The sequence below is a fragment of the Sphingobacterium sp. B16(2022) genome (assembly GCF_012030425.1).
Classification (GTDB): domain Bacteria; phylum Bacteroidota; class Bacteroidia; order Sphingobacteriales; family Sphingobacteriaceae; genus Sphingobacterium; species Sphingobacterium anhuiense.
The window spans coordinates 1-57,671 of record NZ_JAAUVN010000004.1 but is presented as its reverse complement, the minus strand read 5'-3'; the positions used below and the strand labels follow the sequence as shown (position 1 = coordinate 57,671).

Here is a 57,671-nt window from a genome sequence, read left to right as displayed (position 1 = left end):
TAAGTCGATGATTTCACCAACTTTTGAAATACCCTCTCCGAACATGATATCAAATTCGGCGATTCGGAATGGAGGAGCTACTTTATTCTTAACAATTTTTACTTTTATGCGGTTACCAGATACTTCATCAGAATCTTTGATCTGAGAAGTACGACGGATATCAAGACGTACAGATGCATAGAATTTTAATGCATTACCACCTGTCGTTGTTTCAGGGTTACCAAACATAACACCGATTTTTTCACGGAGCTGGTTGATGAAAATACAACAGCAGTTTGTTTTGGAAATTGTACCTGTTAATTTACGTAAAGCTTGAGACATTAAACGTGCTTGAAGTCCCATTTTGGAATCCCCCATCTCACCTTCAATTTCTGCTTTAGGTACTAAAGCAGCGACGGAGTCAATAACAATAATATCAATAGCTCCAGAGCGGATCAGATTATCGGCAATTTCTAAAGCCTGTTCGCCATTATCGGGTTGTGCAATTAATAAGTTCTCAACATCAACACCTAATTTCTGCGCGTAGTATTTGTCAAAAGCATGTTCAGCATCAATAAAAGCAGCTATACCGCCTGATTTTTGAGCCTCAGCAATGATATGTGTTGCAAGGGTTGTTTTACCAGAAGACTCAGGACCGTAAATCTCAATGATACGACCTTTAGGAACGCCTCCGATACCTAATGCGATATCAAGACCTAAAGAACCTGTAGAGATTGATTCAATGGGATCAACAGTAGTATCTCCTAATTTCATAATGGCGCCTTTGCCATATGATTTCTCTAATTTATCTAATGTAAGCTGTAATGCTTTTAATTTATCTGGGTTGCTCATATTCTTAGTATTGTTAAGTCAAAAGTAAGGAATAGTTTTTAATTTGCAAAATATTTTTACTAAAAAAATTAGTCTACTGTTTTTAACTAACTTTTTCTTTGATTTCTTTCACTTGGTGCGTTTTTTCAAAATATTTACACATGTAAGTAATGGCACATTTGTCACATTGAGGTTTTCGGGCTAAGCAAATGTAGCGACCATGTAATATAAGCCAATGATGTGCAATAGCAATAGTTTCAACAGGCAGATATTTGACCAGTTGTTTTTCCACAGCAAGTGGAGTTGTAGCTTTACTCGTGAGGCCAAGCCGGTTACTAACGCGAAATACATGGGTATCAACAGCCATTGCAGGTTGATTGTAAACCACTGAAGAGATGACGTTTGCCGTTTTCCTGCCGACACCGGGTAGTTTTATCAAATCTTCTATTTTTTCAGGAACTGTAGAATCAAATACATCAACGAGCATTTTGGCCATTCCAACCAAATGTTTCGCTTTATTATTCGGATAGCTTACTGAACGGATATACGTGAATATTTCCTCAGCACTACTATTCGCCAAAGTTTCGACAGTTGGAAATTGTTGGAAAAGTTTAGGGGTCACCAGATTGATTCGTTTATCTGTGCATTGTGCAGACAATATTACAGCGACCAATAATTCATAAGGATTACTATAATTTAATTCTGTTTGTGCATCTGGGCTATTTTTAGAAAAATATTCTACAAAAGCTTTATATCTATCTTTTTTCAACATATCTATCAAAGATAGTTAAGTTTTTAAAATATAGAAAAGGCTTAATCTCCCGACTAAGCCTTTTTGTTGACTACAGATTTTGAGTAATTCAAAATTCTATCAATACAGGAATCACTTGGATTCATCATGATTTTTGGTAGCTGAAGTTTTAATTGTTGTTCCACATCCTCATCAGAGATTTTTACTTCTGTTTCGATGTTTTTAACTTCATTTTCTGTTGTAAAGTTTTCGACCATACGCAATCTTTGTTGTTACTGTTAAATTTATTAGTAAAACGTAAAACAAGATGCAAATATTATGTCAATATTTTATTTTTTCTTTTTAATGAGATATTCATTTGCTTTTTGCACAGCCATGTAAGCATTAACTATACCGCCTGAAATAGAAATATCAGCTAATTTGACTGTCTTGTAAGAACCATCTTCCAGTTTAATTCGAACCGAATCATCTAACTTTGTAACAGAATTCATGATAATCTCTTTTGTCTCAAGAGCTGATAACTGCGGGTAGTAAGAGCGTAACATACCAGCAAGACCGGCAACTACAGGTGCAGCCATACTTGTACCCTGCTCTTCTTTGTATTCAGAGTGTGGAGCAGTTGAATTGATATATAATCCTGGAGCAAATACATCCACGGAAGCTTTACCATAGTTTGAAAAACTTGCCAGCAGCTCATCATCTTTCCGAGGCCCTGTCGCACCAACAGTAATCCATGCATCTGCAACGCCTGTTATAGCACCTAAGCTATCTGTATAAAATTTATTCGGATAATTAGGTGAAATATCATTATCCTCACTGTCGTTACCTGCAGCATGAACAAGTAAAACATCTTTTGACATAGCATATTTTACTGCCTCATCTACCGTATTTTTATTATAAGCGTATCCTTTTCCGAAACTCATGTTAATAACCTTAGCGCCATTATCAACAGCATAGCGGATGCCATTTGCGACATCTTTGTCACGCTCATCTCCATCTGGCACTAGGCGAACTGAAAGTATTTTTACATCGTTAGCGACCCCTTTAATGCCAATATTATTTTTACGATCAGCTGCAATGATACCGGCTACGTGTGTTCCGTGAAGTGCATCAGGACCTGTAACATCCGAGTTTCCGTAATGATATTCACGTGCATCATCGTAGTTATCACCAACAATAGAACGTGAATCATATTCTTTATTAAGATGATAGGCGACTTGATTTCCGAAGTAATTTGCACCTTCAGTTAAATCATCATAAAACTTTTCAAATCCGCCAGCTTTCTCAATTTCTTCTTTCGCAATTCTAATCGCAATCTTTTGACGGTTGCCCGGAGGATTGAGACTATCTAGATCTGCTGTTGTTATCGCAGACTTATCCTTATTGATGCTTTTGACAAGATTATCTATGTTCTCTTTCAATGCAACATAATTTAGTGCACCATATTTTGCTTCATCCAATTTCTCATTATAGGCATCGACCATTTTTAAATAAGCATTGTAAGCACGTTTTTCTTGGTCGGTCATAACGGTCGAAGCCGTTACTCCATCATATTTTGGAGCATGTTTACGGATCAGTCTTGTTAATTCCAAATTATCAAAATGCACGTTTTCACCAGTTGCGTTACCAATGAAATTCCAGCCATATTTATCATTAATGAACCCATTTTTGTCGTTATCAACTCCATTCGAGATACTGTCTTTCGGATTAATCCAGACTATGTTTTTTAAATCCTCATGATTGACATCAACACCCCCATCCAGAACGGCTACAATAATGGGTGTAGATTTTTTACCTTTTAGTAAACTCTCGTAAGTTCTTTCTGTACTTATACCCAGTACACCATCTTTTTCATAATCCAGATTAAACCAGTTTTCAGGTACACTTTTATTCTCCTGAGCGTAGCCAAAAATGGGAGTTAATCCAATAGCAAATACATACAGTAATCTTTTTAAATTCATCTTTTGATATTTTGATGTGGTTACGATCTGCAAATATAATGCTAGTATAATGCTTAAAATGTTAATTTTTACTAAATAATACTGATACATCCGTATTTTTACCTTTACATAATTCTGAATTCTTTGGTTAATTCAGTCTTTTGATCATTACGAAAATTAGAAATATGATTATTTTAAGCGCTATAATAGGAACAGCACGAGCAGAGCAATATACTTCAGAACAATTAAATACAAAAGGTATTCAAGCTCCCTTAGCAGTGATTAAACCACATAAGAGAGACATTCACAACGACCAAGTGATCGATGATTATTATTGGATGAATGATTTCTTTAAGGAGGGGCCTGACGCTGAATTGGTAATTGATTATTTAAAAAAAGAAAATGATTATACGAATGCTGTGCTAAAGCCAACGGAAAAATTGCAGGAGCAATTGTTTCAGGAAATGAAAGCACGGATTAGAGAAAAAGATGAATCTGTTCCTTATCTTAAAAATGGATATTATTACTATACCCGTACAGAAGATGGGCAGCAGTATTTTAAGTTTTGTAGAAAAAAGGATGAGCTTAATGCGAGCGAAGAGATTCTGCTCGATATTGATGCCATGGCAGCAGGTTATGCGTATTACGCTGCTACAGGGTTTTCGATAAGCCCCGATAACAACTTAATGTCTTTTGGTGTCGACACCGTATCACGAAGAGAATATACCATTTTCATTAAAAATCTACTTACGGGTGAAATCTATAAAGACGAAATACCAAAAACATCAGGAAACTCTACTTGGGCTAAGGATAATAAAACGCTTTACTATACGGCAAAAAATCCAGTTACATTATTAAGTGAAAAAATTAATAGACATACATTAGGAACACTTGTAGATGATGATGTAACCGTTTATGAAGAAATTGATAATACCAATTACATCGGTGTCGGAAAATCAAAGAATGGTGAATACATATTTATTGAATCAGAAGGAACGCTTTCATCAGAAGTTTTTTATCTGAAATCTGATGACCCAGCTGGAAATTTTCAGGTGTTTCAACCAAGAATGAAAAATGTGCTGTACCATGTTACAGCTTTGGAAGATCGCTTTCTCATTGTAACAAATGACGAAGCAAAAAATTTCAAGGTTATGCAGTGTCAGCTTGGTATGACTAGTAGAGAACATTGGAGAGCATTTATTCCACATCGAGAAGATGTATTAGTAAGTGAGGTAGATGAATTCAAAGACTATTTGGTCGTTACCGAAAGGAAAAATGGATTGTCTCAAATAGCTATACACAACTTACAAAATGAAGAACAGTATTATCTTGATTTTGGAGAAGTAGCTTATACAGTTTATCCCAGTACTAATGTTGAATACGATACACAAAAATTACGTTTCGGCTATACCTCGCTTGTAACACCTTTATCGACTTATGAGTACGATATGGTGACTAGGGAAAAAATCTTATTGAAGCAACAAGAGGTTGTTGGGGGCTATGATACGCATGCATATAGTACGGAACGCATTTTTGCAAAAGCAAGTGATGGTACTGCTATTCCCATTTCTCTTGTCTATAAAAATGGTATTAAGAAAGATGGTTCGGCACCTTTGCTATTATATGCATATGGTTCGTATGGATACGCGATAGATCCTACATTTAATAGTGCTCGATTGAGTTTGTTAGATCGCGGTTTTGTATATGCAATAGCACATATCCGAGGAGGTGAGGAGATGGGGAGACAATGGTATGAAGAAGGTAAAATGATGAATAAGATCAATACATTTACAGATTTTATTTCTTGTGGTCATTATTTAATTGATCAGAAATTTACAAGCTTGGGACATCTTTATGCACAAGGAGGAAGTGCAGGTGGACTTTTAATGGGAGCGATAGCCAATATGGAACCAAATCTATGGAATGGTATTATTGCACAAGTTCCTTTTGTGGATGTCGTGAATACGATGTTGGACGAAGGCATTCCATTAACAACCAATGAATATGACGAATGGGGAAATCCTAATGAAAAGGAAGCTTACTATTATATGAAGAGCTATTCCCCATATGAAAATATAGAAGGAAAGGAATATCCAAATATATTAGTCACAACAGGATTGCACGATAGTCAGGTTCAATATTTTGAGCCGGCAAAGTGGGTCGCGAAATTAAGAAAGATGAAAACTGATCATCATGTGTTACTGCTTAAAACGGATATGGAGTACGGTCATGGTGGGGCATCCGGACGATTTGACTATCTCAAAGATATTGCTTTAAACTATGCATTTCTATTTGCTTTAGAGCATATAGAGAAGTAAATCATAAATAATAAAAGCGCCTTTCAGGCGCTTTTATTATTTATGATTTAAACTATCGACTTTTTCATCATGTTCGATTTGTCTAGAATCAATTTGATGTTGTTGATAATTATCCATCGCAACCTTGCTCGCCTTTTGCGAAACATATATTGCGAGAACAGCAATTACTGTGATAAGTGCAATTCCCCAAGCATATTTTTGTTTATCTTGTTTAACTAACCAATACATAAAAATAAAGTAAGGGATCCCGAAAATGCAATAAAAAATGATACTAGGAGTGTCCATATGCTGTTGTGTACTAATGGCGAACTTTATAAGATCACCGATGAAGCACAAAATTATCTAATTTTAATGAGAATACTAAAAGTTTCTATTTCTTTATTTTTTTTAGTATTGATAGCAAGTTATTAATGATTCTAGACATTTGTTACCAGATTGGTTTTTTTATTCATCAGTTATTCATTACAATAAAATGATTTAAGTGATTGATTTATAAGTTGTAAGTTGAGTGGTTTTAAGTTTTTGTAGTTTTTTGTCATTTTATAAAAAATGCGTACTATTATTGCAGAAAAGAAAAAAATTATTTTATACATTTGCAACGTCCTTTAAGAAGACGATAACTAGAAATGAAGAATAACAATACATTAAAATTCTCTTTGCTACATGCTTTTAAAAAGTTTGTTGGTAAGAGGTATTGTTCTTTTATTTTTAGGCAGATTCCAGTTCTTCGCTTTCGACGACCCATACTACCTCGGGCTTGATATGAGGTAGTGATCTTTCTTTTCAGTAATATCATCAGGTCCGATGATGGCGCTCCACGATTTTATTAATTGTTTTTTCATAACAAAACGCAATTTCGGTTGTTAGTTTTATTATTTGGGTCGTAAGTCAATGACTATTTCAGAATTTTTAATTATTCCCGCAAAACCTGAGCATGTTGCATATGCTGAGCAGATTTGCAATGAAATGTTCGAGTCTGCAAAAGCTCGAGGTACTGGTATTGCACGTCGCAAGCCAGAATATGTTGCTAATAAAATGATTGAGGGTAAAGCCGTTATTGCTTTACACAAGGATGGAAGATGGGCTGGGTTTGTCTATATTGAAACCTGGGGACATGGTGATTATGTTGCCAATTCTGGTTTAATTGTCAATCCTGAATTTCGTAAAGTAGGTTTAGCCAAAGCAATTAAAAAAAGAGTCTTCGATTTATCTCGCGAAAAGTATCCACATGCAAAGATTTTTGGTTTAACGACAGGTTTGGCGGTTATGAAAATTAATTCAGAACTAGGTTATGAACCTGTGACCTATTCCGAGCTCACACAAGATGAAGAATTTTGGAAAGGATGCCAAAGTTGTGTGAATTACGATATCCTATTAAGTAAGGATCGTAAAAACTGTATGTGTACAGCTATGCTTTGGGACCCTGTTGATAAGGAACGCGAATTGAAAGAAAAAATTCAGCGAAAAGCAGAAGCAAAAGAAAGATTAGAGCGTATTACGCAGAAACAATCGTTGTTGAAACGTATAGAAGCAAAATTATGGAAATCAGCAAAGAAGTTTGTTGCAGCTAATTTCCATAAGAGTAAAAAAGTAGTTAAGGAGTTTTAAGTTTTTTATATTTTTGTTTAAGTCTCATTCCGAGGTTTATCAATGAATTAATCCAAAAAGATGAAAAAAGTAGTTTTAGCATTCAGTGGTGGGTTAGATACATCATTTTGTTGTATTTATCTAACACAAGATTTAGGTTTAGAAGTTCACTCAGTAGTAGTTAACACAGGAGGTTTTTCCGATGAGGAATTAAAACAGATTGAAGAGCGAGCTTATGCTTTAGGCGTAAAGTCGCATACAGCTATTGATGAAACAGAAGACTATTACCGCGAAACTATTAAATATTTGATTTTTGGTAATGTATTGAAAAATGCAACTTATCCATTATCAGTATCCGCTGAGCGAGTTTGTCAAGCGACCGCTATTGCCAATTATGCTAAGAAAATTGGAGCAGAATGTGTAGCGCATGGATCTACAGGTGCAGGCAATGATCAGGTACGTTTTGATATGATTTTTCATACCTTAATTCCAGGAGTGGAAATTATTACGCCAATCCGTGATTTGCAATTATCACGCGAAGATGAAATAGAATATTTAAATAAACATGGTGTTGAATATTCAGCTGAGAAAGCTAAATACTCGATTAATAAAGGTCTTTGGGGTACTTCAGTAGGAGGAGCAGAGACATTAACATCCAATCAGTATTTACCAGATTCCGCTTGGCCAACACCAGTAACTTCTACAGAACCTCAGCAGATTACGATTGATTTTGTAAAAGGTGAACCAACAGCATTGAATGGAAAAGCATTAGATGCGGTACGTGTAATTCAAGAATTACAAGCATTGGCACAACCTTATGGTATCGGTCGTGATATCCACGTAGGAGATACCATTATTGGTATTAAAGGCCGTGTAGGATTTGAGGCAGCTGCATCCGTTATTTTGATAAAAGCACACCATGCTTTAGAAAAACATACGTTGACTAAATGGCAATTATCTTGGAAGGATCAGATTGCAGGGTTTTATGGCAATTATATGCACGAAGGACAAATGCACGACCCTGTAATGCGTGATATCGAGGCATTTTTACAATCTACTCAGGAAACTGTAACAGGAAAAGTGATTATCGAGTTACACCCTTACCGCTTTGTCGTTATTGGTATCGAATCGGAATATGATTTAATGTCTAATAAATTTGGAACATACGGTGAAATGAACGCTGGATATACAGGTGACGATGTAAAAGGATTCTCTAAAATATTTGGTAATCAAACCATTATTTGGCATAAAGTTAACGGAAAGTAAGCATTATTGTAATTCGTTTAATTCGAATTCGGCACTTATTTCTTTGTTAAAATACAATGGATCCCATGCTCACCATTTGAGATAGGGATCCATTTTTTACATACATTGGACCGATAGATGTGTCCTTGGATATGTTAAATTAGTAGCCCATCCATCGCATCGTAGGACAATTAAAATCTAAATACTAAAAAATGATAAAAGTAGGAATAGTAGGGTCAGCAGGGTACACTGGAGGAGAATTATTACGCGTGTTGATTTATCATCCGGAAGTTGAAATTGTATTTGCCAATAGTGCCTCCAATGCAGGCAATAAAATCTATGAAGTACACAATGATCTATTTGGTGATACGGAATTAACATTCTCTTCAGATTTTCATTCAGATATAGATGTATTATTCTTATGTGTAGGTCACGGAGATGCTCGTAAGTTTTTGGATGAAAATCCAATTGATCCTTCTGTGAAGATAATTGATCTATCACAAGATTACCGTTTGAAAGCGAATACGGCGTACAACGGTAAGAATTTTGTATATGGTTTACCTGAACTGAATAGAGATAAAATTAAAACAGCTCACTATATTGCAAACCCGGGTTGCTTTGCAACAAATATCCAATTGGCTCTTTTGCCATTGGCAGATAAGGGTTTATTACCGAGTCAGATTCACGTGAATGCAACAACAGGATCTACAGGAGCAGGACAGAAACCAGGCGCGACTACACACTTCTCGTGGCGCAATAATAACCTATCCGCTTATAAATCTTTTGAACACCAGCACTTGCAGGAAATATCGGAATCTTTAGCACAATTGCAGGATGGATTCCTTCCTCAGTCAGATCAATCCTTACTAGAAAGAGCTGCCGAGAGAATCAATTTTGTTCCGCAACGAGGTGATTTTGCAAGAGGGATATTTTCAGTTATATACGTCGATTCAGATTTATCTGAAGAACAGGCTTATGAACTTTACGAAGCTTATTATGAAGGACATCCCTTTACCCATGTGAGTCGTAAAAATATTGATTTAAAACAAGTTGTTAATACAAATAAAAGTATTATTCATATAGAAAAACACGGTAACAAATTATTAATCTTGAATGCAACAGATAATTTGTTGAAAGGCGCATCAGGACAAGCCGTACAAAATATGAATTTAATGTTTGGTCTAGATGAAAGAGCAGGGTTAAATTTGAAGAGTGTAGGGTTTTAAACATAATATATTGTTCATAAAAAAGGCTTCAAGATTATTCTTGAAGCCTTTTTTATAATGCTATTAGCTTTTATTGTGCTAATAATTTGATATCTCTTTCTACAGAAACATTGTCACCAGTGATGGCATTACCATCCTTATCCACTAGTGTCAATTTTACCTTCACATCCCCTAAAGGTAAGCCCTTTATTTCATATGGGCCCCATTTATCCAATGTGAATTGTTTCCCATTCACATCCGCTAATACTTTATTGCCGTCAGCGGCTAAAGTTGTGTTGACCAAGAAAAAGTCTAACAATAATACTTTCGTATCTTCACCCTTATATTCACCTTTTGGACGGCTATAGAATAATGATGGAGCTGTAACTGCTGCATCTTGAACTACTTTTCCATCCTTGTCAATCTTAAATTTAACCAATTTAGAAGCCTCAGTTGTCTTAATTGATTCATGGTAGGAGCGAGATAAGAATGACATCAGATAATGCTCCGAATTCAGCGCTAAAGTAACCGTGTTTTCTGGTTTATATAGAGCTGCATAAGGTTTATTGTCTAATATAAAGTGAATGTGTTGACCATCATGAGAATTTGCCATATGATGCTCATGAGCAGTTTGTTCAGTAAGTTTAAAATTACTAACAGCATACTTTACAGTTACTTTTGCCGAATCCGTTCCAACCTTTTCAGATGTAATAGAGGCAATTTTCAAGTCAGCACCAGGAAATGCTTTCGAGTCCGAGACTGGTGTTACGGTTATTTCAGTACCAGCAACTGTATCAGTAGAAACAGTAGAATCCTGTCCCGTTGTTGTTTTAGTTGCGGTATTTTGACAAGAAGCTAATGTTCCTGTGATAGCCAAAACAGCAGCAACAGACTTTAAGATATTTTTTTTCATAATTATTATTGATTGATCATTCAATAAATATAAACAGATTATTTATGAAAAAGTTCACGATTACCCGAAAACTAAATCCAATGCCGCGAAAATATGTCTTTTAGCCGTAATTAAATCTTCATCTGTATGCGCATGCGAGATAAAGCCGACCTCATAACCAGAAGGGCCAAAGTATATACCACGATTCAGCAATTCACGATGCATCAATTTATATAATTCCATCGAATTTGGATCAATTTCGCTCGCTTTCAAAATCGCCTCTTGATCTGTAAAAGCAAACCAGAAGATCGAAGCAATCGTAAAGATTTTTACTTCATAATTCTTTTCTTCAATATAGTTTCGTATTTCAGAAACGAATGACTCCGTTTTTGCATTCAGGTTTTTATAGAAATCGGGCTGTGTTAAGACTTTACATGTGGCGATTCCGGCAGCCATTGCAACTGGATTACCTGATAATGTTCCCGCTTGGTAAACAGAACCATCAGGAGAAATACAGCTCATCAATTCTTTAGATGCCCCGTAAGCTCCAACCGGCATACCACCTCCGATAATTTTTCCATAGGTAATGATATCAGGTTGCACATCATAATAAGCGGCAGCACCTTCAAAACCTAATCGGAAACCAGTGATCACCTCATCAAAGATAAGTAAGGCTCCATTTTGTGTTGTTATCTCTCTTAAATAATGAATGTATTCTTTGGTCTGGAGTAAAAGACCATTATTGGCAGGAACACCTTCAATAATAACAGCAGCAATCTGATCTTTAAATTGATCAAAAACTGCGGCCAACGCCTCTTTATCATTTAATGCAATGACAATGGTTTCATCAGCAAATGCTTTAGGAACGCCAGCAGAAGAAGTTTCACCAAAAGTAACCAATCCAGATCCAGCCTTTACCAAAAGAGAATCCGAATGTCCATGATAGCAACCCTCAAACTTAACAATCTTATCACGTTTCGTGTACCCTCTAGCCAAGCGGATAGACGACATGACAGCTTCAGTACCTGAGCTTACAAAACGGATTTTTTCAATAAATCGATTGTTAGAAATAATCAATTCAGCCAGCTCATTTTCGAGAGCAGTAGGTGCTCCAAAACTTAAACCTTTGCTTAATTGTGCCATTACTGCCTCACGAATCTGATCGTTGTTATGACCTAAAATAAGTGGACCCCAAGAACAACAAAAATCGATAAACTCATTTTCATCCGCATCCCAGATATGAGCTTTATCTCCTCTTTCAATAAATAAAGGGGTGCCATAAACAGATTTAAAGGCACGTACTGGTGAATTTACGCCACCAGGAAAATATTGTTTCGCTTTTTCAAAAAGTTGTGCCGACTTCTCCCTAGAAATATCAGCAGTTTTCGTGTGAGCGCTATTTTGTTGTGTCATATTGATTATAATTTACAGGACAAAAGTATCCAATTATTTACTAAAATCTCTCATTTCAGTGTAAGGAATAGCATTATACAAAACACCATCTAGATGTTATCACGATGAGGACTTAGCTATAACAGATGAAGCCCAAGGATTATCCTTGGGCTTCATCTGTTATTTAATAAGTTGTTTATTTAATCCAACCTTTTTCTATAGCTTCTTTAGCATGGTACGTTAAGATTGCAGTAGCACCTGCACGACGGAAACTCATTAGAGTCTCCAATATAGCGGTTTCTTGTAACCAACCATTACCAATAGCAGCTTTGATCATAGCATATTCGCCGGAGACATTGTACGCAGCAATAGGCAAATCAAAATTATCATGTAATGATTTAATGATGTCCAAATAAGGAAGACCCGGTTTTACCATTAAAAAATCAGCACCTTCTTCCAGATCTAATTGCGCTTCGATTAATGCCTCTCTGCTGTTAGCATAACTCATTTGATAACTCTTTTTGTCACCTTTTTTAGGAGCAGAACCTAAAGCATCACGAAAAGGACCATAGAATGAAGAAGCATATTTTGCCGTGTAGGACATCAATGACACATTGGTGAAACCATTTTCATCTAGAATATTACGGATAAAACCAATACGGCCATCCATCATATCCGAAGGAGCGATAATATCCGCACCAGCATGCGCATGTGCTAAAGCCATTTTACCCAGAACAACTAAAGTCTCATCATTTAGGATTTCTCCATTCTCTACAATACCATCATGTCCATCCGAACTATAAGGGTCCATAGCAACATCAGTAATGACACAAGCTTCAGGGAAATTTTTCTTGACCTCTTCGATTGCTTGAAGATATAGCGTACCTTTTCTGTAGCTTTCAGTTGCGAATTTATCTTTCAAAGATTCTTCGACAGCAGGAAATAAATCAAATGAATTTAATCCAAGTTTTAAACAGCTTTCAATTTCACGCAATAAGTTGTCAATCGAATAACGAAAGATACCTGGCATAGATGAAATTTCAGTTTTTTGATTTTGACCTTCTACAATAAAGAGTGGAAAGATCAAATTAGCGGTACTTAAGCGGTTTTCTTGAATCATATCGCGAATCACAGCAGATTTACGATTTCTTCTCGGACGTTGTAACATGTTATATGTATTAAAAAAGATTGGAAGAATGTTAAATCCTTCCAATCGTATTATGATTTATAGTCTAATCCAAAAATGGCCTCAGCTAAGCCAATTTCATCTGGTGAATAAGGCAGCGTATAGGAAAGACCCATTTCATCAAAAATAGCAGCCGTAGAGCGTCCAATACAGATCACCTGTTGCTCAGGTTCAATTAAGTTATTCACAAAATAAGCCTCAGCATTGCTCGGGCTTGTAAATATTAAGACCTCAGCACTTGTTGCATTGACATTATCCTCAAGCACAGTTTCATATACAGGCATATTGATCACCTTGGTTTCTGAACTAAGCGCTTTTTGAATTGTTTCCAAAGAACCTTTTGCTCGAGGAATTAAAACCGTACCACCATTTGCCAGTGCTGCAAAGTTAGCCCCGATTTCTTCCATGTTAATTCCGGACTGCTCGCCAGAAAAATCAGCAACACGGTCAAATTTGCGCAAAGTCTCCTCAGATCCACGTCCAACTACTGCAATTTTAGTCTTTTTACTTAGTCGTGGCTCCAAGCTAAAGAAATGTTCAATTCCATTTTTACTGCCGAAGAAAATCCAGTCCACATGCTTTAAAATAAACGGATCCAATTTATTTATTATTGGAAATATTTTGATTAAAGAGCGTGCATCAGCTTGAATATTATGCTTTGCAAAGAAGCGGGATAAATAAGAATGTTCATCCAGATCCCGGCTTATAAAGACAGATTTTGGTAATACCCGATCTTTCGCATACTTAGAGAAAATTATTTCAGGTAATAGTGCCGGATCAGTTCCTTTCACATAAAAACGGTCAGGAAAATCATCACTGGTATCTGCGATAGAAGTCCATGCTTCGTACGTATCACCCACTTTACGGCAATAAGCACCAAGAGGAGCATGACAGCCAGCGTCAAATAGATTCAATACTTTACGTTCAACGGCGATGGTCTTCTGTACCTCCTCATTATTAATTGGCTGAAGAGCTTGAAATAATTCTGTGTCAATTTCGCGGATCTGAATAGCCAGTACACCTTGAGCAGGAGCAGGAACTAGTTCAACAGGAGGAATTTCCTCAATATGGAAATCCGAGATGTCCATATCGATTCTCGAAATACCAGCCTTTGCTAACATGATGGCATCATACTGCTCATCACGAAGTTTCTGCATACGGGTCTGTAAATTACCCCGTAAATCTGTAAATTCAAGATCAGGTCTTATAGAAGAAAGTTGTGCTTTACGTCTGTTAGATGATGTACCCACAGTGGCATTATGTTTTAAAGAAAGACGTTTCTTAATATCTACACAATCTTTATGAATAATTAATAGTTCTGCAGGGTTTTCACGTTCAGATACTGCGGCAATGATTAATCCAGGAGGATTCACAGTAGGTAAATCTTTATGAGAGTGAACAGCTAGATCAATGGTTCCCAAAAGTAATTCTTCTTCCAATTCTTTGGTAAAAAAACCTTTTCCTTCGAGTTTATCTAAACGGAGATGTTGAATGATATCACCTTGAGTTTTGATGATTTTTAATTCAGATTCAATGCCAATTTCAGCCAGCCGATCTTTGATGAAGTTTGCTTGCCATAACGCAAGTGCACTTCCACGAGTACCAATGATAAGTTTTCTATTCACAATCTATATACTTTACCTTATTTTAATAATTAAGATAGGCAAAAATAAATAAATAGTATTGATTTGTTGACACGTTACTGTCAGAATAAATCCAAATGCAGTGTGAAAAAGAGTTTTAAGTCGCTCTTAATTAATTAACACCATTTTCGTTTACTTTGACTAAAATCTCTTTAGCCATTACCATAGGAACTTTGATGTATTTTTTTTCCATGTAATTAATAATCTTTTCCAATACATCACGCGCTTCCGGATCTAAGGCCTGAACCTCCGACGCAAAAACTTCATTTAATGCAAAAGATTTGATTTCTTTAATTTTTTGTGGAACCTGACGCATTGCAACTTCAACACGTCGTTGTTTAATGATAGGTAAAAATTCTTGAATATTGTCTGAAATAATCTTTTCAGCATTAGACAGTTCACTATAACGTTCTTCAATATTTTTGTTGGCAATCGCTTGTAGGGAACTAACCTCAATATAGTGCACCGCATTATTGGCTAAAACTTCAGCATCAATATCATTTGGAATGGCAAGATCAATAATGATTTTCTTATCCATTTCTCCATTTAATAAAGATTGATATAGGGAATTATCAATGATGGCCGTTGTAGCACCTGTACAGGTAATGAGAATATCAAATCCACCTTTATAGTTGATCAATTCCGATAAAGGATAGGCTTCAGCATTGAGTTCAGTAGCTAATTTCTGCGCATTTTCAACCGTACGGTTAAAAATTACAAAATTGCTGGATTGTTTTTTCTGAAAATACTTTGCTAAATTTTGATTGGTTTCCCCAGATCCGATAATCAGAATTCTTGGATTCTCAACAGATTTAATTTCTTTTAATTTGCGGTATGCTAAAGAAACAACAGAAATTGGGTTTCTGGATATTTTAGTGTGGGTGTAGACCTCTTTTGCTGTTTTTACCAGACGGTCCATTAGCATGCGTAGGAAGTCACCGGTAAATCCAGCCTCTCGACATCTTTCGTATGCCCGACGGACCTGTGCTAAGATCTCCTTCTCACCAACAACTAAACTTTCAAGAGAACATGACATACGAAGAAGATGATCTAACGCATCCATACCCTCATATTTGTTCACCTGACCTAAATAACATTGCAATCTTTCCTGAGGGACACAGAAATTGAGTTTCTCCATAAATTGCGCAATGAATTCATTCGTTAAGTCATGAGCACCATAAAACACAAATTCAACACGGTTACAAGTTCCAATATAGAATACTTCAGGAATATCCATGTTATGTTTTAGATTCATTAGTCTACTTTCTAACTCCTCATTACAAATAACTAGATTACCTAAATCTTTAAGTTCTACGTGTTTATGTGTGAATGCTAATACCTTAAGATTCTTCAAAGCAATACCCTCGATTAATTTTAACTCTGCAAATGTAGTTTAAAAGCTTTTGCTATATGTCAAAAATCTGTCAAACAGATGAATTTAGAATGATTACAAATAGTGTTAAATTAATGTTAAATTGGTGATTTGCATAGTGTTGGGAATCAACTGAATAAATTATGTGAGCTGTATTATTATTTCTCATTTACGAATGTGAACGATATCAAAATAAATAACTTATAAACTTTAAGAATTGAAAAATCCACAGATAGATGCTGCAAATATTTTATTTATACCCTAATAACTGAGTGATGATATTTTGTTGATTTTTTTTGTTCTAATGAACCATATAAAAGATAATAAGAATTCTGGTAGTAAACTTAGCGGTATATTTTCTTGGAAAAGTGAAAAATATCATTTCATTCCTAGATTCTCTCTTGATATTTTTAAAATAGTTTACAAAACCATCCATACAGCATTAATATGTTTGACCATTAAATCGTAGCTTCAAAATTGTAATTAACTAAATCTAGTGCTAAAAACGTTTTAGTAATGAATACATGGTAGATTTTGCTTTTTTTAGCTAAAACACTGATTATAAAATGAAAGGATATTTATTATATTTTTAATTATGTTACACATAAAGAGGGTGGTGAAAAATGCAATCGATTGCTCATTTTACGCAAACGGTTTCGTTCATAAGGAATATGGAATAACAATATTATTATTATATTATTGTTACATACTAACAATTATTAGCTGCCAAAACGGACGCATATTTATCATTAACCGATTTATAAAAATCATAATAATACCAATTTTTAAATTTTAAAAAAACCAAATGAAATCAAATGAAAAGAGTACCTAAATTTATTAATTCGTAAAAATTTAGCAAAAGTTAAGAAGTCTCTATCGTAATTGACTTTATGACTGTAAATAATCAATTGCCCGTATAATTTAATTAATAGTGTTATGTTTAGCATTTATAGGTGATTTTATTTTTAGTTATATATTTTTAGGTAAAAAACATCCGTTTTTCTTCCTGGCTTTTCTATGCATTTTATCTTGAGGAATTCATCTTGAGAACGATTTATGTTGAATAATTTTATCAAAACTTAAATTAAATTAAATAATGGTTAAAAATTACACAAGCGTTTCTTTTGCTTTGTTTTTAGCTGTTGTTGGATCACAATCTTTACATGCTAACCAAAAATACTTGAAATTACCGACCAATAAGTCCAGTGTTTTAAGAGATACAAGTAAAGGTGAGTTTTCCAGCAATAATTTTGAAACAGATACGATTGGCCAGATGATGAAGGCCATGCAGAAATTTAAGACGATTCGGGATACCATTAACATCCGATCGGTCATTCCTGTTCCTAACCTTTCATTACAACAGATCGTCAAAGGAAATCTTCTTGGTGTCTATGTTCAAGAACCAAATGGTGAGCCAGGCACGGAGCAGAGTATGATTGTACAAGGTGCTTCTGGTGTCCTGTTTTCTAAAAGGGATGTCTATGCTTTGCAACCTGCCATATATCTCAATGGGGTGCCCATGGTACAAGAAAACCCCTTTGCATTTGACGTACAAAAATACGATTACAACCGCATCGGTCCTGCTACTAATTTATTTTCGCAAATTGATATTAGTAATATTGAATCCATTGCAGTTATTAAGGATCCTTTTGAACTTGCTAAATTGGGTCCAAATGCAGTAAATGGGGCTATTTATGTCACGACTAAAAAAGCAAAGTCAGGCTTAAGAGAAATTAGCTTAAATTCTTATTTTGGATATGTTACTGCACCCAAAGTGTATACTGTAAATGGTGTTTATGAGAATAATTTTAGAAAACCATTTTACGAAAAATATGGCAACCAAGAGCGGTATGATAATTATGCCAGCTATTTAAGAGATTCAACTAATACAGCTTATTTTGGTCCCTCAAACTGGAATGACAAATATTATAAAAATACCCCGACCTACTCTGCTGATTTAGGGATTACAGGAGGAAACGATCGTGCAAGTTTCCGATTTTTTGGTTCGGGAACAAAAAATGCCGGTAATGCTGACGAAACCAACTTGAACCGATACAATATATCTTTCGGAATTAATATGGCTCCTTTCAGTTGGTTAACGATGTCGAGTAATGTCAATACTTCACGTTTGGATCGAACCCGTAATAAAAGTTTAAGAGATCGATTCGCCGAAACGCGTTATATCCCAGATTTATCAAGTCCTTTGTCGCCCAATGCCGATGTGTTTGGCGCTTTTTTGGAAGAGAATGAAAAAAATGTTGATAACAATAGAGTAACGACTCTAAATGGTAATGTGACTTTGACTGCCCATGTCAATAAGCTACAGATTCAGTCGAGTTTAATGTTTGACTATAATGAAGGATCGCGCGATTTCTTCACACCGTCGACGCTTATGGATGGTGTGAGCTACATCTCCAACTATTTTGGCTACAGCCAGCGGATGATCCTCAATAACTCCGCTTCATATAAATTTGATTTCGCAGAACATCATGAATTGAATTTAGAAGTCGGTCAGACCTATCAGGGGGATACCTTCAAGTACAACTATGCGAGAGCTTATAATGGACCTAATGATTATGTCAAGTTGAGCTTTGTAGAGGGAGATAAAAATAAATCTGAATATTTAAACTCTCCTAATTTCTATGTGTTTCGCTATATCGACAAAGAAGTCAATAATCTGATGTCCTTTTACGGATCTGCCCAATATAAATACAAAAATTTATTAGCTGTGAACGCAATTGTCCGCAGGGATGGTTCTTCCAATGGACAACCTGATAGTAGATGGGTGACAACACCTTCCTTTAATGTTAATTACAGTTTAAAAGAGCAGTTTTTAAAAGACAACACTTTTTTCAATGCATTGAATATATCAGGAGGCTGGGGTAGAACGGTTCGTACTTTCTTAGATGACCGTTATGCGGCAGGACCTCAGTACCGATCGGAAAGCGGATGGTTTGAAGAACCAACTATTCCCGGTTATGGACCTGTAATGGGAATAAATAGACCTTATGAGAGTGGCTTTATAGGTTATGGAATCAAAATGCCTGTAGCCGAGAGAACGAATTTGACACTTGATGGTACATTCTTAAATAACAGATTGAATGCGGCAATCTCAGCATACAATCGAAATGATAAAGATCAGTTAATTGGTGTTCCTGTTGCACAGGAGACGGGCTATAGCGTAAATTATAAAACCGGTTTAGAAGTTAATAATAAAGGCTTAGAACTGATGTTGAATGGTGCAGTAGTTGAAAATAAAAATGGATTCAATTGGAATTCCGCGATCAATGTTAATTATAATAAAAACAAAGTTACTGCGCTTCCAGACGGCCATCAAGAATTGATTATTGGAGACAACAAATTAGAGGTTGGTAAATCTGTAGGAAGCTATTGGGTATATTCCAATACAGGTATTTATAATACAGACGCAGATGTTCCTGTTGATTTAACTTTTAATGGTATTCCTGTGAAGGGGGGTGATCCTATCTGGAAAGATTATAACAATGATAATCGTGTCGATAACAAAGATAAAGTTTTGACAGGAGATCGTATCCCAAGTTTTGTCGGAGGCTGGAACAACACTTTTGCATATAAAAACTTTGATCTTAATTTCAATTTTATTTTTGCTGCTGGGCATAAAGCACTTAATCAATACGAAGCCACTAAGTATGGCTTTATCAATCGTGAAGCTGGCAATGATATCAATTCCATCAAAGAAGTGTCTTCTTGGCAGAAAATTGAGAATGAAAAAGATTATCCAATTTATAACCCATGGAGTGATATCAATCCGTATCGCGTCGATCAAGATCTATTCTTGGATAATGCTTCCTATTTAAAGTTAAGGTCGGTTACTATTGGATATGACCTGAGTAAGGCTAAATTCTTTAATGCCTCAAAAGTGGGTATCCGCAGATTCTACGTCTATGCAACAGGTATGAACCTCTTGACAGTAACCAATTTTACTGGTGTAGATCCTGAATTAATCAATTTCAACGGGTATTATGACGGCGCAAACCTCTCCATTCCAAAAACTTTTGTAATAGGATTTAAACTGGATTTGTAAAAATAATTAGAGATGAACAGTATAAACAATAGAAGAAAATTAACAGGGCGTAAACTGGCAGTCAGCATTTTGACTGCAGTGATTAGTTTGAGTACTTTTTCTTGTAATAAAATAGATAATGTTTCTTCAACTCGATTGTCGACAGAAGAAACTAATTGGAAGTCATTCGAAGATGCAAAGGCCAATTTGATGTCCGTTTATGGATTGATGCGATCTGCTACCGTAGCAGATAATGGTCATTGGGTGATGGGAGATCTGAGACAGGGAGATTTTACAATTAATAATCGTGCGGATCTAAAGGCCGTTGTCAACGGACAGTTAAATGCATCATATCCAGTAATTAATCGTATTACAAACTGGAGAAGATTTTATGCTGCTGTTAATGCTGCCAGTCTTTTCATTGAAAGATCAAAAGAAATTGTAGCAGTAGATCCCCGCTATACCAAATTAAATAATGATGTAGATATTGCCCAAGCTAGAATACTACGTGCATTTGCTTATTATTATATGGCTCGGATCTGGGGAGATATCCCTTTATTGACATCATCACATGATGGTGATTTTGTACAATTACCGAGAACTTCGCAACAAAAGGTATTGGGCTTTGCAACTTCAGAATTGTTAGCAGCAGCTAAGGTCGTTCCTTTCCGTTACGGTGGAACAGATCCTATTTTCCCAGGACTTTATTACGGTGAGGGTTGGGCTTCTTGGAACGGAAACGTATTTACACGCTTATCGGCCTATATTATTCTTGCACATATAGCCGCTTGGCAAGGGAATTATACAGACGCAGCCAACTATGCTAAATTTGTATTAGATAATCAGTCATCTCAATATTATGTCGACGGAGCCAATCCATTGGATTATATCGATATGAATGCGCTAACGGAGAATCAAAATAATATGAGTCCATTTGCTTATAAAAGAGCAACTGTAATGGTCGGTTTTCCTTTTGAGTCTGGTAATGGATTAGCGACAGCGAATGGTCATATTGAACAATTAACTTTAGCTGCTCCTTTCATTCCAAAAAATCGTCCGGAAATGTTTGTTTCTAAAGATACAATTATAAATGTCTTTAATAACCCTTTTGATTTACGTTTCAGTGTCGATAGACTGACCGGATTATACCGCACGAATTATTTCTATAATTTCGAATCCGAAATGCCAATTTTTAATAAGATCAAAGTGCTCTCCCCTTCTAATACTTCAGGTAATTTTATGTTATTCAGTTCGTCAATGGTCTTCAGCAGGATGGAAGAAATTACGTTGTTGAGGGCTGAGGCATTAGCAGTTATAGGTGATACGGAAGGTGCATATACCGCTCTAAATAGAGCTTGTGCCTTGAGGGGTATCAATTATACGACTATCAACTCTCCAGATATTTTTAAAGCAATTTTTGAAGAACGTAGAAAAGAGTTAATGGGCGAGGGATGGAGATGGTACGATCAAGTGAGATATAACCGAATCAAGAAATCAAATGCAATTTATGCAACAAAAAATGGAAAGGGTATGACCTTTAAACAATTTGAAGATGCAGGGGGTATTTACTGGCCAATTTCTCAGGATGTCATAAGTGCAAATCCATCTATTATTCAGAATCCATATTGGCAATAGTAATTTCAAAACGTAAATGTATGAAGATTTTAAATAATAATTTTTTTGTATTAGCCATCATCGGAATTGTCTCCCTTTGGCTATGCTCATGTAATAAAAGTGAATCACCTTATTACGATTATGAGAATAAAGTGCAGACCTATAATGGAAATGCACTAGACTATCTACAAGCACAACCTGATGGAACTTTTGATTCCTTGCTTTTGGTTTTGAAAAGATTTCCAAATCTGGAAGATTCGCTTAGGAATCAAGAATTGACTCTGTTTGCGCCGGTCAATAAAAATTTTGCATCAGCTCTTAAATATTTAAATAATATGCGTAGAAGCTTTGGTTTACCAAATGTGTATTTATCAGATGCTAACAAGGCACAGCTGGATACCATGATCTGTAAATACATTGTGAGAGGTAAAAAAACTACCGATGCTTATATGGAGGATACAGATGGTGTTTTGGTCAAATCAATTGTATTTGATTACCCGATGCATGTCAGATATGCAAAAATGAGTTCTTCCGGATTTGTTGAAGGTGGAGCGAGCATTCTAAATTTTAGTGAAACTTTTGGTTCAACCTTTAAGAAAGACTGGGTAACTACTAAAGCCAATACAGTAAATATCAGAACAAATAATGCGACAATCAATATTTTAGACCCGATTCACAATTTTGGGTTTGATGAATTTACGCGCAGATTAGTTTTAAATGAAGAGAAATAATGAAAAGAATTCTAAATATATTCAAGATTGGTTTACCTGTAATGGTCTTTGGATTGTTTTTTTCGGCTTGTAAAAAGAATTTACCTGACGAAAGGCTATCAATAGCCAATGATTCGAAATATGTAACCACGCTATTTCAACCGGTACTTGGCCGGAATACCTTATTTACCAATATCTTTCAATACGGAAATTCAAGTCGTCCTTTGGATTTTAAAATTGTGAATATGCGCAAGTTTAATGGAGATCCAGCGCCTGAATTAACACAATTATATCCAGTGACAGTATGGAAACAGATTTATGATGGTACAGAAAAATCTTTAGCTGAAATTGAAGCGAAGCGAACCATTGAAAATCATCCATTATTTGAAATTAGACCACACGCTGGTGATTTTGTGATGTGGTCTTCGGCTAATTCTAATATGGTGAGTGCACAACCAGATTCTGGCTATGTCTTCGATGTCGAGATGTCCAATTCTGGAGGTCGTAAGTATTTTCAAAATATGCGCCTCATGCCCTTCAGGGAACGTCCTTATGAACCTTCAAATTTAGATCCCATCACTGGACAGGCAACAAGTGTTTCCGTTAGCCCATCAGGGGTCTTCATCATGGGTGAACGCGGACAGTACATGAGTAGTTTTTTTGATGTGCAGGTCCTGTTTAGGAAAACAGGAAATGGAAATAGCTTGACTTTCAAATTTGCAGATTCCTTATCCAATCCGATAGATCCGAATAAATTCGATGAAACGAATTGGGCAGGCTTAGTACATGGTTTTAATATGACGAAGGATGCAACAAAAGTACGTTATGATGTCGCTTATCCGATTCCATTAAGTGCTTATCCAACTCCTTACACAACATTAAGTGGTGGACAGGCTAGCATTTCATTTAAGTTTAGTCGCATTGGCTTTGGTAATATACTTGAAAAAAACTACCTCAACTTTAATTTTAACATTTTTCAAAAGGGTGATTGGGAGCTGACCTTTTGGTTTAGAAGAGACAAACCAAAATTTGATAATGATTAATGAATCAATATAAACTTAAATTAAATACATTTCAAATGAAGCATATATATACGCTAGTTATATTGTTGTTTTTTGGAACGCAACAAGTTGCTTTTGCACAACAGCAGATAAAAGTAACGGGGGTTGTCATAGACGGTGCCTCGAGTTCTCAAGAAGCAATTTCCGGTGTGAGTATCAGTACCGGAGGTAAAGCAATAGGAAGTACGGACAGGTCGGGTAAATTTACGATCACGGTTCCAAATAATGCTTCCATCATTTTTAGATCGATTGGTCATAAATCTGTTACCGTAAAAGTTGACAATAAAACGTACCTCTCCGTGACCATGTCACCTACAAGTGAGATGTTGGGGGAGGTCAAAGTAACCAGTGGTTATCAGCAGAAAACAAGAGCTACGAATACAGGCTCTATTGTTACCATTTCAGGTAAAGATATACAGGGACAGCCTGCAGGTGATGTGATGTCATTATTGCAAGGTCGTGTCGCGGGTTTAAATATTCAAAATAATACAGGTGCACCAGGATTTAGAGGAAGTGTCACGATTCGTGGTATTTCCAACATCAATGTCTCTGGAAGTGGAGACGCGGCATTCTTGACACCAACTTCTCCTTTATATGTCATCGATGGTGTTCCGGTAGACGATAATGCAAATTTTTCTTACGGTTTCCAACAAGCAGGACCTGGTGTATCACCAGCATCACAGATTCCACCGGAAGATATTGAAGATATTCAGGTACTTAAAGATGCTGCTGCAACATCTTTATACGGATCGCGTGGCGCTTATGGTGTTATTTTAATTACAACAAAAAGAGGTAATTCAAAAGTTCCAGTAGTGCGCTATAATGGTGCGGCCTTTATGTCGGCAGTACCACAATTAAAAGCTGTTATTGGCGGTAAAGATGAGCGATTATTAAGGATCGCACAGATTATGCGCTTTGATACCTCTTGGAATCATGCCTTAGATTTGGTAAACCAAACCCCATTTTTATCAGACAGTTTAAATCCTTATTATAATAACTCTACCGATTGGCAGTCCTATTTTTATAAGCCAACCTATAACCAGACTCATAATCTCAATGTATCCGGTGGTGATGTGAAGTTTAATTATAAGGTTGCAATGGGTATTTACGATGAAAAAGGTATTCAGGAAAATACAGGTTACTCGCGTTATAACTTGAATATGAATATGATCTATAATCCGACTTATAAATTCAAATTATTAGCGCAATTGAATAACTCCATCCAGAATCAAAGGATGGGTAGCGGGAATGGATTGATGAATTCTGGTATTGCAGACGGAGGAAATTCATCTTCTTTATTACCAGCACCATCCTTATATTCATCGGTCAATTCGGTTTTAGGAGCATTGAATACGGATGATGATAATAAAGTTTTGACAACATCTGCGATTGTCAATGTAGCTTACGATTTCTTTAAGAATTTTAAAGTGGAGACCACGTTAAATTATACCGGAACATCCAGTACAAAAGATAACTTCTCACCAGCCGCATTAAATGCAAATCAGGCACAGTATTACACTTATAACGATAGAGCAACTACATTGTATAATCGTAACCAGATGTCCTATGTGTTTTCATTGAAAGAAGATGGAGAAGACGCGCATAATTTTAACTTTTTCGCATTTAACGAGATAAGATCATCATTCTTTAAAGCAGATGCAATGTTGAATGATCGTGTTGTCAATGATCAGTTGAGAGGGCCGATCGTAAAGCAGACAAGTTATTTAAGTTCCAAAGGTGGTACAATCGGCTATACGGATACACGGGCAGTGGCATTTTCAGGCAATTTTGCATACGATTATAAGCAGAAATATGTCATCAATTTCTCTTACCGTGCTGACGGTCTGTCGACCAATGGTCCAGATGCAGGTTATGTTAAAAACCCTGCGATTTCTGCAAAATGGAATTTTGAAAAAGAAAATTTCATGAAAGATAAGGAATGGTTGGATTATGGATCCTTCCGTCTGAGTTATGGTTCTAATATTACACCTAATGGAAGTATTTATCAATCTTATGGAAAATATTATGGCGGAGATAATTATAATAATCAGAAAACTGTTGTTACAGATTTAAAATTTTTACCGAATCGGTCGTTGGAGCCTACTCGCGCGACTACTTTAAATGCGGGTTTTGATATTTCAGTATTCAATAATAGGTTAACCTTAAATATTGATAGCTACTACAAGCAAAATGATAATGTTTTTAGAGAGAAAGCGATTTCATCTTCAAATTCATTCGAGAATATTGCTTCTACAGAAATCAGTAATGTAAATTATGGTTGGGAGTTTCAAGCAACTGCTCGTCCATTAAGTGCAACAAGCCCCTTCAAATGGACAATGTCAGGTTCGTTTGCAATCAACCGTGAAGTATTGGCAGCATTGCCGGATGGTTTAAGAGAAATGATCTATTATGATCCAGGAAACCAACAGGATATCTATTATAGATTAGGTATCAATTCTTTGTCTAACTATCTATTTAATACAAAAGGTGTTTATAGTACCAATGCTCAAGTCCCTGTAGATCCAGCAACTGGTCTACCTTATCGTGTGGGTAGCAATGATATCTTAAATTACTTTAAAGCAGGTGATCCTATTTTCACCGATTTAGATGGAAACTATGTTTTAGATAACTATGATCGCGTAATTGCCGGTAATTCTCAACCGCAGATTACCGGTGGTTTTACTTCGCTATTACAGTACAAGAGCTGGAGTTTTGAAGTCAATACATCATTCACATTGAAACGTGATATTATGAATAATACCTTGGCTAGCCAGTTCGGTGCATTTACAGATCCTGCTATACAATATGATCCGTGGAAATTGGTTGCATTACCGCCTATTTCACAATTGGATTATTGGAAAGCAGTTGGCGATCAGGCAACTTATGGAAACCCATTGGATTTTGTACGCGCACGTCGCTTAAATCCTTTCAGGGGTAATCAGACTTTATTCCAAGAAGATGGATCTTATTTCAAATTAAATGCAGTAAAAGTGTATTATAATTTTGATCAGAACTGGTCAAGAAGATATGGGATGAACCGTGTAAGTATTAATGGTACAGTTTCCAATTTGTTTTATATCACCCGCTATACAGGAGCTAATCCGGAAAACGTGAGTGCATTAGGTAAAGATTCTGGAGGTAATTATCCACTTCCTAAGCAATTTGCTTTAGGATTGAATATTGAGTTTTAATTGTTGATATCATGAAAATTAAAAAATTAGCATATATACTTGCCGTTACAGCACTTGTATTATCTACATCAAGCTGTGATAAATTTTTGAATGTGACCCCTATTGACGCTTTATCGGGGAATAATTTTTGGGAAACCAAAAAAGATGTAGAAGGCTATACAAATGGGATATACCTGAGGTTAAAAACTAAAATAGGAAATACCGCATTATTACCCAGTTTGGAAATTAGAGGTAATTGGATTGGTTCGTCAAGCGGTCCAATAACTTATATAAATTTAATTTATAATAACTTGAAAGGAATTATAGGTGGGGGAGATGATTTTGATGGTGTTATAAGAGAGAATATGAGCTGGAAGGGATGGTATGATGTGATTGCCGCCAGCAATATTCTTCATGCCGAAGTCGGAAATATGCCTGAGTCTATTATATCAGCTTCAGAAAAAAAGCGTTATCAGGCGGAAGCGGTTTTTACGCGTAATCTGAGTTATATGTACATCTGTAAGATGTTTGGCGATGCCATTTATTATACAGATGCCTATAACAGTAAACCATTACCACGATTACCACAACTTGAAGTATTGAAAAAATGTATTGCAGATATGAATTCAGCCAAGGATAATCTTCCTGTTAAATATCCTGAAGCATCACTATTAGGTCTTAGACCGACACGTGCCTCTGCTGTAGCGTTATTGATGCATTTAAATATGTGGGCAGCAGCTTGGGATACAGCAGATAAATCAGTATACTATAAAGCAGTGACTGCTTTAGGAGAAGAATTAAAGACATATACAGACTATCGCCTTTTGCCGATTACAGTTGAAAATACCAAACGTATCTTTAAAGGCCGTTCATCCGAAAATCTATTTAGTATCTTACAAGATTATAATTATGGCGAGACCTTTGCAGATTATGCTAATTCCTCCTACTTTTTTTCACATTATCCTTACAGAGGAACTGTAACGACAACTACAAGCCGAATGGCTTATCAAGGAAATTATCTTGAAAAACTATATCCAGCGGGTATTGCTGATCAAAGACGTGCCCTTTGGTTTGATAATGTTAGTGACAATTCTCTGACTTTCCAGTTTAAAAAATTTATCAATACCTACGCTAGAGGTTCGGGTTCTGGTGTCACGATGGTTAGTGATGACAGCGCTATTATTTTTAGATTGTCCGATGCAATTTTATTAGTTGCTGAAGCACATGCCGAGCTCGGACAGGAAACAGAAGCTAAAGCTTTTTTGAACCAAATTAGATTAAATGCAGGTGCTTCGGAGATCACTACAGGGGGTGAAACCTTGAAAGATGATATTTTTAAAGAAAGATGTCGGGAACTAATAGGTGAAGGACAGTATTATTTTGATCTGGTTAGAACAAAGCGTGTTGTCAATTCGGAATTTGCTAATTCGCCAATGAGTGTTGGTAATTTTAATAATGGCGCATGGACTTGGCCATTGATCATCACTGCCGAAGAGCGTAATGCTAACCCAGGTTTAATCGGAAACAATTTTTGGAATTAATCATTATGAATTTAAAAAATAGAATCTTTTATATGATCATAGCACTGGCTGTGCTATTTTCTACCAGTTGTAAAAAATATTATTATGATTCGGGTGTTCACGATCCCAAATTTGAAGGATCGACATTAGCTTATATGAAGGCAAAACAACCATTTTTTGATTCGACCCTTACGATTATCAATTTAGCGGGATTGGATGATGTCTTGGATAAAGAAAATGTAACTTTTTTTGCTCCCCCTAGTGGATCTGTGAATAAAGCAATTATACAGCTCAATAGATACCTTAGATTTGAAGGACGTGATACCGTATCAAAACTTACGCAAATCAAACCCGCAGTATGGAAGAACACACTTTTGCAATATATATTCAAAAGTTCTTCTTTAATGAAAGATTATCCACAGCGTGATACCCTTTCGTATATTGCCTTTCCAGGTCAAAATTATACCAGTTATTCAGGACGTATCATGAATATTGGGGTAATTTTTAATAATGCAGGAGGTGTACAATATGCCGGATACCGTCAATTATTTTTGGCCTACATTCCAGATCTATCAAATCCACAGGTTGCTTTGCAAAATAACCCTGTAGCAACTTCCGATATCCAGACAAATAATGGGGTGTTGCATGTGCTCACGCGTATCAAACACACATTTGGATTTAATACGTTAAAGTTTATCGATGAAGCGATTGCGGCGGGTATTACACCTGCAACACCATAATTAATTATTTCAATTTAATAAATGATTCGAAAGATGTTACGTAATATAAAATATAGAACAAGATTGCTTATCATGCTAGTAGTGGGACTTTCCTTTGTGGTAGGGGCCTGTTCAAAAAGCAAGGGATTAGCAGACGATCCATATGCTGGAGGGAAAGAGGTGTTGGATATCGGTTTTGTTTCCAAAACAACAGATCCTGATATTGTAGAAGCGGGTAGTACCTTAGATTTGAAAGTCAGAGGTCTAATGAAGTATAAGGATGTATTTAAGTTATTTGTCAATGAGATCGAAGCTGAAGTACTCAATTATACAGATACAACCATTCAATTTGTTGTACCCTTAACAGCAAGTACTGGAAGTGTGTGGATCACTGCAAACGATCAGTCATTTTTTGGCCCGATTGTCAAAATTGGTGGAAAAGTTTCACTTGACCCAAGCTTCAAAGTAATCAATGGAGCATCGACTATAGGTGAAGGTTTTGGTTCTGGGATATTTAGTACTGCGTTATTGCCGAATGGTAATATTTGGTTAACTGGATATTTCAATAATTTCGAACAGCAGGGAACCGAAAAGACACCAAATGGTGGAATAGCCCAGATTGGTGCTGAAGGAAACTATTCAACCGAAGGTGTTAACTTCGGCATAGGTGTCGTAGGAGGTTTAAAAGCGATCACGTCAATCAATCGCATCACTTCTGGTTCGCAAAATGGAAAATACATCATTGCGGGTAGTTTTAATGCTTATAATAGTCGTAGAGAAAATCGCCGTACCATTGGAAGCATAACAAAATTAAATTCAAATGGCTCTTTAGATACGGTCCGAACTACCGAAATTGTCAATCCAAAGCCCGAAATAACATGGAAAAATGCCGATACAATTCCATCATTTAATGGCGGAGTATTGGGATTTATTAGAAAAACTTTTGTTTTTGGTGAGCAGGTTTATGCGATAGGAGGTTTTACAGCCTATCTACGCATGTTTCTTCCCAATTCAAGCTACGATGAAAAGATTTATGATATTACCCGTATGTCACAATTGGTACGCATGAACTTAGACGGCTCAATGGATTCAACGTTTCATTTTAATCGTGAGGCACGTCAGAGCCCCGTTGGCGCAAATGGTGGAATTGCCGATGCAATAATGCAAACAGACGGAAAGTTAATTCTGGTTGGGAGCTTCACAACCTTTAATAATGAACAAGCAAACCATATCGTAAGATTAAACTTGGATGGTTCTATTGACAAATCATTCCAATCAGGAGCGGCAGCTAATGGGGATATTTATTCAATTCGCTTTAATGCTAAAACAAATAAAATAATTGTGACCGGTAATTTTACGACCTATAACGGAAAGCCTTCATCAACGCTGGCGGTATTAAATGCGGATGGATCTGTTGATGCTACATTTAATGGCGAATTGATTAGTGGCGGAGGTGCTACTTTTGCAGCGCAATTAAATAGTGGAAAAATATTAGTGACTGGAAGCTTTAATAAGTATGGAACCTATTTACGTCAAGGTTTTATGATTTTAGAACCAGATGGAAAATTAGCTGTTGGTTATAATAATACAGGTGGTTTTCAGGGAAGAGTATATGATATGATCGAAACAGAAAATGCAAAAGAATCAAAAGTAATTCTGGTCGGTGAGATCAGCAGGTTCAATGCATCCATCTTACATAATATCGTAAGAATTAGCATTTCTAAATAAGTCCCAATTTATTTAAATATGAAAAGAGAAATAAAATCAAAGATAGGTATGAAAATGTTGGGTGTTGCAGCTTTTGTCGCTACAATCCTAGTCAGTTCATCTTGTAATAAAGAGTTTGTGAATACACTTCCAGATTCTTTTAAAAATGATACCTTAGGAGTAAGTGATGGTTCAAGGAGAGTTCTGTATCTTATTTTAGACGGAGTTAAAGGATCTGTCGTAGAGAGCCTAGGACCTAAAAACATTAGTTTAATTACAAAAAGATCCATGTTTACTTATGATGGATTAGCTGATTTTCAGCGCAATAACTTAACAGACGCTGGGGCATGGACAACGATGTTGACAGGAGTCGATTATACAAAACATCAAGTTCAATCAAATGATTTCAGTGGATTTGATAATCAAAAAACACCTACAGTTTTTACTCGATTGAAAGCTGAAATTAAAAATGTGAGAACAGTTTCATTTGCTTCTGCAACAGGATTAAACAGTACTCTGGCAAAAGATGCAACAGAAAAGAAAGATTTGGCAAATGATGCCGCTGTAAAAGATGCGGTTATTGCGGAGTTGTCTACGCAAGACCCATCGTTATTGGTCGCCCAGTTTAAAGGTGCTAAAGAAGCTGCTGGGAATGACTACTCGGAGGATAATACCGCGTATACAGCTGCTATTGGCAAGCTCGATGATTATGTAGGAGAGATTATGACCGCGTTACAAGCTAGAAAAACATACAATGGTGAAAACTGGTTGGTGATTATTGCTTCCAATAAAGGGGGAGGAGCTTCTGGGGGTGAGCCGGGATCAAATATTTATGAAGATGAATCGCGAAATACATTTGTTACTTTTTACAACCCTAAATTCACTTCTGCCAATTATGTGAAACCTAACGTCGATGCATTACCTTATGCAGGAGTTGGACCTCGATTCGCTTCTAATAATGGAAGTACGAATGGGGTTGCATTTTTAAATAGTAATACTTCCATTGGTAATTTTGGAACCACAGGAGAATACACCCTAATGTTTAAAGTTCGTAATGATATTGGTAGAGAAGTCAATTACCCGATGTTCGTGGGTAAAAGAGATCCTGCTAGTACGGGAGTAAACGAAGGGGGATGGGGATTTTTAATGGGTGGTAATTCATTTCAGATTGATTGGGCATTGTATAATCGCCCTAGTGGTAAAATTAATCAGATTGATGGGGTTTGGCATACAATGGGATTTACGATCGCTCCAAGCGGAAGTGCACGTAATCTTAAAGTATTTGCAGATGGAGCTTTGCAAAACACTTCAAATATTGCTGGAAGAAATGCAGACAATAACTATCCACTAAGAATAGGCACCGATGCCTCATCTAATTCAAATATCTTAGTTAGGGATTTGGTAATTCTGAATAAAGCACTTACAGATGCAGAAATGGGGACATATATGAGGAAAGAATTTGGAATCGATAATCCATACTTTGCAAATGCAATTGGATTTTGGCCAGGAAATGAAGAATCTGGCGACAAGATGTTCGACCGTTCAGGAAAAGGTAATAATTTTGATTTTAGTGAGTCGATCCAATTTGCAAACTTTATGGATATTTCTCCGAATATTTCTCCAAATATATCTCAATCAGCATTTTTAGCGGTACCAAATGGTGTCGATATTCCAGTCATGATTTATAATTGGATGAACATATCTATTCCAAAAACTTGGGGATTAATGGGTAAATTTTATAACCCTACTATTAACTTACCAAAAGACTAACTTATGAAACTTAATCAATTTACGGCAATATTTAGTATGACGATGTTGTTAGCCGTAACATCGTGTTCTAAGTATGGTTATAATATCCCGGACGGTTATCCGGATGACTCAAAAAATGAAGCTGGTGGAGTTATTGATACCAATCTCAAGCTTATAGATAAATCCATGTATGCTAAAGCCAGAGTTTTTCCCGGTTTAGTAGATATTGCAGAACCACGTGTGGTCGACGCAAAATTTACGTTGGATTTGAATTTTACAAAGCAAACAACGCTTAACCTTAGAATATCGGTTGCCCCGGAGCCACAGTTTAGTACAGGATATTATGCCGCGCCAGGAGAACTCATTAAGATTGTGGTACCACAGGGAATTGAAGGACTTTCCGTGCAGATTGGTGGACATACCGATAATTTAACAGGAAAATTACCACTCTTGCGCGATCCGATTATTTACATGCGTCAGCAACTTTATCCTGGAAATAATTTTGTTCGCAATTTATATGGAGGTACGGTCTATATCCGTCCAGATCGGGCGTATCCAAATCCGGTCGAATTTACGATCACCAATGCATGTGTTTCGCCCGACTTTGTGCTAGGACAGTCTAACAATGACCAATGGATAGAAAAAGTGAAAGCTTCTAAAGTGCCATGGTTGGAGTTAAGAACGAAACGGGTGGTATTTCTTGTCCCTAGAGATCGTGTTGTAAAATCGTTTACATCTTCAGAGCCGTTTACCAATCCAACTGCGGTAATGACTAAATGGAATGATGTATTTGAACTGGATTACAATGGCTGGATGGGATTGTCAGACGATGCAGAAGATGAAAGAGACCGTAGCCCCCAGGGAGCTTGGAGAGGTGTATTGGATATTCAGCTAACGAATGGCTATGGACATAGTGGTTTTCCATTTGTCGGTTATAATGATTCCGAATGGTTTGGCGGTATGACGAGTCTTAAAGCCATCAGTACCAGCGATGGCATGTGGGGTTCTTATCACGAGTTTGGACACAACTGTCAGCAGGGAGGTATCTGGAGCTGGAGTACATTAGGCGAAACAACGAATAATTTATTTAGTTTTAAAGTAGCCAATCGTATTGGTGCAAATTACAGTGTTTTGCATCCTGCTGTTAACAGTGATTTTCCTGAGGCAATCGCTTATGCCACTCGAACAGGTGTTGCTAAAAATTTTGATGTGGACTGGGGCGATGCACCATTTAAACGGATGACACCTTTTGTGCAGATATTTGAGTTATACGGGTATGGAGCAATGACACATTTATATAAAGAAGCACGTAAAGCGACACGATATAATCCAAATGATATTACCATGCATAACTGGGTTTACGAAAAGTTATCAGACTACACTAAGATAGATTTAGCGCCATTTTTTGATGCTTGGGGTATTACCTATAGTCCTTCTGTTGCAGTTAAAATATCCAAAAAGTATCCATTATTGTCACAAACAATATGGACCTATAATCCTTTAAACAAAACAGGTGGAACAGGTGCCATCGTATATAAAACAACTGTTGTCTCTACAAGCTGTCCTGCACAAGAAGGGTCAGTTAATGATTTGGTAGATGATAATGTGAATACCTTCTATCACTCAAAATATAGTGATATAGGACCGACAGAAAGCTATCCATTTAGTTTTGTGTTCAATGCAGGGGCAATTATGCCAATCAAAGGGATGTACTTTAATGGAAGACCAGGAGGTAATAGAGAAGGAGATGGAAAAGATATCGAAATCTATTCTAGTCCAGATAATATTGAATACACAAAAATTGGAGAAACAACTCTGCCTGCAAGCAACAATAGATTTGAATATATTTTTCCAAAAGGTAATGTAACTGGAAAATTCTTTAAAGTAATTGTAAAAAATGGATACAAAGCTAATCCATATGTGGTATTTGGTGAAATGAATTTGATTAGACCGTAATTGTTGAATGAATAAGGATGAAACAGTGTTAAATGAAAGCTATTTGCGCTTTCATTTAACAGAGTTTCTCTATCAAAAAAATATGTAGATGAAAGTAAATTTAAAAATATTTAGAACTTTTTTATTCGTTGCAGTAGGTGTTTCATCTTTTACAGCTTGTAAAAAATACGACAATCCTCCTCCTGTATTTGAGGATATTAAAGACTTTAATGGTACTCAGCGTAAGGTTATTGTGATCAGTATTGACGGTTTGTCTGGTGATGAACTACAAAAAGCTGTGCCAACAAATCTGGCCACTTTACAGAAGAATTCCAAGTATTCGTTTAACACACTACCTACAACATCAAATGCAGCAGGTTGGGTTTCGATGTTAACTGGGACAGGTTTTTCAAAACATCAAACAAGTGCTGATAATTTTGAAAGAACGGAGCATGGCGATGATGAAGAACATGGCGAAATTGTTAATTTTAGAAATGTACTGGATTATGTTACCCAATACAAATCGGTAAGCACAGCGATGGTAACAACTTGGGATGAACTAAGAAATTACGTGAGAAATGCAGATTATGCACCTGACGTTAATTCAGATCTCGCGGTTAAAGATAGTACCATTAGCCTCTTGAGTAAGGTAAATAGCTTAGGCACTATTATGGTTAATTTACGGGATGTGCAAAAAGCAGGTGAAGACGGTGGTTATACGGTTAATAATGCAAAGTTTAAAAGTGCAATCGATAAGTCGGATGAATACATCGGAAATATTGTTGAAGCCATTAAAGCCAGAAAAAATTACACTGAGGAGGATTGGTTAGTTATTGTGACCACAAACCATGGCGGAAGCAATACAGATGCGAAAAGCGGATTTACGATTGTAAGCCAACCTAATTTGAAGGAATATGAATTGAAAAAATCGGGATTCAATCCGGTATTGTTTCAAGGTGCAACAGCAAGGGCTCAAGTAGGTAACGACAATAACCTATATGATGGAGGTGAAACTAAAGATTTTACCGTACAAATGGACGTAAAACTTAATGTGAACACTAGTTATCCAGGTTTTTTGTCTAAAGGAAGTGACTTGTTGGGGCAAAGTATGACAGGTTGGCTTTGGCTTCAAAGTGGTACTAGCTGGGGTACAGTAATTGGTGGAACCCGAAATGGAGGTAAGGGTAAGACCCAGATTTCTGGTGGAAGTAATTTAACACTGGGTACTTGGCATACGTTGACGATGGTTGTTAAAACCACAGGATCACCAGCAACAGCTCGTACAGTAACTACTTATACAGATGGTGTGATCAATAATTCGGGTGATATTTTAGCCACTAAAAATTTATCAGCCATTGATGCTTTACGGGTTGGTTATAAGAATGTTGACGGTGGCGGTACTAATTTAAATATGCATGCTGCTAATCTAGCTTATTATAATGCAGCACTTGATGCTACTACAATAAAAAATGCTATTGGTTTAAAAGATATCACAAAACATCCAAATTATAGTAATCTAATTGGTTTCTGGCCAATGGATGAAGGATCCGAGGGTACATATTTCAATAAGGCTTCTGGAGGATACAATATGAGTCTATCAGGAGATTATAAATGGAACTATTTAGAGGACTTTTATGCTCCAGGGACTAATCCCGAGCCTATAACAGCTAAGATCTCCATACCAACAGCAACAAGTGACATTGCCGCGCTTTGTTTATACTGGATGAATATCGAAATTCTAGCAGACTTCAATTATGATGGAAAACCATACCTGAATAATTTTGAATTGGAATTCCTGAAAGACTAACTATTGATCCTGTAGTGGGATATAACAATTCGTAGTCAATCTTTACTAATCTAAAAACTCCGAGAAAAGCTAATTGCCTCCTCGGGGTTTTGTTTTTCTAGGCACGATCAAGTTTTTTTGTGCACGCTGATAGAATATAAATTTTAATAAAAATAAATATCAAAACTCATCAGGCAGATGATTATTTTTGCGCCATATTAATTTGGATATTATGATTATCATCAGAAAAAGCTTAGCCTTATCAGGTTTGATTCTCTGCCTCTTAGCAGGGATGTTGCCGATGTTAAAGGTGCCGATTAAGGGAAATTGGAACCTCTATCAAACAGATACTGCATTGTTTTTTATTACCTATATGATTATAGGAATAACAGCCCTACTTTTCTTTGTAAGGCAATTAACAGGATATCGTTTGATGACCCGGGTAGCAGCAGTTTGGTACCTGATCAGTATTTCTGCCGTATTTTTTAAGATCAATAATTATTTCGGATGGGGATTTGCAGATCGGCTATTATCCAAATCAATACATATGCGTTGGGGGTGGATTGTCTATTTAGTCGGTATTGCACTTTTATTACTGAGTGTGAAAAAAGTTAAACAGATTGAAGAATAAAAAATAAGCTTGGAAATTTTCCAAGCTTATTTTTTATTCGGACGATGTGAAATAAAATGAGATTTCAGTTTATCTAAGCCTAAATCCTCTTCTTCTTTATCCAGTTCATATATCCATACTTTTTCGCCAAGGATATCGTTGATCTCCTTTGGATTCGTTAAATCGACAGGACGTACACGCTGTTCTTTTACAATTGGATTTTGGATCGCTTGTAAACTGTTGGCATGTCTGATAATCTGAAAACGGAATGTTGGCCATTTACCCACAGTAGCAAAATTTCCAGAGTAGAATTGAACAGAATCATGTTTACTGATTTTTTCAGCAAATATGCCTTTAGCCTTATTGACATTGGTATCCGCAATGCTAACCAATAATTCATAAGAAGTCTGATTCACGAGATGCAATTTCGCTAATCCATCTTTATGATCACCAGAAATTGCCAGTAAGATACCCTTCTCAATAAATTTTGAAGGTATTTCTTCAGCTTGCTCATTAAGCTCATCATCATCACGGCGCATATTTCCATGCACTAAAGTCAATTTACTTGCCTGTACAGGTATTTCAAATCCAGTATCATCTGTTACACCGATGAGGTCATTGGATTGAAAGGAGGTGATATGTCCCTCTATTGGTTCATCTACAAACCGTACTAAATCGCCTATTTTGAAACCCATGTTATTTTAAAATTTTAGTATCAATAATTCTTAATAATTTTTCTAAATCTGTTTCATCATTATAAAGATGAAATCCGATTCTTATACCATTACCACGTGGAAAGCATTTGATATTGTTTTCCATTAATATATTAAAGTGCCCTTGATCAATCTGCAAATTAAAGATTGTACTTGTTTCAGCTCTGTTAATAGCCACTTCGGTTAATATTTTCCGTTTACCCAATTCCTGTTTGGCAAGCTTTACTAATTGTTGCGTATAAGCAGATGTGTGTTCCAATCCGAGTTCGGACAAAAACTCCAGACCCTTTTGTAATGTTCCGTGAGATAAAGTATCTAGATGTCCAGGCTCAAAATAAAGTTGATCGATACCTTTTCCTGCCCACATTTTGTCAATTTCGACGTTTTGTGTGTCCAAGTTTGGAAACAAAATCTGTTTTCCATAATCACTAACAAGAAGGAAACCGTTGCCATAACCACCTAAAAGCCATTTATAACCGCTGGCACCAACAACATCAAATCCCGACTGGGAGAAGTCAAAAACTTCAGTTCCCAAAAACTGAGTACCATCACCAATTATAAGCAATTCCGGAAATTTCTCTTTCAATTGTTTAATAAATTCAAGATTGATTTTGATACCAGAAATGTATTGCACGATACTAAATATAAAAACAGTCGGTTCGTGTTTTTTAATAGCATGCATGATATGCTCTTCCAACTTTTCATCAACAGGGGTTGTCACATGTTCAAAACCCCTAGAAATAACAGGAAAATTAACAGAAGGATAGTCTCCTTCAAACAATAAAATTTTTGAATCCTTTGGCAAGCGGTCCAACAAAGCATTGAATCCTGTTGAAAAATTAGCGGTGTTATAAACATTGTGAATAGTAGTTGTGAAGAACTTTCCGATACTCTTTTTTACCGCGAGATTAAATTCACCCTGTTTTTCACGCAGATCTGTTGCTGTTGAAAAAAAATCAGCATCTCTTTTAAGACGCCATTCCTTAGATGAGATGGGAATTAAGCCGGAACCTGGTGTAGTTAAATAAGAAACGTCCTCAGGGATATCAAAGTAAGATTTATAAGGTGTTTGCATTTTGTTCTTTTAATATAGACAGATATTCTTGTTGCGAAATACTTGTACCGCCCATAGAAGCCAAATGTGGCGTATGGAATTGACAATCTACAAATTTCAAGTTGAAATGAGTAGTTAAATATATGAGAGCAGCTTTTGAAGCATTAGATACGGTGGAAAACATACTTTCACCACAAAACACCTGATTGATATAAACACCATATAAACCACCTACTAATTTTTCATTCTCCCACACTTCTATGGAATGCGCATAATTGATCCGATGTAGTTCCTGATAAGCATCGATCATATCAGAAGTAATCCAGGTTCCGTCTTGATCTTTACGTTCAATCTTAGCACAGCTGTGGATGACTTCGGTGAAAGCCTTGTCGACAGTAATCGAAAATTTATCAGTTTTTAAGATTTGAAGCATACTTTTGCTGATTTTTAAATGCTCTGGAAAGATGACAAACCGTTCATGTGGAGCATACCAAAGTATAGGAGAATCTTCGCTAAACCAAGGAAATATACCATTCTCGTAGGCTAAGATCAGTCTATCCGTGCTCAAATCACCACCAACTGCCAGTAAACCATCCTCATCGGCAAGTTCAGGATGTGGAAAGCTAATACTATCAGGATCTAAGTTGAAAACCATTTTTAAAAATAGACAAAAAAACCAGATTGTTTAATCTGGTTGTCTCGTTTCTTTACTAATTTCTTCAAATATTTTATCCATATGCTCTACATATTCATTGGTGTCATCCAAGAAGAAATCCAGTTGTGGAACAATCCGAACTTGATTTTTAATTTTAGAGCCTAATTTGTAGCGAATTTCTGTTGTTTTAGTGCGGATTGCTTTTAAATCCTCAGGAGCTGTTTTGGTATTTAAAAAACTTAAATAAACTCTTGCTATAGCTAAGTCCGGTGTTACACGTACACGCGTAACCGTAATAAATGCCCCAGGAGCCCAACTATTACCTTCGCGTTGCAGTAATTCAGCTAAGTCTTGCTGTAATACACCTGCAAAACGTTGTTGTCTTTTGCTTTCTGTTCCCATCGTTTTAGTTTTTGTTTCGTGAAAATTCACCCTATTATAGGTACAAAGATAAATATAAAAAAGAATAAAGGCATATCTTGGAGGGATATGCCTGTATAATTTTGGTTTATAATTAGTTAGGGTTCAATTTCTTAAAGTTTAGAGACGTTATGGTCTATCATAGTTTGGTTTTTTTACGGTTTTAAAAGTAAGTGTTTGCTAACTTTAAAACGTATATTTTTATATTTCACTCTCCCTTATGATACAAACATATAAAAATTAAATTGTTGTCACAATGGGTGAATTAAAAACAAAGTAATCGCTCACTCACTATCGCTGTTTGCTGAGTTTTAACAAACATTTAACATAAAAATATTTTTAATTAATATAAAATCATACCCACATTACTGTAAAACAATCGATCGAATTCGATCAATTGTCACATCGATCCATAGTATGACCTGAACTTCAATTGTTTTATTTGTTTTCAAATGGTATTTTTGTCAAGTATATAAATAGCGTACTAAAAAAATGAAAATCTGGCAAAAAAATATAGATGTTGATTCATTTGTCGAATCTTTTACTGTAGGTAATGATCGAGTGATGGATTTGCAGTTAGCAGCCGCTGATGTTTTGGGATCTTTGGCCCATACTCGTATGCTGAATAGTATCAACTTGATGACCGATGAAGACCTTGCTATTGTACAGCAGGAACTGAAAAATATTTATCAAGAAATTAGTGCCGGAGAATTTGAAATAGAGGATTCTGTTGAAGACGTACACTCACAAGTAGAGATGTTATTAACACAGCGGATCGGAGAAGCAGGAAAGAAAATTCATTCCGGACGCTCAAGAAATGATCAGGTACTCGTAGATTTGAAACTGTATTTCAGAACCGAAATCCAAAACATGGTCGGTAATACAGAGATTTTCTTTCAGCAATTGATTAAATTAAGTGAACAATATAAAGATATCCTGATTCCAGGTTATACACATTTGCAGATCGCTATGCCATCCTCATTTGGATTGTGGTTCGGAGCATATGCAGAAAGTTTAGTCGATGATTTGGAATTGATGAAAGCAGCATGGAAAGTATGTAATAAAAATCCTTTAGGATCTGCTGCTGGCTACGGATCTTCTTTTCCTTTAAATCGGACAATGACAACAAATCTATTGGGATTTGATGATTTAAATTATAATGTAGTCTATGCACAAATGGGCAGAGGTAAGACAGAACGTATCTTAGCACAGGCGATGAGTTCCATCGCGGCTACTTTAGCAAAATTTGCCATGGATGTCACCCTATACATCAATCAAAATTTTGGTTTCATTTCATTCCCTGCACATTTAACAACAGGCTCTAGTATTATGCCACATAAGAAGAACCCTGATGTTTTTGAATTGATCCGTTCACGTTGCAACAAAATTCAAGCATTACCCAATGAGATCGCATTGATGACAACTAATCTTCCTTCTGGATATCACCGTGATTTACAATTGCTAAAAGAAAACCTTTTCCCTGCATTTAAGTCATTGAATGATTGTTTAGAAATTGCAACGTTTATGCTAGAACATATTTCAGTGAAAAAAGATGTTTTAGATGATCCAAAATACGATTATCTATTCTCAGTTGAAGTTGTCAATAATGAAGTTCTAAAAGGTGTTCCTTTCCGTGAAGCCTATAAAAATATTGGTATTGCGATTGATGCAGGAGAATTCCAGCCATCAAAAGAAGTGAACCATACCCATGAAGGAAGTATCGGTAATTTAGGTAATGATCAGATACAACGTATGTTTAAAGAAGTAATCACCGCATTTGGATTTGACAAAGTGGAAAATGCTTTGAGCCAGTTGGTGAAATAGTAACCAATTAGTCGGTTAGAAAGTTAGTGTAAAAAGTAATCTAACTTTCTAACCAATTCATGCTATTTTTCAAGAGAGAATTTAAAATGAGTTTCCGATATAAATTCTTCTCCCGCTTTTAAAACTGTGGAAGGAAAGTCCGGTTGATTGGGACTATCCGGAAAATGTTGTGTTTCTAAACAGAAACCTGCATAGGGCAGATAAACATTTCCAGATTTACCGGTGTCATTTCCCGTCATCCAGTTGCCTGTATACAATTGTACCCCTGGTTCACTAGTAAAAACATCTAAGCGTATACCCGATTTCGGAGCGTATGCCGTAGCGCAAGCTGTAGAAATAGGGCTGTTGTTGACAAAACAATGATCATATCCTTTGGCAGCAATCAGCTGTTCGTCATTAGCAGTAATATCCTGCGCAATGGATTTAAATTCTTTAAAGTTGAAAGGCGTTCCTTCTACCGGAACTGTTGCAATCGGAATTTGGTTCTCATCGACAGCAAGGTAAGCATCGGAGTTTATTTTTAACTGATGACTTAGAATATCTCCAGATCCCTCTCCATTTAGATTGAAATAAGTATGATTGGTCAAATTGATCACGGTATCCTCATCGCTGTCTGCTCTGTATTTGATAATGATTTCATTGTCATTTGTTAACGTATATGTAACCGAAACATTCAAATTCCCAGGAAACCCTTCTTCGCCATCTTTGGAAACGAGGTAAAATTCAGCCTGTGATTCATAACTGACACGACGATCCCATATTTTTTTATGAAAACCCTCAGGTCCACCGTGTAAACAATTGATGCCATTATTTATAGGAAGCTGATACTCTTTACCATTTAATTCAAACCTTCCATTTGCGATACGATTTGCAAATCTTCCTGCTGTGACACCGTGATATTGTTCATCAGCGCGATAGTAAAGATCAATATTGCTAAAACCCAAAGCAACATCAGTAAGTTTCCCTTTGTTGTCAGGGACAAGGATACTGACTATTCGAGCACCATAATCACTAAGGGCAACCTGCATCCCGCGCGTATTTTTTAAAATAATAAGGTGCGTGTTCTTCTCGTTAACAGTGCTGGTAAAATTATGGATAGACGGCAAATGATAGTTACTCATGATGATGGTTGTTTTGATTCCTTGTTAAAGATAAAGATTATAAACTTTTTAAAAAACGATTCTTGCTATTTATAAAAAATCAATTTCGAAAAAGCCAACGCACTTAGAAAATCAAAAAATGTATATTTGCAATATGTCTGTAAATACAAGTATGAATTGGAAACAATTACTATCCGCTAAACGCTGGGGGTATGAACATCGTGTCAGTGATAGTCATTTAATAGCACGTTCAGAATTTCAACGTGATTACGATAGATTGATTTTTTCTTCTCCATTTAGAAGATTGCAGAATAAAACGCAGGTATTCCCGTTGCCAGGAGCGGTATTTGTTCACAATAGACTTACCCATAGTCTAGAAGTAGCTAGCGTCGGAAGATCATTGGGACGTTTGTTTTACACAAAGATGAAAGATGCAGATTCAGAGATTGATGAATTATATCCCTATTTACAAGAAGTCGGCAATATGGTATCTGCCGCATGTCTCTCTCATGATCTGGGAAATCCGGCATTTGGACATTCCGGTGAAGCTGCCATTTCGACTTATTTTACAGAGGGTGATGGTCGTAAATATCAAGAACAGGTAACGAAGGAAGAATGGGCAGATCTGACACATTTCGAAGGTAATGCCAATGCATTGCGAATACTGACACATCCTTTCAACGGAAAAGATGATAAAGGATTTGCTTTAACCTATACATCTTTAGCGTCAATTGTTAAATATCCTTGTGCCGCGATTGATGGTCATATCAAGAAAAATCACCACCGTAAAAAATATGGATACTTTGCATCGGAAAGAGAAACCTTTGAAACGATAGCTGCAGAGTTAGGATTGTTGGAAGACCCAACGAATCCTAAGGGGTATTTACGGCATCCATTAGTCTATCTCGTAGAGGCCGCAGATGATATTTGCTATAATATTATCGATTTAGAAGACGCACATCATTTAAAAATTTTATCTTATCCCGAAGTTGAAGATTTACTATTACCACTATGTGGAGGAGAAGATCTAAGAGCCCGTTTGGATTCTCTTTACGATACCGCCAGCCGAGTAGCACTGTTACGAGCAAAAGCAATCAATACGTTGACAAAAGCATGTGTTGATGTATTTTATAATGAGCAGGAACAATTTTTAAAAGGTACTTTTCCATCTGCACTGATGGATGCTCTAGACGCTGATATCGTAGCACATCTCAAAAGAATTAATAAAATATCAGTAGCGAAGATTTATAACGCGCCTACGGTTGTGCAGATTGAGGTAGCGGGCTATAAAGTGATGAACGCGCTCTTGGCCGAGTTTGTTCCAGCTTATCTAAAAAAGAATAAAAATAGTTACGATGAAAAATTAGTAGCATTAATTCCACATCAATTTTATACAGACCAAGAAGATTCTTATTCTAAAATTAGATCCGTTTTGGATTTTGTTTCAGGAATGACAGATGTCTATGCCATCGATCTATATCGCAAGATAACAGGTATGATTATTCCTTCAATAGATTAAGCTTAAGAATATACAATATTAAAAATTTCGGGATTGTGAAAAGACACCTTTTCGCGATCGTGTATTTTATCTAAATAAAAAATATGAAAGTCGTTATTGCCGAAAAACCATCAGTTGCACGAGATTTGGCCCGAGTTATGGGTGCAAAAGAAACCAATGATGGTTACATTTCAGGAAATGGATATGCTTTCACCTATGCTTTTGGGCATTTGGTTCAACTGTGTACACCACAAGCTTACGGATTTCATAATTGGTCAATCGCAAATTTGCCCATTATTCCCACAGAATTTAAACTGGAATCAAAAAAGTTAAAGCGTGATGGCAAGCAAATTGATGATGCTGGTGCACTAAAGCAATTGAATACGATTAAGTATTTGCTAGATAAAGCAGAAGAAGTAATCGTCGCAACCGATGCTGGGCGAGAAGGAGAATTGATCTTTCGAAACATTTACTACTACCTTGGAGCAAAAGTTCCTTTTAAACGCTTGTGGATATCCTCGCAAACGGACAAAGCAATTAAAGAAGGATTTGCAAATCTCAAAGAAGGAACAGAATACGACAGTTTATATATGTCAGCACGTTCCCGTTCTGAATCCGATTGGCTTATTGGAATCAATGCAACACAGGCTATCACCTTGGCCGCAGGTAATAGAGGTTTATTATCACTTGGTCGCGTACAGACTCCTACATTGGCCATGATTTGTTCTCGATATTTAGAAAACAAAGATTTCAAACCCCAGACTTTCTATAAAATTCAGGCCGGTTTTGAAAAAGAGAATATCAAATTCAAAGCTACTTCCGAAAAAATAGATAAAAAGGATGTTGCAGAAGAAGCTATTGCTAAGATTACCATTGGCTCGGAGGCCACAGTAACTAAAGTTGAAGCAAAAGAAACGAAAGAACAACCGCCTTTATTATTTGATTTAACTTCCCTGCAGCAGGATGCCAATAAGAAATACGGATATTCTGCCGATCAGACCTTAAATATAGCACAGACACTTTATGAGAAAAAAGTCATCACCTATCCCCGTACAGGTTCTCGTTATATTGGAGAAGATGTATTCGAACAGATTGAAGCATTATTTCAACATTTAGCAGATACAGCAGAAGAAGGTATAGCGACGATTTCACGTAATCTAATCGGAGCAAAACTCAATAAAAGATCTGTAGACGAGAAGAAGGTAACTGATCACCACGCACTGTTAGTGACAGATGAAAAGCCAGGAGCTTTGCTTCAGGAACAGCGCAATATCTACAATATGATTGCTAAACGTATGGTAGAAAGTTTTTCCGATGTCTGTTTAAAAGATATTACCACGGTTGTGATCAATGCAGGAGGTGTCGAATTAATTGCAAAAGGAACAGTTATCAAGCAGTATGGGTGGCGCCTATCAGCAGATCAAGTTGAACTACCTGATGAAGATAAAAATACCGAAGATCAAGATAATGAAAATGCCCAATTACCTAAATTGACAGCAGAAGAGTTATTGGAAATCTTATCGTTAGAACTATCCGAAAGATTTACCAAGGCAAAGCCGATACACACTGAAGCATCATTGTTAAAAGCAATGGAAACTTCGGGAAAAGAAATCGATGACGATGAAATGCGTCAGGCTATGAAAGACTGTGGGTTGGGAACTCCAGCTACGCGGGCAGCAACTATTGAAACCTTGTTTCAAAGAGATTATATTAAGCGCGATAAAAAGAAACTCATTCCCACAGATAAAGGGTTGACCGTCTATAATCTGGTCAAAGACCGCTCCATAGCCAAAGTAACGCTAACGGGTAAATGGGAACAGAAACTGGAAGAAATGCGGGCCAATAAAGTTTCGTATGAGGTCTTTATGAAGCATATCAAAGACTACACCGAACGCATTACAAAAGAACTGTTGCAATTAAGAATTTCTATTGCCCATGAAGAAATCAAACCGTTGCAGAAAGGAAAGATAAAATGTCCAAAATGTGCAGCAGGGCAAATTCAGTTATTTGATAAAGTCGCACAATGTGACCATTATGCAAGAGGGTGTGATTTCAAAATATGGCGCACCTTGAATGGCATTATGCTGGAAGAAAAAGAGATGAAAAACCTGCTTGAAAAAGGAAAGACATCAACTTTAAAAGGCGTGAAGACAAAAGAGGGAAATACAGTAGATGCTGTTTTGACTTTTGAAAATTTTAAGGTAGGAGTAGCGTAAATCGTTTATCTCAATAAAAAAGGGTATCTCCACAAGAGATGCCCTTTTTTATTTTTTTAAGATTCTTGCAAGTTACTAGGTAATGTGCTTTTACTTTGTTTTGCAATACGTTTTCCTCTAAAGAATAAGAACATGTTCACAAAAAGCATAATTCCCAAATAAATACTAAAACCACCAATTTTATAGCTTAGTCTTTCAATTAATTCTTGCGTAGATGGTTTAAACATGGTGATTTCTAAAATGTAAAGTGCAAATCCTAAGTTCATCAGGTAAAAACCGATGCGAAAAAGATTATTAGTCGCCTTGGCAACTTCAGGTCTACCCTCAAAAATATCATTCATATACACGATACTGTTTTTAAATAGCGTATATGCAACATAATACGTCAATCCTATAGCAATAGGTAAGTAAATAAGATAACCGAGAACTGTTAAATTTTCCATGACTTTATTGTTTGATGGTTAAAGAATTTGTGTTATTTTTTGATAAAATATAGATGACAAGGATATTGATGTAATGCATTCCGGCAAGTAGTAAGATTAAGATGCCCATTTTCATTGCTATACTTGTTAATAATTCATTAAAACTTGTTAACTGGTTCCAGTAACTAAATTGTAAAATGGCATAACCGATGTTGAATAAATAATAACCTATCAATAATATATCATTTGTAGTATCAGCTGTTTTTTCTTTATTTCCGGAAAGAAATATGATGAAGATTCTACCATTTTTATGAAAAAGTTTTCCCACAAAAAGAATAATGTAAATGGTCAATAAACCATATATGCCATAGGCTATTATATTATAATTCATGTCGCTACATCATTAATTTTAATAATTTAATTAATAAATCACCTCTGTTGGTATTAAATAACTTATTTGCAATCGTTTCTAATTGGTCAGTTAGTACTTGTATATCTTTCACTGTCTTGTGGAATTCTTTTCCATCATCTGAAGTTTCTTTTTCAGTGGATGCACTAATTTGTTTCAGAATGTCCATGACAGGATCTAATTCTTTTTGTTTGCGCATGATTGCAATTTTCATTGCCCATTTTAGTACTTCCTTTTCAGCAATAAAGTATTCTTTTCGATCTCCTGCAATATGCTTTTTATAAACAACACCGTAATCAACTAGCTGTCGAATACTCATGTTCGCATTTCCTCGGGAGATGACTAGTTTTTCCATTATTTCATCAGTTGAAAGTGGATTACTAGATGCGAGCAGTAGGGCATGTACTTGAGCAACAGATTTATTAATTCCCCATTCTGTACCTAATGCCCCCCAAGTATCTATAAATTGTTGTTTTGCTTCTTCTAATTTCATTTTTGTCCAGGATTATTTCTTTCTCTATTCAAATGTAATAATAGTTTTTGTATTTTCAGGAATTATTGAAAATAAAATAATATAAATTGAATCCAAAGTTTATTTTGTGATGACTTTACTTTTTATAAAACGTGTACCTTTGTGCCCTATATGTCAACATCACTATACAATCCATTTAAAACATTTAAGTTTGATAACCAAACCTGTTTCTTGACAGGGAAGGAGCTTTCATCTGTGGACGAACAAATTCAGGTTTTTCCAGTATGGATGATGCGTGCCTTTGATTTAGAAGAAAAACCTTTTAAGATGTTAGACGAGTCTCTCGTCACTTATAAAAGTCTAAAACTTCCTTGTTCCGTAGAGGCCGCATTGGTAATTGAAAAAATGGAATCTGAGGTAGAACGTGCATTTGCACTAGGTTTTGATGCTGTAAGCGAATTACCGCAGATCACACTATTTCAGTGGATGTCTAAAATACTGTATGGTGTTGTATTTAATGAAATTCAGACCGGTATTCGCCAACAGACCTTAACAGGCGAAGAGATGAATTTCTCTCAGGTACTCGTTCAGAAGTTCAAAAACTTGCATGCGATGTTGCAGTCCTTACTGCAACCAATGGAATTTGAAGGAACCAATCCATTTTCAATTTTTATCAGTAAAGTAGATAATCCTGCGGAAACGTTTAATTATCGCGATGAAATCAATACCCTGATTTTTTCTTTGAGAATGAATGACTTTGGAATTGTTGCCTGTTTACAAGATAATGCAACGAATAATATCTACCATGAAGATGTTTTAAAAATGGTAGAAGGAAAAACACTGCACCCAGTTCAATTTGAAGAAATAGCAGCACGTTATTTTTATTCTGTATACCTCTTCAACCGTCTTCCAGAATATACCTATCTCAATACCCCAAAAATGATATATGTCGAACCGATGCCTTTGGCAGATATGTCCATGAAGCCCATTTTTGATCACTGGCAGGTAAAGGTTTACGGTCAGGTATTGGAAAATTTCTGGAAACCTTGGGGTTTCATTTTATTTGAGATTATTAAGGATCCAGATAGCCCGATGAGTTTCATAACGGATGATAGCGGAAATTTCGTTCCACGTGAAGCAATTGAGCTACCACTTGGATAAATAAAAAAAGCCCTTAAATATTATTTACGGGCTTTTTTCTTTTTTTGTACAGGAGAGCTTCTTTTCTTAGTATCTGCTAGATCGATCTCTTTTTTCTTCTTGTTTACAATCAAGATAAGCCCAAAGGGACCTAGTATAGGAACGCACATGCCCAATATTGATAGTATAACAAAGCCCCCGGTTACATCTTTGAGCCTAAATAATCTGAATAATGCGATGGCCATTAATACAAAATGGATAATAGTCACCAATTGAACCAACGCTAATTTACTTGCATCCATATTTTATCTTGATAATAAAGGCAAATGTAACGAGATTCATTTGAAATAGGGAATCTTTACAAATAAGATGCTATAAGATCCCTTCCATGATCGTAAATGCTTCATCGATTTCGTTCATCTGAATATTCAGATGCGGTCTAAAACGAATCGTCCTTTCTCCACAGCCCAGTAAAATCAGTCTCTGTGCAAAAGCGTTCTTAATAAACTTGTCTCTTTCCTGCTCATTGGGAAAATCAAAAGCGATAAACAATCCTTTTCCTCTTATATTGCTTATTTGTCCATGCTTACTTGCTAAAGCTTCCAGTTTTTGAATAAAATGTTCACCCTTCTTAGGGATCTGTTCAATTAATTTTTCCTGCTCTATCACTTCTAAAATAAGTTTAAAGCGCATCATATCTGTAAAATCACCTCCAAAAGTCGAATTGATACGGGATGATTCTTTAAAAACGTGTTTTTCTACGCGGTCAAACTTTTCTTTGTTGGCAAGCAAACCACAGACCTGAGTCTTCTTTCCAAATGCGATTAAATCGGGAACAACTCCAATCGTTTGATAGGCCCACATCGATCCTGTTAAGCCAATTCCAGTTTGTACCTCATCAAAAATCAATAAAATATCATGCTCATCACAGATATCGCGCAGAGCCTGTAGAAATTCTTTTCTGAAGTGATTGTCTCCCCCTTCTGCCTGAATTGGTTCTATAATAATACAGGCGATATCATTCGGATGATTGTCAAGTGCATTTCTGATTTCTCGAATGGCTGTTTTTTCTTTTTCAATAACTGCGTTTAAAACAATTTCCGTGATCGGGAATGTTAGTTTTGGATTGCTGATACGCGGCCAGTTAAATTTAGGGAAATACATGTGTTTTCTAGGATCCTTCGTATTGGTCAACGAAAGTGTATAACCAGATCTCCCATGAAATGCCTCTTTGAAATGAATGACCTGAGAAGCTTCCTTTTCAATTCCTGAAGCAAAATTTAAACGTGTCTTCCAGTCAAAAGCAGCTTTTAAAGTGTTTTCCACGGCTAAAGTTCCTCCTGCAATAAAAAAACAATACTGCAGTTCCTTTGGTAGCGCTACGCGTTCGAAGACTTGCATAAAATCAGCAAATTCTTTGGGGTAAATATCCGATAAAGCAGGTTTGTTAATCGCCATTTTACCTAAAAAATCTTGATGCTTTAGGAGATAGGGATGGTTATAACCAATAGCAACAGATGCAAACATGCTGAATAAATCCAGATAAGCATCTCCATTTTGATCGACTAGATAAGAGCCATGTGATTTTTCTATATCCATCACAATTGGAAAACCATCTGCGAGCAAATGTTTAGATAATATTTCGTGAACTGTACTCATGTCGTTGTCATTTAAAGGTTAAAGGTTATTCCTTGTGCCAAAGGAAGTTCGGTGCTGTAATTAATGGTATTGGTTTGTCTCCGCATGTAGGCTTTCCAGGCATCCGAACCAGATTCGCGTCCACCACCAGTTTCTTTTTCACCTCCAAAAGCACCACCGATCTCTGCCCCCGATGTTCCGATGTTGATATTAGCAATTCCACAATCTGATCCTTGTGCACTGAGGAATAATTCCGCCTCGCGAAGATTATTAGTCATAATAGCCGAAGACAGCCCTTGTTTCACATCATTTTGGATAGCGATTGCTTCCATCACATCACCTTGATATTTTATTAAATAAAGAATTGGAGCAAAAGTCTCCTGTTGAACTATATCATAATGGTTTTCCACTTCAGCAATCGCAGGTTTTACGTAACAACCACTTTCAAATCCCTTTCCAGTGAGTAAACCACCGGTGACAATCAGCTTACCCCCTTGTTTCTCAATTTCAGATAGGGCATCTAAATAATGTGCGACTGCCTTTTGATCGATCAGTGGACCTACATGATTTTCTGGAAGTAGAGGATCTCCGATCTGTAGTTGAGCATATGCTTTTATCAATGATGCTTTGACTTGTTCATATACACTTTCATGAATGATTAATCTACGCGTTGAAGTACAGCGCTGACCGGCCGTACCTACAGCGCCGAATACAGCACCAATCGTCGTCATCTTCAAGTCCGCATCCGGTGTAATAATGATCGCATTATTTCCGCCAAGTTCTAAAATAGACCTGCCAAGGCGAGCAGCAACATGTTGTGCTACTGTTTTTCCCATTGCAGTTGAGCCTGTAGCAGATATTAAAGGAATATTAGTATCATGTACTAACCATTCACCCACAGTCTTATCTCCAATTATCAAATTAGAGATGCCTTCTGGTAATTCTTTCTGTTTTAATATCCCCGCCAAAATCTGTTGACAAGCTATGGCACATAAAGGAGTTTTTTCACTCGGTTTCCAGATCACGACATCTCCACATACCAATGCTAGTGCTGTATTCCATGCCCAAACAGCCACAGGAAAATTGAATGCAGAAATAACACCAACAACTCCTAAAGGGTGATATTGATCGTACATACGATGGGAGGGACGTTCTGAATGAATCGTTGAACCATAAAGCTGACGGGATAAACCAACTGCAAAATCACAGATATCAATCATTTCTTGCACCTCGCCCATGCCTTCCTGTAGTGATTTTCCCATTTCATAAGAAACAAGCTTTCCGAGCGTAGGTTTTAATGACCTTAATTTATCCCCGAATAACCGAATCACTTCACCTCTTTGCGGAGCAGGAACAAGGCGCCAGATCGCATATGCTTTTTTCGCCAGATCGCAGATATCTTTATAATCATTATGGGAAGAGCAAGTCACTGTAGCAATTACCTGACCATCAACGGGAGAAGTGGAAGTAATATCCGCACCAGTTGCAAACCAATTTTGTCCCGTAGAAGAACCCAAATTGGTCGCTAGAATGCCCAATTCTTTTAATTCTTGTTTTATCATAATGGTTTATATTATTCGTTTATATTTTAAATATAATGAATTATATTCTAAATATTGGCTATATTTAGATATTAAATTATGACAGATATGAATTCAACATGTGATTATTTTAATATAGATGCGCTATTGTCTGATGAAAATAAGCTCATCCGACAATCCATTCGTGATTTTGTCACTACGGAAATAAAGCCAGTTATAGACCATGCCGCTCAACATCATGAGGATATTCCCAATCTGATGTTAAAATTAGGAGCTATTGGAGCTTTGGGGCCTTATATACCAGTAGAATATGGTGGTGCAGGATTAGATCATATCGCTTATGGTATTATTATGCAAGAGCTAGAAGCAGGAGACTCTGCCATCCGGTCAGCAGCTTCCGTACAGTCATCATTAGTCATGTATCCCATTTTTACATTTGGAAGTGAAGAACAAAAAAAACAATACCTTCCCAAGCTGGCCTTAGGAGAATATATCGGTAGTTTCGGTTTAACAGAACCGAACCATGGTTCAGACCCAGCAGCTATGGAAACCCGTTTGTTAAAAAAAGACGGCCAATATATCCTTAATGGAGCAAAGATGTGGATTACCAATGCCCCGATATGTGATATAGCAATAGTGTGGGCACGAGATGAACAAGATAAAATAAGAGGGTGCATAGTAGAACGAGGTATGGATGGCTTCTCCACTCCTGAAACACTAAACAAATGGTCACTACGTGCTTCCAAAACCGGAGAGCTGATCTTTCAAAACGTAGCAATTCCCGCAGAAAATATTCTTCCCGAAGTAAATTCGCTCCGTGGACCTTTTTCATGCTTGAACTCCGCGCGATATGGAATATCTTGGGGAGCAATCGGAGCTGCAATAGACTGTTACCAAACTGCAGTCAAATATGCATTAGAACGAGAACAGTTCGGAAAACCGATCGCATCCTATCAATTACAACAAAAGAAATTAGCAGAATTCCTCACAGAGATTACAAAAGCTCAATTATTGTCGTGGCGCTTAGGCGTACTGAAAAATGAAGGAAAAGCAACCCCAGCACAGATTTCAATGGCAAAACGTAATAATGTACACATGGCATTAGAAATCGCTAGAGAATCAAGACAGATATTAGGGGCCATGGGAATTGTAGGAGATTTTCCGATGATGCGCCACATGATGAACTTAGAATCTGTGATAACCTACGAAGGAACCCATGATATTCACCTGTTGATAACAGGTAACGATATTACAGGAATTAGTGCCTTTTAATTTGCTCGAGGACTTGAGGTATTGATCGATGGTTTACTTTGAAATATAAACATGAAGGGAAATCTGAAACCATATATCTCAATATCTCAGCTTTCTTCTACAATAGGAAGGGGGGAGGAGCTAAAAGAAACATTAAGAATGTGCAATTAGGCTTTGAAACAAATTAAAATAAGCCCTTACCATTTTATCCCAGCTATAATGTCCTAAAGAATACGCTTGAAATTCTTCGCTTCTGTTCTTGAGAAGCGAAGGATGCTCAAGCGTATTTTTAATTTCCGAAATCCAACAGATCTCCTGCTCAGGAGGTATGAGAATTCCATTCTTCTGATGAATGATCGCATCACTGATCCCTTCAATATCCGAAGCAAATACAGTCGCCCCACAGATACTAGCTTCCAGGCAAACCAAACCAAAACCCTCCATATCGCCTGCGACTTTGATGTTAGGCATAATGAATAATCCCGCGTGGCGTAACAAGCATTGCAAATCAGTCGTAGGAATTTTTCCGATATGTTGTAACCGATCTTTGAAATTAGGATCCAGTAAATAATGACGTATAGCTTTTTGATCGGATGGAAATCCTAAGAACAACATCGTTAGATGCCGTAGAGAAGATGGGAGAGCATAAAGCAATTTCTCTTTCTTTGTTGCGGTTGGAGAAAAAGGACCTATTAAGATCAGCTTATAATCTGATGGAAGTTGAGGTAGCACATGTTTAATAAACCAGGAAATGCCTTTTCGTTTCACAGGTCTGCCTAGGGCGATGATGAGATGCTCGGCCTTTGTGGCAATTCCATATTTCGTTAAGACAGGTTCAATAGCCACAGTGTTATCCAAGACAAGACTATGGTCTACACCATTTTGAATCACTTCAATCTTATCGGGATGAATACCACGATTGATGGAAGCCTCCCTTGTAGCAGTACTTACAGCTATTATTTTGTCAAATTTGTTGAATTGAGGGATAATTTTACGTTGAAAATAGGCTAAAGGAAAAACCACATCAAGGCCGTGAACAGTAACCACCCGTTTTAACTGTTCATAACCCTTATGTCTTAAAGACAAAGCCGCAATCAGACCATCATTAAAATGAATAACCTTTATATTAGGATGTAATAAGAGCAACGCTAGAATCCGCTTATTTAAAAGGTGAAAAAATTTGATAATAGATTCATCCCCCTGATAAACTATTTTATGTACAGTTGTATAGGGAGCCAATCCGTTAATAAGCTCAAAGCTTTGTTTTTCCATCCCTCCGATAGTGGGCGGAAATTTATGACTTACACAAAGAATTTCCATATTAGGATAGTATCCCCCCTTTTTTAATTCCGAAATAAGCTAAAAAACCAAATGCAATCCAAAAAACTTGTCTAGAACGTCTTATTAAAGCGATGATCAACCAGATTTGAACCGTATAGATACCAGCACTGGTCAGTAAAATTTTATTCCCGAATTCCTCCACCCCAATTTGAGCAGGAATAAAAGCGCCAAAGCTTTTGATAATAATAATACCCATGTCCATAAATTGACTCAGGATAATCGGAATCGTAATACCTGAAAAGTATAAGATGAGGAAAAGCTCCAAAGCACCAACAGTCCAGTGTAAGAAAAAATAAAAATATGCACGATAACATTTGCACGGCTGATTTTGATGAAAAGTTAGTACCGCATTTAGGATAGTCTGAATACGTATACTTAGTTTTCGGAGTGCTTTCCAGGATAGCGTAGAAGCCACTTCTAGTTCTTTGGATTTCTTGAGAATAATAAAAATAATCAGTGGAATACAAAAAAATGTAATCACTAATATCCACAGTACCGCTAGCAGCTGTTTAGGAATATTTTGATTAAAAGTGCTCATTAAAAACCAAAAACCAGAAATTCCAAATAATGAAAATTGCGTGATAATGGTCAAAAAACGCGATATTAAAACTGAATTTAAAATTTCTTGTTCAGATGTACCCGTCGGTTTCAGCAAGACTGTTTTTATATAATCGCCCCCAATAATGCTAGTGGGATTGAATAGTCCTATTGTTTCCCCGATATGTCGGATGCAGAATAGCCGCCATAAGGAAGTACGGTTCGGTTTTTCGATGAAGCAATTTTGCCATCCCGCTGTAGCCAATAAATATGCTAAACCCGTAATTACAATGATCCAGAGGAGATTCCACCCCATGTTAGTAACTTCTTTTAATACTGCCTTAAGATCAATGTGACTGATAAAGACAAGCAATGAAGAGAGTACGACAAGACTAATTGTAATTTTGAAAATCTTTTTACGCATTAACCAACCTGAAATTTAATGATTGAATCTTTAGCGGTTCTGTTCATTTGTTCTAAGTCTTTAAAATAGATGTTAGCTAAAGAGCTCCAGTCTATTGATTTGCTGAATTGTAATCCAGCATCTCCAATCTCCTTTCTTAATCTGTTATCCTGTAGTAAGTATATAATGCGATTAACAAAAGCTGTCGCATCCTGCGGTTTACATTTAAAACCTGTTAAACCTTCTGTTATTAAATCTGCCGAACCTCCGCCATCTGCAATAACACAAGGTAACGCAGATGCCATGGCTTCAATAACGACATTACCATAAGTCTCGGAATGGGAAGGAAAGACAAATAAGGTTGAAGAAGCATATAACTTGGAAAGGTCATGATGATTCAATTTGCCTAGAAAGATAGCTTCAGGCATCTGCTGTCGACAAGAGTCCATCGCAGAACCGTCTCCCGCGACTATAAAATTGAAAAGAATGTTCTGTTGCTTTAATAAGCTGTAGATCGCGATCAGGGTTTTTAAATTCTTCTCCCAAACCAGCCTACTGGCAAATAATATCGTCGGATGCCTATTTCCTGTTATTTCTTGTAGCCAATTGTGATCTTTTTTGTCTGGAGAAAATAGACTGTTGTCAATACCACGTTTCCAGATCTGCATCAAGCTTGGGTTAATGCCCATTTTTGTAAGTTCGGAAACGATGCTATTTGTTGGAATATAGATTTTATCACAATTATTATAGAATTTATTCTGTGTCTGGATAATTCTCTTCTTTGTAGGGCCAACCAAAAAAGTGAAATGCTTGAGATAGTAGTCAATATAGCTGACAAAGTGTGTATGGTAGATGCTGATGACTGGTATTTGATTTTTTAATGCATATCTCTGCCCGTAGAAACCTAAAACAGAAGGTGTAGCAATATGAATAATATCAGGATTAAAATCTTGGAGTTTCTTTTTTAGGCGTTGATCTGCTAGCGCTGGAATCGCCATACTGTAGTTCTGTTGTATCGGGATGCTTAAAGATGGTATTTTCAAGGACTCGAAATCTTGTACTTGATCTGGCCCTGTTCCATATATGAACAAAAATTCAAACCGTTTTTTATCGATGCGGTCGACAAGTTGAAAAATTGTTCGTGAAGCTCCGTCAAAGTCAGGAATCATTATCTCCGCAAAAAAAGCAACTCTTATCATCATGAATCATTTTTTCAAAGTAAGGAGCTCTATGTTTCCTTATGAATAAGGACATGTGAATAAATGATGTTTTTTACATTATCCCGGTATTATGGAAATATGAGTATAATATTGTTCTTACTTTTTTGAGGAGAGCAGAGTTAAGATGAATTAGTATTACGATACCTTCAACCTATGTTTAAATGAATGTATAGTGATGGTCTAATGAAAATTCCTCTTAGTAGAAGTTTTTGGTAGAAATCTTGGGTAATCATCCTATTCATACAACCATTAATAGGAGGGAGTTTTTGTTCGATGTCCATAAACAGTTTTTGATTTAGAAAAAGATGTGATGCGGGCATATTGTTAGAAATATACCATTGTTAGCAGGGTGATATCATGTTATAAGCAAGTAGGGATCTTGTTCGAATATAATAGAGGTATAACAGGGGGATAAGAGGGGGTTTATAGGGGTAAAGCTCTATAAACCCCCTATAAAATCCCAGTTATCTCTATATAAATCCTAGTCTAAGTAATAATCAGTTCCCTTTCAGTTCCGGATCAGGTTATAATATACCTTATTCCTGAGTATCTCTACGGGGGATAGCTGGCTATATCAAAACAGCAGCACTTCTCTGAACCCCTTTTGTAGTATATACTATATAGTGTAAAGTAAAGATGTCGGCCCTGCGGAAAGCATTAACAGGAACGAATAAACTTATCAGCTATAATAATAGTATATATAGTGTCGATGATTCCGCTGTACCAATACTCCGAGAAGATATAATTTCTGCGGAACCATTTCCTAAAAGCATACTGTATCCATAAAAGACGGCCCAGGACGAACAGTCCGCCCGCATACCCTTTTTACAGTTCAAAGCCAGGATCGCCCGTT

Annotated in this window: 45 protein-coding genes (1 of these 45 running past the window's edge); 21 read left to right on the top strand and 24 right to left on the bottom strand. The window is 36.5% G+C overall.

The window, feature by feature from the left end; translation table 11 throughout:
* From recA to HCX49_RS18490, 4 genes are all read right to left on the bottom strand, one after another.
* Positions 1-831: the 5' portion of a recombinase RecA gene (gene recA, locus HCX49_RS18505; RefSeq protein WP_021191922.1), read on the bottom strand. The gene continues 189 nt to the left of window position 1, outside the view; 831 of the gene's 1,020 nt are visible here — the first part of the coding sequence; it begins with the start codon at positions 829-831; the stop codon falls past the left edge of the window.
* 82 nt (positions 832-913) lie between these two features.
* Complete coding sequence (nth, locus tag HCX49_RS18500) at positions 914-1,582, bottom strand: endonuclease III (RefSeq protein WP_168127872.1); 669 nt, start codon at positions 1,580-1,582, stop codon at positions 914-916.
* Positions 1,583-1,635: 53 nt separating this feature from the next.
* A complete protein-coding gene (locus tag HCX49_RS18495; protein ID WP_132771512.1) occupies positions 1,636-1,818 on the bottom strand; it encodes a hypothetical protein in 183 nt (60 codons plus the stop codon).
* Positions 1,819-1,890: 72 nt separating this feature from the next.
* Positions 1,891-3,522, bottom strand: a complete 1,632-nt coding sequence (locus tag HCX49_RS18490; protein WP_168127871.1) for a S8 family serine peptidase — start codon at positions 3,520-3,522, stop codon at positions 1,891-1,893.
* 164 nt (positions 3,523-3,686) lie between these two features.
* On the opposite strand from HCX49_RS18490, the gene HCX49_RS18485 reads away from it, so the two are divergent.
* The gene (locus tag HCX49_RS18485) at positions 3,687-5,819 is read left to right on the top strand and encodes a S9 family peptidase (RefSeq protein WP_168127870.1); all 2,133 of its coding nucleotides are present in this window, start codon (positions 3,687-3,689) and stop codon (positions 5,817-5,819) included.
* 36 nt (positions 5,820-5,855) lie between these two features.
* Here HCX49_RS18485 and HCX49_RS18480 read toward each other — a convergent pair whose 3' ends face one another.
* Positions 5,856-6,047 carry a hypothetical protein gene (locus HCX49_RS18480; RefSeq protein WP_021191926.1) on the bottom strand — a complete coding sequence of 64 codons (192 nt, stop codon included), beginning with the start codon at positions 6,045-6,047 and terminating at the stop codon, positions 5,856-5,858.
* Positions 6,048-6,710: 663 nt separating this feature from the next.
* Between HCX49_RS18480 and HCX49_RS18475 the strand changes: the two genes are divergently transcribed.
* From HCX49_RS18475 to argC, 3 genes are all read left to right on the top strand, one after another.
* Complete coding sequence (locus HCX49_RS18475; protein WP_021191927.1) at positions 6,711-7,427, top strand: N-acetyltransferase; 717 nt, start codon at positions 6,711-6,713, stop codon at positions 7,425-7,427.
* A gap of 60 nt (positions 7,428-7,487) precedes the next feature.
* Positions 7,488-8,672 (top strand): argininosuccinate synthase, encoded by a 1,185-nt coding sequence (argG, locus tag HCX49_RS18470; protein ID WP_168127869.1) that lies wholly within the window; start codon positions 7,488-7,490, stop codon positions 8,670-8,672.
* Positions 8,673-8,863: 191 nt separating this feature from the next.
* Positions 8,864-9,877 carry an N-acetyl-gamma-glutamyl-phosphate reductase gene (gene argC, locus HCX49_RS18465; RefSeq protein WP_021191929.1) on the top strand — a complete coding sequence of 338 codons (1,014 nt, stop codon included), beginning with the start codon at positions 8,864-8,866 and terminating at the stop codon, positions 9,875-9,877.
* Between the two features lie 70 nt (positions 9,878-9,947).
* On the opposite strand, the gene HCX49_RS18460 is transcribed toward argC, so the two are convergent.
* From HCX49_RS18460 to hemA, 5 genes are all read right to left on the bottom strand, one after another.
* Complete coding sequence (locus HCX49_RS18460; protein ID WP_168127868.1) at positions 9,948-10,769, bottom strand: hypothetical protein; 822 nt, start codon at positions 10,767-10,769, stop codon at positions 9,948-9,950.
* A gap of 60 nt (positions 10,770-10,829) precedes the next feature.
* Positions 10,830-12,161 (bottom strand): glutamate-1-semialdehyde 2,1-aminomutase, encoded by a 1,332-nt coding sequence (gene hemL, locus HCX49_RS18455; protein WP_168127867.1) that lies wholly within the window; start codon positions 12,159-12,161, stop codon positions 10,830-10,832.
* Positions 12,162-12,336: 175 nt separating this feature from the next.
* Entirely contained in the window at positions 12,337-13,308 is a 972-nt protein-coding gene (gene hemB, locus HCX49_RS18450; RefSeq protein WP_132771504.1) for a porphobilinogen synthase, read from the bottom strand.
* A 50-nt stretch (positions 13,309-13,358) separates the two neighbouring features.
* Complete coding sequence (gene hemC / locus HCX49_RS18445) at positions 13,359-14,951, bottom strand: hydroxymethylbilane synthase (protein WP_168127866.1); 1,593 nt, start codon at positions 14,949-14,951, stop codon at positions 13,359-13,361.
* A 130-nt stretch (positions 14,952-15,081) separates the two neighbouring features.
* Positions 15,082-16,323 carry a glutamyl-tRNA reductase gene (gene hemA / locus HCX49_RS18440; RefSeq protein WP_168127865.1) on the bottom strand — a complete coding sequence of 414 codons (1,242 nt, stop codon included), beginning with the start codon at positions 16,321-16,323 and terminating at the stop codon, positions 15,082-15,084.
* Between the two features lie 1,114 nt (positions 16,324-17,437).
* Between hemA and HCX49_RS18435 the strand changes: the two genes are divergently transcribed.
* The 12 genes from HCX49_RS18435 (at position 17,438) to HCX49_RS18380 (ending at position 36,985) form a co-directional block, all read left to right on the top strand.
* Entirely contained in the window at positions 17,438-20,404 is a 2,967-nt protein-coding gene (locus tag HCX49_RS18435; protein WP_168127864.1) for a SusC/RagA family TonB-linked outer membrane protein, read from the top strand.
* Positions 20,405-20,416: 12 nt separating this feature from the next.
* On the top strand, positions 20,417-22,018 hold the full coding sequence (locus HCX49_RS18430) for a RagB/SusD family nutrient uptake outer membrane protein (RefSeq protein WP_168127863.1): 1,602 nt from the start codon (positions 20,417-20,419) through the stop codon (positions 22,016-22,018).
* 20 nt (positions 22,019-22,038) lie between these two features.
* Positions 22,039-22,728: a fasciclin domain-containing protein gene (locus HCX49_RS18425; protein ID WP_168127862.1), complete on the top strand. Its 690-nt coding sequence runs from the start codon at positions 22,039-22,041 to the stop codon at positions 22,726-22,728.
* The gene (locus tag HCX49_RS18420) at positions 22,728-23,750 is read left to right on the top strand and encodes a DUF5007 domain-containing protein (RefSeq protein ID WP_132843624.1); all 1,023 of its coding nucleotides are present in this window, start codon (positions 22,728-22,730) and stop codon (positions 23,748-23,750) included. Before HCX49_RS18425 ends, HCX49_RS18420 begins: the two co-directional genes overlap by 1 nt.
* Positions 23,751-23,785: 35 nt before the next feature.
* On the top strand, positions 23,786-26,959 hold the full coding sequence (locus HCX49_RS18415) for a SusC/RagA family TonB-linked outer membrane protein (RefSeq protein WP_165902452.1): 3,174 nt from the start codon (positions 23,786-23,788) through the stop codon (positions 26,957-26,959).
* 11 nt (positions 26,960-26,970) lie between these two features.
* Positions 26,971-28,479: a RagB/SusD family nutrient uptake outer membrane protein gene (locus HCX49_RS18410; protein ID WP_168127861.1), complete on the top strand. Its 1,509-nt coding sequence runs from the start codon at positions 26,971-26,973 to the stop codon at positions 28,477-28,479.
* 5 nt (positions 28,480-28,484) lie between these two features.
* Positions 28,485-29,198, top strand: coding sequence for a fasciclin domain-containing protein (locus HCX49_RS18405; RefSeq protein WP_206368601.1), 714 nt, complete (start codon positions 28,485-28,487; stop codon positions 29,196-29,198).
* A gap of 33 nt (positions 29,199-29,231) precedes the next feature.
* Positions 29,232-30,905 (top strand): DUF5008 domain-containing protein, encoded by a 1,674-nt coding sequence (locus tag HCX49_RS18400; protein ID WP_168127859.1) that lies wholly within the window; start codon positions 29,232-29,234, stop codon positions 30,903-30,905.
* A gap of 18 nt (positions 30,906-30,923) precedes the next feature.
* The gene (locus HCX49_RS18395) at positions 30,924-32,654 is read left to right on the top strand and encodes a DUF4983 domain-containing protein (RefSeq protein ID WP_168127858.1); all 1,731 of its coding nucleotides are present in this window, start codon (positions 30,924-30,926) and stop codon (positions 32,652-32,654) included.
* 3 nt (positions 32,655-32,657) lie between these two features.
* Positions 32,658-34,589, top strand: coding sequence for a M60 family metallopeptidase (locus HCX49_RS18390; protein ID WP_168127857.1), 1,932 nt, complete (start codon positions 32,658-32,660; stop codon positions 34,587-34,589).
* An 88-nt stretch (positions 34,590-34,677) separates the two neighbouring features.
* The gene (locus tag HCX49_RS18385) at positions 34,678-36,375 is read left to right on the top strand and encodes an alkaline phosphatase family protein (RefSeq protein ID WP_168127856.1); all 1,698 of its coding nucleotides are present in this window, start codon (positions 34,678-34,680) and stop codon (positions 36,373-36,375) included.
* Between the two features lie 211 nt (positions 36,376-36,586).
* Positions 36,587-36,985, top strand: coding sequence for a hypothetical protein (locus tag HCX49_RS18380; protein ID WP_168127855.1), 399 nt, complete (start codon positions 36,587-36,589; stop codon positions 36,983-36,985).
* 26 nt (positions 36,986-37,011) lie between these two features.
* Here HCX49_RS18380 and HCX49_RS18375 read toward each other — a convergent pair whose 3' ends face one another.
* Genes HCX49_RS18375 through rbfA form a run of 4 tightly spaced genes read right to left on the bottom strand, consistent with a single transcriptional unit; the run spans position 37,012 to position 39,788 of the window.
* Complete coding sequence (locus HCX49_RS18375) at positions 37,012-37,659, bottom strand: hypothetical protein (protein ID WP_132771501.1); 648 nt, start codon at positions 37,657-37,659, stop codon at positions 37,012-37,014.
* 1 nt (position 37,660) lies between these two features.
* Positions 37,661-38,752, bottom strand: a complete 1,092-nt coding sequence (locus HCX49_RS18370) for an aminotransferase class V-fold PLP-dependent enzyme (RefSeq protein ID WP_168127854.1) — start codon at positions 38,750-38,752, stop codon at positions 37,661-37,663.
* Positions 38,736-39,386 (bottom strand): leucyl/phenylalanyl-tRNA--protein transferase, encoded by a 651-nt coding sequence (aat, locus tag HCX49_RS18365; RefSeq protein WP_168127853.1) that lies wholly within the window; start codon positions 39,384-39,386, stop codon positions 38,736-38,738. The genes HCX49_RS18370 and aat overlap by 17 nt, the downstream gene beginning before the upstream one ends.
* 30 nt (positions 39,387-39,416) lie before the next feature.
* A complete protein-coding gene (rbfA, locus tag HCX49_RS18360; protein ID WP_132771498.1) occupies positions 39,417-39,788 on the bottom strand; it encodes a 30S ribosome-binding factor RbfA in 372 nt (123 codons plus the stop codon).
* Between the two features lie 510 nt (positions 39,789-40,298).
* Between rbfA and argH the strand changes: the two genes are divergently transcribed.
* Positions 40,299-41,630 (top strand): argininosuccinate lyase, encoded by a 1,332-nt coding sequence (gene argH / locus HCX49_RS18355; protein WP_168127852.1) that lies wholly within the window; start codon positions 40,299-40,301, stop codon positions 41,628-41,630.
* A 62-nt stretch (positions 41,631-41,692) separates the two neighbouring features.
* Here argH and HCX49_RS18350 read toward each other — a convergent pair whose 3' ends face one another.
* Entirely contained in the window at positions 41,693-42,751 is a 1,059-nt protein-coding gene (locus HCX49_RS18350) for an aldose epimerase family protein (protein WP_168127851.1), read from the bottom strand.
* 133 nt (positions 42,752-42,884) lie between these two features.
* Here HCX49_RS18350 and HCX49_RS18345 point away from each other — a divergent pair, with 133 nt between their 5' ends.
* Together HCX49_RS18345 and HCX49_RS18340 are read left to right on the top strand one after the other, a co-directional pair.
* A complete protein-coding gene (locus HCX49_RS18345; protein WP_132771495.1) occupies positions 42,885-44,249 on the top strand; it encodes a deoxyguanosinetriphosphate triphosphohydrolase in 1,365 nt (454 codons plus the stop codon).
* A gap of 83 nt (positions 44,250-44,332) precedes the next feature.
* Positions 44,333-46,444, top strand: coding sequence for a type IA DNA topoisomerase (locus tag HCX49_RS18340; RefSeq protein WP_168127850.1), 2,112 nt, complete (start codon positions 44,333-44,335; stop codon positions 46,442-46,444).
* Positions 46,445-46,500: 56 nt separating this feature from the next.
* Here the strand turns inward: HCX49_RS18340 and HCX49_RS18335 are convergent, their stop codons facing one another.
* Genes HCX49_RS18335 through HCX49_RS18325 form a run of 3 tightly spaced genes read right to left on the bottom strand, consistent with a single transcriptional unit; the run spans position 46,501 to position 47,768 of the window.
* Entirely contained in the window at positions 46,501-46,887 is a 387-nt protein-coding gene (locus tag HCX49_RS18335; protein ID WP_021190582.1) for a hypothetical protein, read from the bottom strand.
* Positions 46,888-46,891: 4 nt separating this feature from the next.
* Complete coding sequence (locus HCX49_RS18330; RefSeq protein WP_021190583.1) at positions 46,892-47,257, bottom strand: hypothetical protein; 366 nt, start codon at positions 47,255-47,257, stop codon at positions 46,892-46,894.
* A 4-nt stretch (positions 47,258-47,261) separates the two neighbouring features.
* Positions 47,262-47,768 carry a GbsR/MarR family transcriptional regulator gene (locus tag HCX49_RS18325; protein WP_021190584.1) on the bottom strand — a complete coding sequence of 169 codons (507 nt, stop codon included), beginning with the start codon at positions 47,766-47,768 and terminating at the stop codon, positions 47,262-47,264.
* A gap of 150 nt (positions 47,769-47,918) precedes the next feature.
* On the opposite strand from HCX49_RS18325, the gene HCX49_RS18320 reads away from it, so the two are divergent.
* Complete coding sequence (locus HCX49_RS18320) at positions 47,919-48,908, top strand: hypothetical protein (RefSeq protein WP_021190585.1); 990 nt, start codon at positions 47,919-47,921, stop codon at positions 48,906-48,908.
* Positions 48,909-48,928: 20 nt separating this feature from the next.
* Here the strand turns inward: HCX49_RS18320 and HCX49_RS18315 are convergent, their stop codons facing one another.
* From HCX49_RS18315 to HCX49_RS18305, 3 genes are all read right to left on the bottom strand, one after another.
* Positions 48,929-49,189: a hypothetical protein gene (locus tag HCX49_RS18315; protein ID WP_021190586.1), complete on the bottom strand. Its 261-nt coding sequence runs from the start codon at positions 49,187-49,189 to the stop codon at positions 48,929-48,931.
* Positions 49,190-49,259: 70 nt separating this feature from the next.
* Entirely contained in the window at positions 49,260-50,546 is a 1,287-nt protein-coding gene (lat, locus tag HCX49_RS18310) for an L-lysine 6-transaminase (protein ID WP_168127849.1), read from the bottom strand.
* 11 nt (positions 50,547-50,557) lie between these two features.
* A complete protein-coding gene (locus HCX49_RS18305) occupies positions 50,558-52,087 on the bottom strand; it encodes an aldehyde dehydrogenase family protein (protein WP_168127848.1) in 1,530 nt (509 codons plus the stop codon).
* Positions 52,088-52,165: 78 nt separating this feature from the next.
* Here HCX49_RS18305 and HCX49_RS18300 point away from each other — a divergent pair, with 78 nt between their 5' ends.
* On the top strand, positions 52,166-53,338 hold the full coding sequence (locus HCX49_RS18300) for an acyl-CoA dehydrogenase family protein (RefSeq protein ID WP_021190589.1): 1,173 nt from the start codon (positions 52,166-52,168) through the stop codon (positions 53,336-53,338).
* 132 nt (positions 53,339-53,470) lie between these two features.
* Here HCX49_RS18300 and HCX49_RS18295 read toward each other — a convergent pair whose 3' ends face one another.
* Genes HCX49_RS18295 through HCX49_RS18285 form a run of 3 tightly spaced genes read right to left on the bottom strand, consistent with a single transcriptional unit; the run spans position 53,471 to position 56,800 of the window.
* Positions 53,471-54,637 carry a glycosyltransferase family 4 protein gene (locus tag HCX49_RS18295; RefSeq protein ID WP_031288632.1) on the bottom strand — a complete coding sequence of 389 codons (1,167 nt, stop codon included), beginning with the start codon at positions 54,635-54,637 and terminating at the stop codon, positions 53,471-53,473.
* A 1-nt stretch (position 54,638) separates the two neighbouring features.
* A complete protein-coding gene (locus HCX49_RS18290; protein WP_168127847.1) occupies positions 54,639-55,619 on the bottom strand; it encodes a lysylphosphatidylglycerol synthase domain-containing protein in 981 nt (326 codons plus the stop codon).
* Positions 55,619-56,800: a glycosyltransferase family 4 protein gene (locus tag HCX49_RS18285; protein WP_237682847.1), complete on the bottom strand. Its 1,182-nt coding sequence runs from the start codon at positions 56,798-56,800 to the stop codon at positions 55,619-55,621. Before HCX49_RS18285 ends, HCX49_RS18290 begins: the two co-directional genes overlap by 1 nt.
* Positions 56,801-57,671: the final 871 nt, after the last annotated feature.

Bases quoted from the DNA above. Each gene is read 5' to 3' on its own strand.
- nth (WP_168127872.1), bottom strand. From the start codon at position 1,582: ATGTTGAAAAAAGATAGATATAAAGCTTTTGTAGAATATTTTTCTAAA.
- HCX49_RS18495 (WP_132771512.1), bottom strand. From the start codon at position 1,818: ATGGTCGAAAACTTTACAACAGAAAATGAAGTTAAAAACATCGAAACA.
- HCX49_RS18490 (WP_168127871.1), bottom strand. From the start codon at position 3,522: ATGAATTTAAAAAGATTACTGTATGTATTTGCTATTGGATTAACTCCC.
- HCX49_RS18485 (WP_168127870.1), top strand. From the start codon at position 3,687: ATGATTATTTTAAGCGCTATAATAGGAACAGCACGAGCAGAGCAATAT.
- HCX49_RS18480 (WP_021191926.1), bottom strand. From the start codon at position 6,047: ATGTATTGGTTAGTTAAACAAGATAAACAAAAATATGCTTGGGGAATT.
- HCX49_RS18475 (WP_021191927.1), top strand. From the start codon at position 6,711: ATGACTATTTCAGAATTTTTAATTATTCCCGCAAAACCTGAGCATGTT.
- argG (WP_168127869.1), top strand. From the start codon at position 7,488: ATGAAAAAAGTAGTTTTAGCATTCAGTGGTGGGTTAGATACATCATTT.
- argC (WP_021191929.1), top strand. From the start codon at position 8,864: ATGATAAAAGTAGGAATAGTAGGGTCAGCAGGGTACACTGGAGGAGAA.
- HCX49_RS18460 (WP_168127868.1), bottom strand. From the start codon at position 10,769: ATGAAAAAAAATATCTTAAAGTCTGTTGCTGCTGTTTTGGCTATCACA.
- hemL (WP_168127867.1), bottom strand. From the start codon at position 12,161: ATGACACAACAAAATAGCGCTCACACGAAAACTGCTGATATTTCTAGG.
- hemB (WP_132771504.1), bottom strand. From the start codon at position 13,308: ATGTTACAACGTCCGAGAAGAAATCGTAAATCTGCTGTGATTCGCGAT.
- HCX49_RS18435 (WP_168127864.1), top strand. From the start codon at position 17,438: ATGGTTAAAAATTACACAAGCGTTTCTTTTGCTTTGTTTTTAGCTGTT.
- HCX49_RS18430 (WP_168127863.1), top strand. From the start codon at position 20,417: ATGAACAGTATAAACAATAGAAGAAAATTAACAGGGCGTAAACTGGCA.
- HCX49_RS18425 (WP_168127862.1), top strand. From the start codon at position 22,039: ATGAAGATTTTAAATAATAATTTTTTTGTATTAGCCATCATCGGAATT.
- HCX49_RS18420 (WP_132843624.1), top strand. From the start codon at position 22,728: ATGAAAAGAATTCTAAATATATTCAAGATTGGTTTACCTGTAATGGTC.
- HCX49_RS18415 (WP_165902452.1), top strand. From the start codon at position 23,786: ATGAAGCATATATATACGCTAGTTATATTGTTGTTTTTTGGAACGCAA.
- HCX49_RS18410 (WP_168127861.1), top strand. From the start codon at position 26,971: ATGAAAATTAAAAAATTAGCATATATACTTGCCGTTACAGCACTTGTA.
- HCX49_RS18405 (WP_206368601.1), top strand. From the start codon at position 28,485: ATGAATTTAAAAAATAGAATCTTTTATATGATCATAGCACTGGCTGTG.
- HCX49_RS18400 (WP_168127859.1), top strand. From the start codon at position 29,232: ATGTTACGTAATATAAAATATAGAACAAGATTGCTTATCATGCTAGTA.
- HCX49_RS18395 (WP_168127858.1), top strand. From the start codon at position 30,924: ATGAAAAGAGAAATAAAATCAAAGATAGGTATGAAAATGTTGGGTGTT.
- HCX49_RS18390 (WP_168127857.1), top strand. From the start codon at position 32,658: ATGAAACTTAATCAATTTACGGCAATATTTAGTATGACGATGTTGTTA.
- HCX49_RS18385 (WP_168127856.1), top strand. From the start codon at position 34,678: ATGAAAGTAAATTTAAAAATATTTAGAACTTTTTTATTCGTTGCAGTA.
- HCX49_RS18380 (WP_168127855.1), top strand. From the start codon at position 36,587: ATGATTATCATCAGAAAAAGCTTAGCCTTATCAGGTTTGATTCTCTGC.
- HCX49_RS18375 (WP_132771501.1), bottom strand. From the start codon at position 37,659: ATGGGTTTCAAAATAGGCGATTTAGTACGGTTTGTAGATGAACCAATA.
- HCX49_RS18370 (WP_168127854.1), bottom strand. From the start codon at position 38,752: ATGCAAACACCTTATAAATCTTACTTTGATATCCCTGAGGACGTTTCT.
- aat (WP_168127853.1), bottom strand. From the start codon at position 39,386: ATGGTTTTCAACTTAGATCCTGATAGTATTAGCTTTCCACATCCTGAA.
- rbfA (WP_132771498.1), bottom strand. From the start codon at position 39,788: ATGGGAACAGAAAGCAAAAGACAACAACGTTTTGCAGGTGTATTACAG.
- argH (WP_168127852.1), top strand. From the start codon at position 40,299: ATGAAAATCTGGCAAAAAAATATAGATGTTGATTCATTTGTCGAATCT.
- HCX49_RS18350 (WP_168127851.1), bottom strand. From the start codon at position 42,751: ATGAGTAACTATCATTTGCCGTCTATCCATAATTTTACCAGCACTGTT.
- HCX49_RS18345 (WP_132771495.1), top strand. From the start codon at position 42,885: ATGTCTGTAAATACAAGTATGAATTGGAAACAATTACTATCCGCTAAA.
- HCX49_RS18340 (WP_168127850.1), top strand. From the start codon at position 44,333: ATGAAAGTCGTTATTGCCGAAAAACCATCAGTTGCACGAGATTTGGCC.
- HCX49_RS18335 (WP_021190582.1), bottom strand. From the start codon at position 46,887: ATGGAAAATTTAACAGTTCTCGGTTATCTTATTTACTTACCTATTGCT.
- HCX49_RS18330 (WP_021190583.1), bottom strand. From the start codon at position 47,257: ATGAATTATAATATAATAGCCTATGGCATATATGGTTTATTGACCATT.
- HCX49_RS18325 (WP_021190584.1), bottom strand. From the start codon at position 47,768: ATGAAATTAGAAGAAGCAAAACAACAATTTATAGATACTTGGGGGGCA.
- HCX49_RS18320 (WP_021190585.1), top strand. From the start codon at position 47,919: ATGTCAACATCACTATACAATCCATTTAAAACATTTAAGTTTGATAAC.
- HCX49_RS18315 (WP_021190586.1), bottom strand. From the start codon at position 49,189: ATGGATGCAAGTAAATTAGCGTTGGTTCAATTGGTGACTATTATCCAT.
- lat (WP_168127849.1), bottom strand. From the start codon at position 50,546: ATGAGTACAGTTCACGAAATATTATCTAAACATTTGCTCGCAGATGGT.
- HCX49_RS18305 (WP_168127848.1), bottom strand. From the start codon at position 52,087: ATGATAAAACAAGAATTAAAAGAATTGGGCATTCTAGCGACCAATTTG.
- HCX49_RS18300 (WP_021190589.1), top strand. From the start codon at position 52,166: ATGACAGATATGAATTCAACATGTGATTATTTTAATATAGATGCGCTA.
- HCX49_RS18295 (WP_031288632.1), bottom strand. From the start codon at position 54,637: ATGGAAATTCTTTGTGTAAGTCATAAATTTCCGCCCACTATCGGAGGG.
- HCX49_RS18290 (WP_168127847.1), bottom strand. From the start codon at position 55,619: ATGCGTAAAAAGATTTTCAAAATTACAATTAGTCTTGTCGTACTCTCT.
- HCX49_RS18285 (WP_237682847.1), bottom strand. From the start codon at position 56,800: ATGATGATAAGAGTTGCTTTTTTTGCGGAGATAATGATTCCTGACTTT.